General features: G+C 63.3%; 45 protein-coding genes (2 of these 45 only partly in view). 25 read left to right on the top strand and 20 right to left on the bottom strand.

Annotated features, from left to right (window positions below):
• Nucleotides 1-396, top strand: the end of a protein-coding gene (locus tag PG897_RS13135) for an SIR2 family protein (protein WP_442866312.1). The gene continues 2,310 nt to the left of window position 1, outside the view; 396 of the gene's 2,706 nt are visible here — the last part of the coding sequence; the start codon falls outside the window, past its left edge; it ends in the stop codon at nucleotides 394-396.
• Nucleotides 397-771: 375 nt separating this feature from the next.
• Here PG897_RS13135 and PG897_RS13130 read toward each other — a convergent pair whose 3' ends face one another.
• Nucleotides 772-1,305, bottom strand: a complete 534-nt coding sequence (locus PG897_RS13130; RefSeq protein WP_201883842.1) for a metal-dependent hydrolase — start codon at nucleotides 1,303-1,305, stop codon at nucleotides 772-774.
• 277 nt (nucleotides 1,306-1,582) lie between these two features.
• Between PG897_RS13130 and PG897_RS13125 the strand changes: the two genes are divergently transcribed.
• The 4 genes from PG897_RS13125 (at nucleotide 1,583) to PG897_RS13110 (ending at nucleotide 4,260) form a co-directional block, all read left to right on the top strand.
• Complete coding sequence (locus PG897_RS13125; protein ID WP_005302911.1) at nucleotides 1,583-1,879, top strand: helix-turn-helix domain-containing protein; 297 nt, start codon at nucleotides 1,583-1,585, stop codon at nucleotides 1,877-1,879.
• A complete protein-coding gene (locus PG897_RS13120; protein ID WP_201883844.1) occupies nucleotides 1,863-3,179 on the top strand; it encodes a HipA domain-containing protein in 1,317 nt (438 codons plus the stop codon). Before PG897_RS13125 ends, PG897_RS13120 begins: the two co-directional genes overlap by 17 nt.
• A 98-nt stretch (nucleotides 3,180-3,277) precedes the next feature.
• The gene (locus PG897_RS13115; RefSeq protein WP_005302916.1) at nucleotides 3,278-3,520 is read left to right on the top strand and encodes a DUF3297 family protein; all 243 of its coding nucleotides are present in this window, start codon (nucleotides 3,278-3,280) and stop codon (nucleotides 3,518-3,520) included.
• A gap of 197 nt (nucleotides 3,521-3,717) precedes the next feature.
• On the top strand, nucleotides 3,718-4,260 hold the full coding sequence (locus tag PG897_RS13110) for a beta/gamma crystallin-related protein (RefSeq protein WP_270829090.1): 543 nt from the start codon (nucleotides 3,718-3,720) through the stop codon (nucleotides 4,258-4,260).
• A gap of 69 nt (nucleotides 4,261-4,329) precedes the next feature.
• Here the strand turns inward: PG897_RS13110 and PG897_RS13105 are convergent, their stop codons facing one another.
• Entirely contained in the window at nucleotides 4,330-4,773 is a 444-nt protein-coding gene (locus tag PG897_RS13105; RefSeq protein WP_201883848.1) for an inhibitor of vertebrate lysozyme family protein, read from the bottom strand.
• 183 nt (nucleotides 4,774-4,956) lie between these two features.
• Nucleotides 4,957-6,168, bottom strand: coding sequence for a NupC/NupG family nucleoside CNT transporter (locus tag PG897_RS13100; RefSeq protein WP_201883850.1), 1,212 nt, complete (start codon nucleotides 6,166-6,168; stop codon nucleotides 4,957-4,959).
• A gap of 483 nt (nucleotides 6,169-6,651) precedes the next feature.
• Between PG897_RS13100 and PG897_RS13095 the strand changes: the two genes are divergently transcribed.
• The 6 genes from PG897_RS13095 to PG897_RS13070 all read left to right on the top strand — a co-directional run bounded on the left by PG897_RS13095 (nucleotide 6,652) and on the right by PG897_RS13070 (nucleotide 13,536).
• Nucleotides 6,652-7,806, top strand: coding sequence for a YdcF family protein (locus tag PG897_RS13095; protein ID WP_201883852.1), 1,155 nt, complete (start codon nucleotides 6,652-6,654; stop codon nucleotides 7,804-7,806).
• Nucleotides 7,807-8,179: 373 nt separating this feature from the next.
• Entirely contained in the window at nucleotides 8,180-9,154 is a 975-nt protein-coding gene (gene tauA, locus PG897_RS13090; protein WP_201883854.1) for a taurine ABC transporter substrate-binding protein, read from the top strand.
• Between the two features lie 23 nt (nucleotides 9,155-9,177).
• A complete protein-coding gene (tauB, locus tag PG897_RS13085) occupies nucleotides 9,178-9,945 on the top strand; it encodes a taurine ABC transporter ATP-binding subunit (protein ID WP_201883856.1) in 768 nt (255 codons plus the stop codon).
• The gene (gene tauC / locus PG897_RS13080) at nucleotides 9,942-10,772 is read left to right on the top strand and encodes a taurine ABC transporter permease TauC (RefSeq protein WP_201883857.1); all 831 of its coding nucleotides are present in this window, start codon (nucleotides 9,942-9,944) and stop codon (nucleotides 10,770-10,772) included. The genes tauB and tauC overlap by 4 nt, the downstream gene beginning before the upstream one ends.
• Entirely contained in the window at nucleotides 10,769-11,623 is an 855-nt protein-coding gene (gene tauD, locus PG897_RS13075) for a taurine dioxygenase (RefSeq protein ID WP_139725906.1), read from the top strand. Before tauC ends, tauD begins: the two co-directional genes overlap by 4 nt.
• Nucleotides 11,624-11,856: 233 nt before the next feature.
• Entirely contained in the window at nucleotides 11,857-13,536 is a 1,680-nt protein-coding gene (locus PG897_RS13070; protein WP_201883859.1) for an alpha/beta hydrolase, read from the top strand.
• Between the two features lie 90 nt (nucleotides 13,537-13,626).
• Here PG897_RS13070 and PG897_RS13065 read toward each other — a convergent pair whose 3' ends face one another.
• The 6 genes from PG897_RS13065 to cyoA form a co-directional block, all read right to left on the bottom strand.
• Nucleotides 13,627-14,988, bottom strand: a complete 1,362-nt coding sequence (locus PG897_RS13065; protein WP_201883861.1) for an MFS transporter — start codon at nucleotides 14,986-14,988, stop codon at nucleotides 13,627-13,629.
• A gap of 167 nt (nucleotides 14,989-15,155) precedes the next feature.
• Nucleotides 15,156-16,052 (bottom strand): heme o synthase, encoded by an 897-nt coding sequence (gene cyoE, locus PG897_RS13060; protein WP_201883864.1) that lies wholly within the window; start codon nucleotides 16,050-16,052, stop codon nucleotides 15,156-15,158.
• Nucleotides 16,053-16,063: 11 nt separating this feature from the next.
• Nucleotides 16,064-16,393: a cytochrome o ubiquinol oxidase subunit IV gene (locus PG897_RS13055; protein WP_005302933.1), complete on the bottom strand. Its 330-nt coding sequence runs from the start codon at nucleotides 16,391-16,393 to the stop codon at nucleotides 16,064-16,066.
• The gene (locus PG897_RS13050) at nucleotides 16,393-17,004 is read right to left on the bottom strand and encodes a cytochrome o ubiquinol oxidase subunit III (RefSeq protein ID WP_005302934.1); all 612 of its coding nucleotides are present in this window, start codon (nucleotides 17,002-17,004) and stop codon (nucleotides 16,393-16,395) included. The genes PG897_RS13055 and PG897_RS13050 overlap by 1 nt, the downstream gene beginning before the upstream one ends.
• 4 nt (nucleotides 17,005-17,008) lie before the next feature.
• Nucleotides 17,009-18,985, bottom strand: a complete 1,977-nt coding sequence (gene cyoB, locus PG897_RS13045) for a cytochrome o ubiquinol oxidase subunit I (RefSeq protein ID WP_005302935.1) — start codon at nucleotides 18,983-18,985, stop codon at nucleotides 17,009-17,011.
• Nucleotides 18,985-20,055, bottom strand: a complete 1,071-nt coding sequence (cyoA, locus tag PG897_RS13040) for a cytochrome o ubiquinol oxidase subunit II (protein ID WP_080689745.1) — start codon at nucleotides 20,053-20,055, stop codon at nucleotides 18,985-18,987. The genes cyoB and cyoA overlap by 1 nt, the downstream gene beginning before the upstream one ends.
• 607 nt (nucleotides 20,056-20,662) lie before the next feature.
• Between cyoA and PG897_RS13035 the strand changes: the two genes are divergently transcribed.
• Complete coding sequence (locus PG897_RS13035) at nucleotides 20,663-22,588, top strand: NAD(P)-binding protein (protein WP_201883866.1); 1,926 nt, start codon at nucleotides 20,663-20,665, stop codon at nucleotides 22,586-22,588.
• On the top strand, nucleotides 22,585-23,778 hold the full coding sequence (locus tag PG897_RS13030; protein ID WP_201883868.1) for a c-type cytochrome: 1,194 nt from the start codon (nucleotides 22,585-22,587) through the stop codon (nucleotides 23,776-23,778). Before PG897_RS13035 ends, PG897_RS13030 begins: the two co-directional genes overlap by 4 nt.
• Nucleotides 23,779-23,840: 62 nt before the next feature.
• On the opposite strand, the gene PG897_RS13025 is transcribed toward PG897_RS13030, so the two are convergent.
• Together PG897_RS13025 and PG897_RS13020 are read right to left on the bottom strand one after the other, a co-directional pair.
• Nucleotides 23,841-24,176: a DUF3634 family protein gene (locus PG897_RS13025; RefSeq protein ID WP_270829089.1), complete on the bottom strand. Its 336-nt coding sequence runs from the start codon at nucleotides 24,174-24,176 to the stop codon at nucleotides 23,841-23,843.
• 121 nt (nucleotides 24,177-24,297) lie between these two features.
• The gene (locus tag PG897_RS13020; protein WP_201883872.1) at nucleotides 24,298-25,266 is read right to left on the bottom strand and encodes a nucleoside hydrolase; all 969 of its coding nucleotides are present in this window, start codon (nucleotides 25,264-25,266) and stop codon (nucleotides 24,298-24,300) included.
• 292 nt (nucleotides 25,267-25,558) lie between these two features.
• Here PG897_RS13020 and PG897_RS13015 point away from each other — a divergent pair, with 292 nt between their 5' ends.
• Nucleotides 25,559-26,116 carry a HutD family protein gene (locus PG897_RS13015; protein WP_065016955.1) on the top strand — a complete coding sequence of 186 codons (558 nt, stop codon included), beginning with the start codon at nucleotides 25,559-25,561 and terminating at the stop codon, nucleotides 26,114-26,116.
• Between the two features lie 14 nt (nucleotides 26,117-26,130).
• On the opposite strand, the gene PG897_RS13010 is transcribed toward PG897_RS13015, so the two are convergent.
• Both PG897_RS13010 and azu read right to left on the bottom strand, forming a co-directional pair.
• On the bottom strand, nucleotides 26,131-26,337 hold the full coding sequence (locus tag PG897_RS13010; RefSeq protein WP_005302947.1) for a hypothetical protein: 207 nt from the start codon (nucleotides 26,335-26,337) through the stop codon (nucleotides 26,131-26,133).
• A gap of 191 nt (nucleotides 26,338-26,528) precedes the next feature.
• Nucleotides 26,529-26,969, bottom strand: coding sequence for an azurin (azu, locus tag PG897_RS13005; RefSeq protein ID WP_016351438.1), 441 nt, complete (start codon nucleotides 26,967-26,969; stop codon nucleotides 26,529-26,531).
• 332 nt (nucleotides 26,970-27,301) lie between these two features.
• Here azu and PG897_RS13000 point away from each other — a divergent pair, with 332 nt between their 5' ends.
• Nucleotides 27,302-28,342, top strand: coding sequence for an FAD:protein FMN transferase (locus PG897_RS13000; protein ID WP_201883877.1), 1,041 nt, complete (start codon nucleotides 27,302-27,304; stop codon nucleotides 28,340-28,342).
• Between the two features lie 155 nt (nucleotides 28,343-28,497).
• Here the strand turns inward: PG897_RS13000 and PG897_RS12995 are convergent, their stop codons facing one another.
• On the bottom strand, nucleotides 28,498-29,703 hold the full coding sequence (locus PG897_RS12995) for an MDR family MFS transporter (protein WP_201883879.1): 1,206 nt from the start codon (nucleotides 29,701-29,703) through the stop codon (nucleotides 28,498-28,500).
• Nucleotides 29,704-29,959: 256 nt separating this feature from the next.
• The gene (locus PG897_RS12990) at nucleotides 29,960-30,385 is read right to left on the bottom strand and encodes an Hsp20/alpha crystallin family protein (protein ID WP_042051231.1); all 426 of its coding nucleotides are present in this window, start codon (nucleotides 30,383-30,385) and stop codon (nucleotides 29,960-29,962) included.
• A 255-nt stretch (nucleotides 30,386-30,640) separates the two neighbouring features.
• Here PG897_RS12990 and PG897_RS12985 point away from each other — a divergent pair, with 255 nt between their 5' ends.
• The 5 genes from PG897_RS12985 to PG897_RS12965 all read left to right on the top strand — a co-directional run bounded on the left by PG897_RS12985 (nucleotide 30,641) and on the right by PG897_RS12965 (nucleotide 38,896).
• A complete protein-coding gene (locus tag PG897_RS12985) occupies nucleotides 30,641-32,287 on the top strand; it encodes a tetratricopeptide repeat-containing response regulator (protein ID WP_201883880.1) in 1,647 nt (548 codons plus the stop codon).
• Between the two features lie 60 nt (nucleotides 32,288-32,347).
• On the top strand, nucleotides 32,348-33,310 hold the full coding sequence (locus PG897_RS12980) for an ion channel (protein ID WP_017765686.1): 963 nt from the start codon (nucleotides 32,348-32,350) through the stop codon (nucleotides 33,308-33,310).
• Between the two features lie 126 nt (nucleotides 33,311-33,436).
• Nucleotides 33,437-34,243, top strand: coding sequence for an exodeoxyribonuclease III (gene xthA, locus PG897_RS12975; RefSeq protein ID WP_005302963.1), 807 nt, complete (start codon nucleotides 33,437-33,439; stop codon nucleotides 34,241-34,243).
• A gap of 339 nt (nucleotides 34,244-34,582) precedes the next feature.
• Entirely contained in the window at nucleotides 34,583-35,782 is a 1,200-nt protein-coding gene (locus PG897_RS12970; RefSeq protein ID WP_005302965.1) for an efflux RND transporter periplasmic adaptor subunit, read from the top strand.
• A 9-nt stretch (nucleotides 35,783-35,791) separates the two neighbouring features.
• A complete protein-coding gene (locus tag PG897_RS12965; RefSeq protein ID WP_201882275.1) occupies nucleotides 35,792-38,896 on the top strand; it encodes an efflux RND transporter permease subunit in 3,105 nt (1,034 codons plus the stop codon).
• A 113-nt stretch (nucleotides 38,897-39,009) separates the two neighbouring features.
• Here the strand turns inward: PG897_RS12965 and PG897_RS12960 are convergent, their stop codons facing one another.
• Complete coding sequence (locus PG897_RS12960; RefSeq protein ID WP_270829087.1) at nucleotides 39,010-40,194, bottom strand: OmpP1/FadL family transporter; 1,185 nt, start codon at nucleotides 40,192-40,194, stop codon at nucleotides 39,010-39,012.
• 256 nt (nucleotides 40,195-40,450) lie between these two features.
• Here PG897_RS12960 and PG897_RS12955 point away from each other — a divergent pair, with 256 nt between their 5' ends.
• From PG897_RS12955 to PG897_RS12940, 4 genes are all read left to right on the top strand, one after another.
• Entirely contained in the window at nucleotides 40,451-40,888 is a 438-nt protein-coding gene (locus PG897_RS12955; protein WP_201882280.1) for a hypothetical protein, read from the top strand.
• A gap of 304 nt (nucleotides 40,889-41,192) precedes the next feature.
• Nucleotides 41,193-42,707: an efflux RND transporter periplasmic adaptor subunit gene (locus PG897_RS12950; RefSeq protein ID WP_201882282.1), complete on the top strand. Its 1,515-nt coding sequence runs from the start codon at nucleotides 41,193-41,195 to the stop codon at nucleotides 42,705-42,707.
• Between the two features lie 73 nt (nucleotides 42,708-42,780).
• Nucleotides 42,781-45,930 (top strand): efflux RND transporter permease subunit, encoded by a 3,150-nt coding sequence (locus PG897_RS12945; protein WP_201882284.1) that lies wholly within the window; start codon nucleotides 42,781-42,783, stop codon nucleotides 45,928-45,930.
• A gap of 31 nt (nucleotides 45,931-45,961) precedes the next feature.
• Nucleotides 45,962-46,324, top strand: coding sequence for a copper-binding protein (locus PG897_RS12940; protein WP_201882286.1), 363 nt, complete (start codon nucleotides 45,962-45,964; stop codon nucleotides 46,322-46,324).
• Nucleotides 46,325-46,397: 73 nt separating this feature from the next.
• On the opposite strand, the gene PG897_RS12935 is transcribed toward PG897_RS12940, so the two are convergent.
• Both PG897_RS12935 and PG897_RS12930 read right to left on the bottom strand, forming a co-directional pair.
• Nucleotides 46,398-48,092: a pyridoxal phosphate-dependent decarboxylase family protein gene (locus PG897_RS12935; protein ID WP_201882288.1), complete on the bottom strand. Its 1,695-nt coding sequence runs from the start codon at nucleotides 48,090-48,092 to the stop codon at nucleotides 46,398-46,400.
• Nucleotides 48,093-48,280: 188 nt separating this feature from the next.
• The gene (locus tag PG897_RS12930; protein WP_201882290.1) at nucleotides 48,281-49,297 is read right to left on the bottom strand and encodes a lipoate--protein ligase A; all 1,017 of its coding nucleotides are present in this window, start codon (nucleotides 49,295-49,297) and stop codon (nucleotides 48,281-48,283) included.
• Nucleotides 49,298-49,734: 437 nt separating this feature from the next.
• On the opposite strand from PG897_RS12930, the gene PG897_RS12925 reads away from it, so the two are divergent.
• Nucleotides 49,735-52,170 carry a diguanylate cyclase domain-containing protein gene (locus PG897_RS12925; RefSeq protein ID WP_270829086.1) on the top strand — a complete coding sequence of 812 codons (2,436 nt, stop codon included), beginning with the start codon at nucleotides 49,735-49,737 and terminating at the stop codon, nucleotides 52,168-52,170.
• Nucleotides 52,171-52,239: 69 nt separating this feature from the next.
• On the opposite strand, the gene PG897_RS12920 is transcribed toward PG897_RS12925, so the two are convergent.
• Together PG897_RS12920 and PG897_RS12915 are read right to left on the bottom strand one after the other, a co-directional pair.
• On the bottom strand, nucleotides 52,240-55,425 hold the full coding sequence (locus tag PG897_RS12920) for an efflux RND transporter permease subunit (protein ID WP_270829084.1): 3,186 nt from the start codon (nucleotides 55,423-55,425) through the stop codon (nucleotides 52,240-52,242).
• Nucleotides 55,418-55,660 carry the end of an efflux RND transporter periplasmic adaptor subunit gene (locus tag PG897_RS12915; RefSeq protein WP_270829083.1) on the bottom strand. Its footprint extends 807 nt past the window's final position, so only the last 243 of its 1,050 coding nucleotides appear in the window; its start codon lies off the right edge, out of view — the gene reads right to left on this strand; the stop codon is at nucleotides 55,418-55,420. The genes PG897_RS12920 and PG897_RS12915 overlap by 8 nt, the downstream gene beginning before the upstream one ends.

Genomic DNA, 55,660 nt, shown 5'->3' with positions numbered 1-55,660 from the left:
AAGTTCCTCCAGTTCACCGGGCAGAGCTCGGAGTTGAAGCCGGTACAGGACGCGCTGGTCAAGGCACTGGCCACCGATGCGCAATTGCCCGACAACAAGAGCCGCTTGCTGGCGCAAGCCTTCACCACGCCGCTGCATTTCTTAGTGAAGTTCCTCCAGTTCACCGGGCAGAGCTCGGAGTTGAAGCCGGTACAGGACGCGCTGGTCAAGGCACTGGCCACCGATGCGCAATTGCCCGACGACAAGAACCGGTTGATACAGGTCGCACGGGACACCAAATACGCAAACCTCCGTGGCTTCGTAAATGGTTCGCGCGCAATTCCGAAATTATCGGCGGTGGCAGACAAGATCGAGAGCGACGCCGTTTGCGCCAAGATACTCGAAGGCAAGTCGTAGAAGATCGCCGAGGTGTTGGTGGAGTCGCGCATGAGCGTGACCCTGAACTCTGAGATCGCAGATTTACAATGACTACCCACGCCTTCACCGAAGAACAATATGTTGAGTAGCCCGTCATCAGGTAGTTCACCCCAACGCCGCTCTCCAAGAGCGAATGGAGACCTGGCTCGGCGCTCTTCGATCATGTGTACGAGAGCTACTCGGAGCGAAACACAGGGGTCTATGCCAAATTGGGACACCCACCGTTCTGAGTAAAAATGAGGCCCCCATCTTTCTGAGCAGGACATTGCATGACAAGACCACAACAAATGGGTGTCCAAGTATTGGTTTTTTACTCAGTCACCATATATCCAACACCCAATTCCAATCCCACGCCTACCGCCCCCTTCCCCACCCCCGCCACCCCATCAACACCAGCATAACTATAATTCCCGGCAGCCAGACCCAGTAGAGTCCTGAGAGAATCACCGCCTCACCTCGGGCGGTGATATAGGCTTCCAGCTTGAAGGGGGCAACCCGGATCACCTGCCAGGGGGCGAAGAAGCGCTCGTCACGCCACGGCCAGAGCCAGCCAACCCCCTTGCCGCCGGTAGTAAGCGAATCGAGCAGGCTGTGGGAGAGCAGAGAGACCAGCAGAAACGACCAGACGGTGACGGCGCTGGCCCGAAATTGGCGGTGAAACAGCATGGCAAGGGTGGGCAGGGCAAAGGCAAACAGCAGTGAGTGGGTAAAGCCGCGGTGGCCAAAGACATGGCCGTAGGCGACCCCCAGTTTGAAGGCGAGCACATCGGCATCGGGCAGCATGGCGATGGCAACCCCCACCATCAGCAAGCGGGGCGGAATAATCCGGCTGCCAAGCCCGAGCCCTAGGCAGAGGGGGACGGCGGCGTGAGTGACTATGGTGGGCATAGAATAAAGCTCCAACTGAAGACGTAAGCCTACCCTACCCCCGCTCGGTGAAGTGAAGGTGAAGTGCAATGCGGCTCTGCACACAACATCCTCCCGGCCCCTCTATCATCTCCCAGACCCTCCCTAACCACCTTTTCTGTTCTAAAAGGTGAACACTTCTACACTTTTTTATCGAAAACAACGCTGAGACTATAAAAAGTGCACCATCGTACACTTTTTGTTGCTGTTTGCTCTTACCATGAGCTAAGGTGTAACAACCTACACTTTTTCCGTGATCATGATGACAGATACACCGTTGCCAACCGGCACGAAAGAACTGGATCCCGCCTCGCTGGGACTGGCGATACGGGAGAGACGCAAAGCAGCCAAGATGACCCAAGAGGTGACGGCCTCACTGTGCGGCATCTCCAAGAAAACCCTGATCAAGATTGAAAAAGGGGGGGATGTCTACCTCTCGACCCTGCTGCAGGTGATGAAGGCGCTGGGACTGAGGTTGCAACTGGTGCAAGAAGCGGGATCACAGGTAATGAGCAGCTACAGCCAACCAGAGGTCGGTGATGATGAATGGTTCTGAGCACCATCGGCTGGAACTTCGGCTGGGTAATCAGCTGATCGGCCATCTCGAATATGACTCCAACCGGGATTCGTTTCAGCTCGGCTATCTGCCAGAGTGGCAAGCGCGCGGATTCCCACTCTCACCGCCACTGGCGTTGGATGGCTCGGCCAGCAGCGCTCAGATCCGGGCGTATCTCGGTAACTTACTGCCAGAAAATCGCGGGCTGGATCATCTGATTGAGGTACTCTCCGTTTCGCGCAGCAATCTCTTTGCCCTGATCCACGGTATCGGCCGTGATGTATCCGGGGCTGTCACCTTCACCCTACCCGCAGAGCCCGACATTCCCACCCGGTTTCGCCCCATCACACCAGAGGAGTTGATGCTGCGCCTCGATCAACCCGAGATTTGGCCACTGGAAGTCTGGGATGGCCGCCCCCGACTCTCGGTTGCGGGTGTGCAGGCCAAACTCAACCTGCTGCGACTCGAGGGGAGGCTAGGATTTGGCGAAGGTGAACTCTGTTCAACCCACCTCCTCAAGTTCGAGCATCACCCTCATCTGGTGATCAATGAATTTGTAACCATGCAGCTGGCCGCACAGCTTAGCATGCCGGTGGCGCGGGTCGAACTGCATACTGTGGGTCAGGGTGAGAAGTCCCACAGAAGCTTGCTGGTGGAACGGTTCGACCGTCGTCTTGATGAGGATGGCATGAGGGTCCGCCGTCGCCACATGATCGATGCCTGTCAGGGGCTGGGGTTCCCCGTCGCCCGAAAATATGAACGCAACTTCGGTGATAGTCGGGACGTGGCCCATATTCGGGAAGGGGTGAGCCTACCACGGCTGTTCAGCCTTAGCGCTCTCTGCGTCAATCCAGCGCAGGCCAGACTGGACATGCTGCAATGGCTGCTCTTCAACCTCTGCGTCAACAATCACGATGCCCACGGCAAGAACTACAGCTTCTTCGTATCAAAAGCAGGGCTGACGCCCACCCCTTGGTACGATCTGGTCAATGTGGGGCTTTACCCCGAGTTCAACCAGCATCTGGCCATGGCCATAGGCGACGAATTTGCTCCCGAGGCGATCAACGCATGGCAGTTGCTGGAAATGGCCGAGGCATGTGACCTGCCCGAACGCCTACTGCAACAGACCTTGCAGAAGATAGCCAGCGACATCCTCCACCATTTGGATGCCGCTATAGCCATGGTCGAGACAGACCATCCCGCCGAGCTGGATTATCTGGCACGCTATAAAGATGACGTTGAGCGCCGTTGCCACCATTTTCAGGAGCAGGCGGGGCTGTTGCCCGAACTGCAGCTATAGCCAAACCTTGTCCACCCCCATGGGACGTAACCCAACCTTGAGCCCATGACGGGCATTGCCTACAATGACCCACTTTTTATCACACTCAGGTAAATAAAATGAGCGACAACAAACCGGCCCTGCCCGACCGCCTGGCGGCCAACCCGCGCAGCCCGCACCATGTGGCGGAGTGCTTTCAGCACGAGATCGGCATTCGCGTGAACGGCAAGGAGCGCACCAATGTCGAGGAGTACTGCATCAGCGAAGGTTGGGTGAAGATCCCCTCCCCCAAGGCCAAGGATCGCTACGGCAACCCCATGCTGATCACCGTCAAGGGCACCGTCGAGGCCTTCTACGCCTAAGCCGCTCTGACCGCGCGCCCCGCCGGGCCCGCCGCCATGCTGTTCAGAACACCGGCCTTGCGCCGGTGTTCTGCTTTGGGCCCTGCATCTTTGCATCGATGGCGGGCAAGGCGTGTCGCAGCGGGCGCCGCCCCCTCTTGCATCTGGGCTGCGTCTCGGCAATCCTTGCCGCCCCTTGAACTGGCAAGATCTCATCCATGAACAAGCTGTTTGTCCTGCTGGCGCTGTTGACCCTGAGCACAGCGGCCCACGCCGATATCCTTATCAATCCCCAGATCCTGGTGAACGGCCAAAGCAATGGCGGCGGGCGTATCCACATCTGTACCCTGACCCCCTTCAACAGCGTCTATGCCGATGCGGGGCGCAGCGAGTGGCTGGCGCGCCAGAAGGTGAGCCGCCGCTGTCAGCAGGGCCAAGGCAACAACAGCCTGTTTTGCGAGGCGGCCAAGGCAAGCTGCATCACCACCACACTCGATGAGAGCGACGATGCCAGCACCCTGCTGGTGTTTGACGGTGCCCACCAGAGCGGCGAGCCCCTGCGCATCGACCGGGATATTGCGGATCTCGGCCGCTACGGCTTTGCCAACCGCATCTCCTCCTTCACCGTGCCGGCTGGCTGGGTGGTGCGCTTCTTCGAGGAGACCGATTTTCGCGGTGGCTACTACACCCGCAAGGATGGCGAGCAGGAGGCGACCGACTTCAACAATCGCATCCGCTCGGTACGGATCCTGAGCCGCTAGCGCCCTGCCCCATCACCGCTTCGCCATAAAAAAACCTCTGCCTGGGCAGAGGTTTTTGCGTTTCGATGCTTACTGCCAGTTGGGGTCGGCCTCAACCTGTTTCATCAGGGCGGCCTGCATCTCCTTGTCCGGCTGGCCGAGCCAGGTGTAGCGGGCAAACTTGGACGGGGTTTCGCGAGCGGCGTCGCTATCCGGCAGATCGATCAGCACGCCCCACACCCGCTTGGCCTTGGCATCCACCAGCAGTTGCATGTAGTGGCTGGCGCAGTCGTGAGGTTTACAGACCGAGCCGCTCTGATAGGGGGTGCCGGCCACGGCTTCGAGCGGGGAGCTGGTACCGTTGCCGCTGCGCACCCACTTGGGCAGGTTCTTGATGCCCTGGGTCGCCTTGGCCCAGGGGGCCTTGAAGTCCGCCGACAGCAGCAGATCCGAGGTATAGGTAGCGGCGGCAAACGCCGGCGCGGCGCCGGCCAGCAGCAGGGAGAGCGCCAATGCGCGAGAGAAACGGGTCATGGTGTGATTCCTTGTTATATGAATGCCTGAACGGGCGCGGGCTGGCCGCGCGCCATCACGCTACCGCCTGCGCCCGCCCCTGTCGAGCCCACTCTGTGCCGAGGCGTCAGTGGCTGGCGCCAGATGGACGACACCCCGCCGCGCCAGTGGCGAGACGGGGTGTGCATGGGGGGCAAGGGTCGCTTAGCCGAGGGAGGCGAACAGCCCCGCCAGGGTGGCGCTCATCAGGTTGGCCAGGGTCGCCGCCAGCACCGCCTTGAAGCCGAGGCTCGCCACGTCGTGGCGGCGCTCCGGCGCCATGGTGCCGATGGAGCCAAGCTGCACCGCAATGGAGCCCAGGTTGGCAAAACCGCACAGCGCGAAGGTGATGATGATCTGGGTGTGGGCACTGAGATCCTGCTTGATGTTGGCAAAGTCCAGGTAGGCAACGAACTCGTTCATGATCACCTTCTGGCCGATGAGTGACCCTGCCGCCATCATCTCGCCGGCCGGCACGCCGATAAGCCAGGCCACCGGGGCAAACAGATAGCCCAGCAGCTGCTGCAGGGAGAGATCGGCCCAACCGAACCACTCACCCACCGTGGTGAGACCAGCGTTGATCATGGTGATCACGCTGACAAAGGCCAGCAGTATGGTGCCGATGGCCACCGCGATCTTCATGCCGCTCATGGCGCCACCCGCCAGGGCGTCGATGGCATTGCTGTAGTCGCTCTTGTCGAGGGTGATCTCGGCCTGATCGTTCACCTGCTGCTGCTCAGGCACCAGCAGCTTGGCCATCAAGAGGCCCCCCGGCGCCGCCATGAAGGAGGCCGCAATCAGGTATTTCAGATCCACCCCCAGCCCTGCGTAGCCACCGAGCACAGAGCCCGCCACCGAGGCCATGCCGCAGGTCATCACGGCAAACAGCTCGGAGCGGGTCATGCCGGCCAGGAAGGGGCGGATCAGCAGCGGGGATTCCCCTTGAGAGAGGAAGATGTTGCCGGTGGCCACCAGGGATTCGGCGCGGCTGGTGCCGAGCAGGCGGTGGATGCCGCCCCCCAGCACCCGGATCACCCACTGCATGATGCCGAAGTGATAGAGCACGGCGATCAGCGCGCTGATGAAGATCACCAGCGGCAGCACCCGCACGGCGAAGATGAAGCCGTTGCTGGCCAGATCGCCAAACACGAAGCGGATGCCGCTGTCGGCAAAGCCGAGCAGGGCGGAGACGCCGTTGCTCATGGCACCGAGCATGATTTGTCCGGGGGGAAAGTAGAGCACCAGGGCGGCAAAGCCGGTTTGCAGGGCGAGGGCCCCCAGCACGGTCCGCCAGCGGATGGCACGGCGGTTTTCACTGGCCAGCCAGGCGATAAACATCAGGGCCAGCATACCGACCAGACTCAATAACAGCGTCATCTTGCACCTATGAAGAGAGAAGTTTCATACGGCAAGTCTGCAGACAGGCATCGCAGGGAGCGGGCGGGAGAGGTGCCGACCCCGCGACACGCAGACCACAAACCTACAGGTTAGTGGCGGGTCCCATCCTGGGGTCATTCACGTTCCGGGTGACAGCGAGTATCGGGTGACGCCAACCAGAACGCAGGGAGCCGCGCGCCAGGTGGCAGGTCGGGCGGCGATGGTACAGTGATCGCCGTCACAGAAAAAGCGGTAAAACGATTGGCACCGTCAACTTTTTCACGGCCAAGGTCCCTTTCGCCGAAAACGCGGCAGGATTGCGCCACAACTGAGCCACTTCACAGGAAAACCACACCTCGTTCCCCCCGAATAGGGCAAACACGGCCCCCTTCCCCGGATAACCGAAGCGGTTCACGTTTTTTTCATGCCGCAACGCGGTACACTGACCAATCACCAAGTTTATGTTTTTATTGAAAAAGCCCCATGGTCCTGGAATGGCCTGGAGCCATCAACCTTCGGTGGAACGCCATCATGATGAAAAGAACCGCGATTGCCCTGACGCTGGCCGGCCTGCTGACACTGCCTGCCGTGCTCCCTTCCGAAGCCTGGGCTACCCCGGTACGCTCCCTGCAAAAGGAGCAGAATTACGACCAGTACATCAGCAAGCGCCAGGTGGTGGATCAGCTGCTGGCGGACGCCTGGCAGATCTTCAAATCCCCCGCCCGCATCTCCACCGCCGGCTTCACCGCCAAGATGCCGAGCAACATGGAGCAGGTGACCGAGCTGCTGCTAGAGGCCTACCAGCTCGAGCCCTATCGCACCGACCTGCTCATCTCGGCGGCCAACGCCCAGATCTACAACGGCAACGTGGACAAGGCCATCGGCCTGTTCGAGCAAGCCCTCAGCACCGCGCCCGATGACATCGACCTGCTGAGCCACCTCGCCACCTGGCAGACCTTCAAGCACAACGAGACCGCCGCCAAGGGGTATCAGAGCAAGCTGGCGACCCTCAATCCCGGCCGGGCCGCCGATTTGCAGCGCATCTTCGACACGGTCGAGCGCGTCATCGCCACCCCGCTCAAGGAGCAGGGTGAGCGCTCACCCAAGCCGGGCAACCGGGCCATCGTCACCCTGGGCTATGCCCTCAATCCCGACGGCTCCATGCACGACATCCTGCTGGGCCGGCTGGAAACCACCCGGGCGCTGGCCAAGGCCAACCCGGCGGCCCTCATCATCCTGACCGGCGGCGTGCCCCAGAACCGTCAGACCGAGGGCAAGCTGATGGCCGACTGGCTGGTGAAAAAGGGGATAGATCGCTCCCGCATCATCGAGGAGAACTACGCCACCAGCACGGTGGAGAACGCCCTCTACAGCGGCTATGCCCTCGCCCGCCATCAGATCGAGTACGCCACTCTGGTGAGCTCCGCCAGCCATGTGCGCCGGGGCCAGACATTGCTTGAGATCGCCTGCTGGCAGAGCGGGCCGGCCGGGATCCGGATAGACAGCGTCAGCTACCCCGACAAGCCACTCTCCGAACTTGCCAAGGTGAGCGACAGCGAGCTGCTCGGCATCTACCGCGATGCCCTGCGCACCTACGGGCTCTGGAGCTACCGCTCCGCCCCCCTGCTGGAGCGCTGATTCCGGGCGGGCCTTACTCGCCCGGCCCGTTGCTTGTGCGCGTCTTGCCTCAGCGGTATCCCCTGCACCATACCAACCCGCCCAACCGGCGGGTTTTATTTTATCCGCCCAGCCAGCCGGTTCGATATTCAATAAATGGGCAAGCATTGCCATATCTGAATATGGCTTGCCGATATTTTCAGCATTTTTTTAGCACTCATTGCCAGCCACCAAATATCGACTTGCCATATTGAGATATATGAATAAACGGATTTAATTGCCGTTCTTTTTCTAAGAACCATATTTCATCAGCCATATATTTTCGGTCTTTCCTCAGCGCCCCGATAAATGGGAAAACTGCCGCTTCATTCCCCCCCCCCGATGGAGCAATATCATGACAGGAAAAGGACATTCCCTCTGGCTGGCGGCGCTCGCCCTGCTCAGCCTGCAAGCCAGGGCCGTGGACGTCACTGTGGCCTACCAGACCTCGGCCGAACCGGCCAAGGTGGCCCAGGCCGACGACACCTTTGCCCGCACCAGCGGCGCCACGGTGAAGTGGCTCAAGTTTGACAGCGGCGCCAGCGTGGTGCGGGCGCTCGCCTCCGGCGACGTGCAGATCGGCAACATCGGCTCCAGCCCGCTGGCGGTGGCCGTCAACCAGCAGGTGCCCATCGAGGTGTTCCTGCTCGCCTCCCAGCTCGGCAACTCGGAAGCGCTGGTGGTCAAGCCCGGGCTCAACTCCCCCGCAGCCCTGGCCGGCAAGCGCATCGCCGTCCCCTTTACCTCCACCACCCACTACAGCCTGCTGGCCGCGCTGCGGCACTGGGGAGTGGATCCGGCCAGCCTGCAGATCGTCAACTTGCAGCCACCGGCCATCATCGCCGCCTGGCAGCGGGGTGACATCGATGGCGCCTATGTCTGGGCGCCGGCCCTCAACGAGCTGACCAAGGGCGGCAAGGTACTGACCGACTCGGCCCAGGTGGGCGAGTGGGGCGCCCCCACCCTGGATGTCTGGGTGGTACGCAAGGCGTTCGCCAAGGCCCATCCCGAACTGGTGCAGGCCTTCGTCGACAGCACCCTGGCGGCCCAGCGCGACTACCTGGCCAACCCCGACGGCTGGCTCGCCAAGCCGGACAACCTCGCCAAGCTGTCAACCTTGAGCGGCGTACCCGAGGCGGACGTGCCCGCGCTGGTCAGGGGCAACAGCTACCTGAGCGCCAGCCAGCAGGGCGCCGAGCTTAAGGAGCTGGTGAACCAGACCCTGGTGGACACCAGCCGTTTTCTCAAGGAGCAGGGCAAGGTACGAAGCGCTGGTCACGATTATCGCGACTACGTGACCGACCGCTTCGTCAAGGCTCACGCCCGCTGACCCCGCAACACAAGGAGGCATGCATGCTGCAGCTCACTCACCTTTGTGCCGATTACGCCGGACGCAGAGTCCTCGACAACATCAACCTGACCCTGGATGCGGGCGAGCTGATGGTGGTGCTCGGCCCCTCCGGCTGCGGCAAGACCACCTTGCTCAACCTCATCGCCGGTTTTCAGCCCGCCCAGCAAGGCACCATCAGCCTGCAGGGGCGGCCGGTGCGCGGCCCCGGCGCCGAGCGGGGGGTGGTCTTCCAGAACGAGGGGCTGCTGCCCTGGCGCAACGTGCTGGACAACGTCGCCTTCGGCCTGCAGCTGGCCGGCGTGCCGTGCCGCGAACGCGAGGCCAGCGCGCTGGCCATGCTGCGCAAGGTGGGGCTGGAAGAAGCCCACGCCAAGCCGGTCTGGCAGCTCTCCGGCGGCCAACGCCAGCGGGTCGGCATCGCCCGGGCGCTGGCCACCCAGCCGCAACTGCTACTGCTCGACGAACCCTTCGGCGCCCTCGACGCCTTTACCCGCGAGCAGATGCAGACCCTGCTGCTGCGCCTGTGGCACGAGCAGCGCCGGCAGGTACTGCTCATCACCCACGATATCGAGGAGGCGGTGTTCATGGCCACCGAGCTGGTGCTGCTCTCCCCGGCGCCTGGGAGAGTCATGGAGCGGCTCACCCTGGATTTTGGCCGCCGCTTCGCCGCCGGCGAGCCCTGCCGTAGCATCAAGTCGGATCCCGCCTTCATCGCCCGGCGCGAGTATGTGCTGGAGCGGGTCTTTGCCGAGCGGGAGGTGTTTGTATGAGCCTAACCCTCTCCCGCCCGCTCGACCCTGCCCGCCGGATACGCCTGCGCTGGCCGCTGCCACGCCGGCTTGGGATAAGTCTGCTGACTCTGGGTGCCCTGCTGGCGCTCTGGTGGCTGGTGGCCAGGCTCGAGCTGATAAGCCCGCTGTTCCTGCCGCCACCCGCCCAGGTGCTGCAACAGCTGCTCACCCTCGCCGGGCCGCAGGGCTTCATGGACGCCACCCTCTGGCAACACCTCGCGGCCAGTTTGCAGCGCATCCTCATCGCCCTCGCGGCAGCCACCCTGTGCGGCGTGACGGTGGGTCTGGCCATGGGGCTCAGCCCCACCCTGCGCGGCATGCTCGACCCGCTGATCGAGCTCTACCGACCGGTGCCCCCCCTTGCCTACCTGCCGCTGATGGTGATCTGGTTCGGCATCGGCGAGACATCGAAGGTACTGCTCATCTATCTGGCCATCTTCGCGCCGGTCGCCATGGCCACCCTGGCCGGGGTGCAGGGCGCCAGGCAGGTGCGGCTGCGGGCCGCCCGGGCGCTCGGCGCCAACCGCTGGCAGGTGCTCTGGTATGTCATCGTGCCCGGCGCCCTGCCGGACATGCTCATCGGGCTGCGTATCGGGCTCGGGGTCGGCTGGTCCACCCTGGTGGCGGCCGAGCTCATCGCCGCCACCCGCGGTGTGGGCTTCATGGTGCAAGCCGCCGGCGAGTTTCTCGCCACCGACGTGGTGCTGGCGGGCATTCTAGTGATCGCCCTGATCGCCTTCACTCTGGAACTTGGTTTACGTGCGCTGCAGCGTCGCCTGACGCCGTGGCATGGAGAAGGACTATGAGCAATTCCCTGTATATCACCCCCCTCGGCCCCCACATCGGCGCCGAGATCAGCGGCATCAGCCTGGCCGGGCCGCTCGATGAGGGCCAGTTCGCGCAGTTGCAGCAGGCCCTGCTTACCCATCAGGTGCTGTTCTTTCGGGATCAGCCCATCAACCCCCGCCAGCAGCGGGCGCTGGCCAACCGCTTCGGCGATCTGCACATTCACCCTGTCTATCCCCACGCGCCGGAGGCCGAGGAGATCATCGTGCTCGACACCCACGACGACAACCCACCGGACAACGACAACTGGCACACCGACGTCACCTTCATCGAGACGCCGCCGGCGCTGGCCATTCTGGCCGCCAAGCAGCTGCCGCCGGTGGGGGGCGATACCCTGTGGGCCAGCGGCATCGCCGCCTTCGAGGGGCTCTCCCCCCGCCTGCAGCAGTTGCTGGCAGGGCTGGAGGCCGAGCACGACTTCACCAAGTCGTTCCCGGCCCATCGTCACAACGCCAGCCCGGCCGAATACCAGCGCTGGCAGGAGGCGGCGGCCCGCAACCCGCCGCTGCGCCACCCTGTGGTTCGCACCCACCCCTTGAGCGGCCGGCAGGCACTGTTCGTCAATGAGGGCTTCACCACCCGCCTGCCCGAGTTGCCGGCACAAGAGAGCGAAGCGCTGCTCGCCTTCCTGTTTCGCCATGTCACCAAGCCCGAGTATCAGGTGCGCTGGCGCTGGCGGGAGCACGACATCGCCATCTGGGACAACCGGGTCACCCAGCATTACGCCAACGCAGACTATCTGCCGGCCCGGCGAGTGATGCACAGGGCCACCGTGCTGGGGGACAAGCCGTTCTGGCGCGCGCCCGCGTAACGCCGGAGCCGCCCCCTGCGCCGACCGGTTGCGCCGCCGTTATTGATCCCGCATAAAATAACGGTGCGCGTTGCCGGTCATTATTTTCAAATAGATCAATGAGACCACCAAATATCACCAGAAATATGTAAATCGACACACCTTGCAATATTTCCATACAACTTCCGGCTGCCATCCGGTCGGCCCGTCCCCGTACTATTTCGGGGTTCAGGCTAGATAAATGGAAATAGACAATGAAATACACGCTGATGATGACCCTGCTGGCACCGGCATTGCTGGCAGGCTGCAATCTGGAAAAGAAAGAGGAGCCCTTCCAGGCTCGCCATATTCGCGCCGGCTATGACGCCGGCCAGGTCTGCCAACAGCTGCGCCAGGGCTGGCAGGAGGACGGCATCGCCATTCCCGCCAGTCAGGTCAGTTGCCACTATCTGACGGTACCGCTCGATTACGACAAGGAGTGGGTCCAGATCAAGGAGAGCAAGTGGGAGAAAAGCCCCACCTCGCGCACCGGCAGTGGCTTTTTTTCCGGCGACAGCGGCCGTTTCTCCTCCTGGTCGAACCAGCCCAGCCGCCCCCATGTCAAACAGGAGACCCGCACGGTCAAGGGCGACACCCTGGATATCTTCTATCTGCACTATCGCGCCAGCGGCGACTATCGCGGCACCCTGTTCTACAACCCGGGCGGCCCCACTTCGGCCACCCCGGATCTCGGCCTTCTGCTCGACCTGCTGCGCAGCGCCAATCCCGCCATCCTTGAGCACTACGACATCGTCACCCTGGATCCCCGCGGGGCCGGTTACAGCGCCCTCGGCCACGAACTGCGCAGCTGCCTGCTGACCGACAAGCAAGGCGTGCGGCCAGACATGACCCCGGCGCAGCTCGCCCAGCTCTTTGCCAGCCGGGACAAGGGCGCCCTGCCGGCACTCGAGAGCGGGGCGGATCAGGGCAAGGCCTTTAGCACCACCCTGCGCGAGCGCTGCGACGAGCCGTTGCGGCTGCATGCGCCGCACCTGGGCTCGCGGGCCGTGGTCGAGGACATGGAGCGCCTGCGCCAGCACCTGGGGCGCGAGCGGATCACCCCCATCACCTTCTCCTACGGCACTCGTCTGGCCGCCCTCTATGCCGCCCGCTACTCGAGCCACGTGGCCAATCTGGTGGTCGACTCGCCGATGTCCCCTGCCGAGAGCCGCTACCCGGCCATCTTCCGCCGCGATGCCGAGAATGCCAACCGCATCCTGGCCTGGCGCTTCGGGGATCAGGCGCTGCAGCACAGCATGGCGGTGACCCGCCAGGTGCGCGACAACGGCCGCTATGTGGACAATCAGGGCAATGTGCTCGACCGTGCCAGCTGGGTGGCGGTGCTGGGCGATGCCATCAGCGGCAGCCAGCGCGACGATCAGCTCGCTTTCTGGCAGCAGGACGACGCCGGCCCCCTGCTGGCCCGCCTCGCCGGGCAGGACGATGACAACCCCTATCAGGAACTGCAGGAGATGCCCTTCTTCAGCGCCATCCACTGCACCGACAACAGCGAGCCTTATGGCTGGCAGGGGCTGGCTCCGGAAGATGCCGCCTTCCAGGGGGCCGGTGCCCTGCTGCTGGCCAAAAGCTTCAACACCTGCGCCGACTGGCCTTATCCGCGCCAGCCCATCGCCAGCTATGGCGCCGGCGAGATAAAGCTGCCGGATGATGCCAGGGCCCTGGTGCTCGGCGCCGAGTACGACCCCAATACCCCCTTCGCCGGTGCCCGCCAGATGCAGGCCGCCTTTGGCAGCGCCGCGCGCCTGGTGCAGGTGACGCAGAGCAATCAGCACGGCCAACTGAACAGCTCCCGCTGCGCCCGGGCGGCTCTCAGCACCCTGCTGCTGGGGGATGCCGCGAGCCTGCCTGCCGAGCAGCGCTGCCAGGCCGACTGAGCGTACAGCACAGCTGGGCACAATCCAGCTGAATGGAGCCCAATAAAAAGCCCGCCGGATTGGCGGGCTTTTTCATGCTGGTCGGTGTCCTCAGGCGGCGACCAGCGACTCCAGATCGCGCCGGCTCAGGCGCTTGCTGTCCACCTTCACATAGACGGAGCGCTCGGCAGCGGCCAGCAGCACGTCGCTCACCCCCTCGCAGGCGCGGATCTTCTGCTCGAGCGCCGCGTCGGCCGCCACCCCTTCCGGCAGCACGATGCGCAGGCTGCTCACGTAGGGGGGCTCGGCCATGGTGAGGCTGACCCCGAGCCAGACGAGGGCCAGCGCGGCGCAGCCGCCAAACACCAGGACACCGCCGCCCAGGCTGTAGAGCAGGCCGCCGAGGCTGCCGCCGATGGCCACCCCGATAAACTGGCTGGTGGAGTAGATCCCCATGGCGGTGCCCTTGTAGCCGGGGGGCGACTCCTTACTGATAAGAGAGGGCAGCAGCGCCTCCATCACGTTGAAACCGATGAAGAAGATCTGCAGGCCGGCCAGCAGGCCCCACAGCTGCAGGCCGCTTTGCCAGAGCACCAGCTCGGCGATGAGCATCACCAGCACGCAGATCTGGAACACCCGCTTCATTTTTCTGCGCTTCTCGGCATAGATGATGAACGGCACCACGCTGACGAAGGCGATCAGCATGGTGACCAGATAAGCCTGCCACTGGCTGTCACGAGGCAGGCCGGCACGCTCCAGCAGCGGCGGCAACGCCACGAAGCTCGACATCAGCAGGGTGTGCACGCAGAGGATGCCGAAGTTGAGCTTGAGCAAGCGCGGGTTGGTCAGCACGGTGCGCATCCCCCCCTTCACCATGCCGGACTCGCGATTGAGCAGGTGGCCGCTCGGGGTCGGCACCAGCCAGAGGGTGACGGCAATGCCCGCCAGCGCCAGCAGGGCGATCAGCCAGAAGAGACCACTGAGCCCCAGCGCATGGGTGATGAGGGGGCCGGTCACCATGGCGATGGCGAAGGTGATGCCAAAGCTCACCCCGATGAAGGCCATCGCCTTGGTGCGGTTCTGTTCGCGGGTGAGATCCGACAGGAGCGCCATCACGGCAGCCGAGATGGCGCCGCTGCCCTGGAGGGCGCGGCCGAGGATCACGCCCCAGATGGAGTGGGTGAGCGCCGCGATCACGCTGCCGAGGGCAAACATCAGCAGACCGCCGACGATGAGGGGCTTGCGACCCACCTTGTCGGAGAGCAGGCCGAACGGGATCTGGAACAGCGCCTGGGTCATGCCGTAGATGCCGATGGCCAGGCCAATCAGCGCCTCGGAGGCGCCAGCCAGCGACATGCCGTAGGTGGTCAGCACCGGCAGCACCATAAACATGCCGAGCATGCGCAACGAGAAGACGGAGCCGAGCGCCCAGGTGGCACGGCGCTCGCCCCTCGTCATGGTGAAATCATTCATGATGGCCTCGATAGGTCAGGAAAAAGGAAGACTCAAGGAGTGGCCGACACTGGGCTTGCCACACCCGACACAAGGGAAAAGTGCCCGACGGGGCGGCCCCATAATAACAGAGCCGGGAAGGTTCCCGGCTCTGGATTTCATGCATTTTAGGGGGGCAAGTCACACTATCAGGGCAGCATGCTCACCAGCACCGCAGGCTCTGCCTCCGGCTGGAAGTCCACCGACATCATCACGCTCAGGCAGGTAATGGTGACGATGGAGAACATGAACAGCTTGCGCGCCCAGAGGGAGTCATCCACCGCCGCCTTGTAGCCAGACAGCGCCATCCCCAGCCACCAGACGCTGACCGCGGTGGCCACCACCAGATACTTGTAACCGGCATAACCGCCGAGGAACAGCATCAGGGTCGGCACCATAAAGGCCAGGATGTAGAGGGTGATGTGCAGCTTGGCCACCGGGATCCCCTTCACCACCGGCAGTACCGGGATGTTGGCCGCCTGGTAATCCTTGAAGCGGAAGATGGCGATCGCATAGGAGTGCGGCATCTGCCACAGGCTGAAGATCGCCAGCAGGATCAGCGCCCCCGAGTCGAACTGACCGCTCACCGCGCAGTAGCCGATGACCGGCGGCGCGGCGCCGGAGAGGCTGCCGACCAGAGTGCCGTAGACCGAGTGACGCTTCATGTAGAGGCTGTAGACCCCCACATAGACAATGAAGCCCAGCACCGCCAGCAGGGCGGCCAACGGATTGCCCGCAAAGTAGAGCAGTGCAATGCCCGCAATGCCGAGGGCGCTCGCGTACCAGAGCGATACGCCGGGGGCGATCAGACCCTTCACCAGAGCACGGTTCTTGGTGCGCTCCATGATGCAGTCGATGTCCCGGTCGATGTAGTTGTTGAACACGCAACCGGAGGCGACCACCAGTGATACACCAGCCATGGTCAGAATGAAGAGGGGCACATCCAGGCTCCCCTTGGAGGCCAGCAGGAACCCTCCGATAACCGAGATGAGGTTACCGAAGATGATGCCCGGCTTGGTCACTTGCAGGTATTGCTTCATCATCATTGCCAACCTGCTCAGTGAACCATCATGTTGATGTTGAGGTTGTACATGATCCACAGGGAACCCACGACCACGATGGCGATGATGAGCACGGTAAAGATCAGTGCCACCAGGTTCCAGCGCTCCTCGGACGAGGTGTTCATGTGCAGGAAGTAGACCAGGTGCACGAAGATCTGCACCACCGCCATGCCGACCACGGTGGCCAGCACGGTGGTGTGGGAGGCAGAACCGTCCATCACCATCCAGAACGGCACTGCGGTCAGGATCAGGGACAGCACGAAGCCGATCAGGTAGCTCTTGGCGCTGCCGTGGCTGGCGCCGTGATTGTCAACGGAATGACTCATTACATGACCCCCATCAGATAGACCACGGTGAAGACGCAGATCCACACCACGTCGAGGAAGTGCCAGAACAGGCTCAGGCACATCAGACGGGTACGGTTGCGATCGGTCAGCCCCTTCTTGGCTACCAGCACCATCATCACGATGATCCAGACAAGACCGCTGGTCACGTGGATACCGTGGGTACCCACCAGGGTGAAGAAGGCAGAGAGGAAACCGCTGCGATCCGGACCGTAGCCCTCGGCAATCAGGTGATGGAACTCGTAGATCTCCATCGCGATAAAGCCGGCACCGAACAGGAAGGTGATGAACAGCCAGGTATTGACCGCCGCCACCTTGTTCTTGTTCATGGCCAGCATGCCAAAGCCGAAGGTGATGGAGCTCAGCAGCAGCAGCATGGTTTCGGCAAACACGAACGGCAGTTCGAAGATGTCCTTGCCACTCGGGCCGCCGGCGGTGCCGTTGACCAGGACCGCATAGGTCGCGAACAGGGTCGCGAACAGGATGCAGTCACTCATCAGGTAGATCCAGAAGCCGAATACCTTGTTGGCGCCGGCATCATGGTGCCCATCCTCATGGGCACCGTGAGTGTGATGTAGAACGTCAGTCGCCATGGAATTAAGCCACCTTGTTGAGATTTTCAAAATGCTGACGCTCGATCCGCTCGATCTCGTCAACCTGCACGTAGTAGTCCACGTCGTCGTTGAAGCTGTGGATGATCCAGGTGGCGATCATGCCGACGAAGCCGGCGATGGCCATCCACCAGATGTGCCAGATCATGGCAAAGCCGAACAGGGTGCTGAAGGCGGCGATGATGACGCCAGCACCGGAGTTTTTCGGCATGTGGATCGGGTCATAGTGCTTGGGCTGCTGATAGGCAGAACCGTCCTGCTTGGCTTCCCAGAACGCATCCAGCCCTTTGATCTTCGGCTCGATGGCGAAGTTGTAGAAGGGGGGCGGCGAGGAAGTGGACCACTCCAGGGTACGGCCACCCCAGGGATCGCCGGTCAGGTCGCGGTTCTTCTCGCGGTCGCGGATGCTGACCACGATCTGGATCACCTGGCACAGTACGCCCAGCGCAATCAGACCGGCGCCGCAGGCAGCCACCACCAGCCAGCCGTGGAACTCGGGATCGATGTTCTGGCTGACACGACGGGTCATGCCCATGAAGCCCAGCACGTAGAGCGGCATGAAGGCCACGAAGAACCCGGTGATCCAGCACCAGAAGGCACGCTTGCCCCAGACGTCATCCAGCTTGAAGCCGAACGCTTTCGGGAACCAGTAGGTGATACCGGCGAAGCAGCCGAACACCACGCCGCCGATGATGACGTTGTGGAAGTGGGCGATCAGGAACAGGCTGTTGTGCAGCACGAAGTTGGCGGCCGGCACGGAGAGCAGTACCCCGGTCATGCCACCCACGGTAAAGGTGATGATGAAGCCGACGGTCCACAGCATGGGCGAGGTGAACTCGATGCGACCGCGGTACATGGTGAACAGCCAGTTGAAGATCTTCACCCCGGTCGGGATGGAGATGATCATGGTGGTGATGCCGAAGAAGGCATTAACGTTGGCGCCGGACCCCATGGTGAAGAAGTGGTGCAGCCAGACGATGAAGGAGAGCACGGTAATGGCGATGGTCGCCCACACCAGCGAGGTGTAACCGAACAGCTTCTTCTTGCAGAAGGTCGCCACCACTTCGGAGAAGATCCCGAACACCGGCAGTACCAGGATATACACCTCGGGGTGACCCCAGGCCCAGATCAGGTTGATGTACATCATCATGTTGCCACCCATGTCATTGGTAAAGAAATGGGTACCCAGGTAGCGGTCTGCGGTCAGCAGGGCGATGGTGACGGTCAGGATCGGGAAGGAGGCGATGATCAGCACGTTGGCGCACAGGGCGGTCCAGGTGAACACCGGCAGGCGCATCATGGTCATGCCAGGGGCGCGCATCTTGATGATGGTGGCGAAGAAGTTCACGCCGGTCAGCAAGGTCCCCAGACCCGAGATCTGCAGACTCCAGATCCAGTAGTCGACCCCGACCCCCGGACTGAACTCCAGCCCCGACAAGGGCGGATAGGCCAGCCAGCCGGTCTGGGCGAATTCACCGACCCCGAGGGAGACGTTGATCAGCACCACGGCCGCGGCGGTGAACCAGAAGCTCAGGTTGTTCAGGAAGGGGAAGGCGACGTCACGGGCACCGATCTGCAGCGGCACCACTATATTCATCAGACCGATCACCAGCGGCATGGCCACGAAGAAGATCATGATGACGCCGTGGGCGGTGAAGATCTGGTCGTAGTGGTGAGGTGGCAGTATGCCCTCGCCCCCGGCCGAGGCCATGACTTGCTGGGTACGCATCATCACAGCGTCGGCGAAGCCGCGCAGCAGCATGACCATGCCGAGGATGAGATACATGATACCGAGGCGTTTGTGGTCGACCGAGGTCAGCCACTCTTTCCACAGATATTGCCACTTGCCGAAATAGGTGATGAGACCGGCGATACCCAGCCCACCCAGAATGATGCCGGCGATCGTGACCATGATGATGGGTTCATGGTACGGAATGGCATCGAGTGTTAATTTTCCAAACATCAGTTAGTACCCGCTTTCACAGTCTTGTCGGCCGGCATGTGACCGGCGTGGTCCATCTGCTCGCCCTGGGCCTCATGGTGCATGGCGTCGCCGTGCTCCATGCCTTCATGGCTCATGGAGGCGTCATGCTCCATGCCTTCGTGGCTCATGGAGGCATCATGCGGCATCGCGGCCTGCGCTTCGCCGTGTTGCATGGCGGCGTGCTCGCCGTGCTTCATGTCGCCCATGAACTTGTTGATGATGTTGACGAACAGCTTGGGATCGGCGCTGGCGAAGTACTCCACCGGGTGGTTTTCGCTCTTCTTGGCCAGGGTATTGAACTCATCCATGGTGTTGAGCGCCTTGGAAGAGGCTTTCACCTTGGCGACCCAGGCGTCGAAACCGGCTTGATCCTGAGTGGCGATGGCGTTGAACTTCATGCCGGAGAAACCGGCGCCGCTGTAGCCACCCGAGATACCCTTGTACTGGCCTGCCTCGTTGGCGATCAGGTGCAGCTTGGTCTGCATGCCCGCCATGGCGTAGATCTGGCCGCCCAGCTGGGGAATGAAGAAGGAGTTCATCACGGTGTCGGAGGTCACCCGGAAATTGACCGGGGTGTTGACCGGGAATGCCAGCTCGTTGACCGAGGCGATACCCAGCTCCGGATAGACAAACAACCATTTCCAGTCAAGGGAGATGACATCGACCTGGATCGGTTTCACCTCGGATTCCAACGGTTTGTAGGGATCCAGAGAGTGGGAGGTCTTCCAGGTAATCACCGCCAGGATGGCGATAATGATGACGGGTACGGTCCAGACGACCGCTTCAATCTTGTTGGAGTGGGCCCAGTCAGGCGCATAGGTGGCATTGGTGTTGGACGCTCGGTATTTGTAAGCGAACGCCACTGCCATCACGATCACGGGCACCACCACGATCAGCATCAAGCCGAGTGCGGTCAATATCAGTGACTTCTGCTCCAGACCAACTTGCCCCTTGGGGCTCATCAGCGCCATGTCGCAGCCGCTCAGCAAGCCGGCAGTCGCGAGCAACAGCAAAGCGCCCAAGCCCCTCTTTACATCAAAAGGTCTCATGCAATGTCCTCATCTTCGCAAGGCTAAAGTGGTAAGAAAAACGCAGCATTCTATTTCACCGGGGGGGGATGTGAACAACATGAAAAATTAATCTTTCACTTGTGTGCTGTTTGCGATTTCTGTGTGTCGCATGTTAATGGCTTGACGCCGCTGAATTTATCCATATCGGGCCCTTCTCAATTAATCAGCGGCTGACTCAATTTCATTCAATCGGCGTCGATTAAATGACCACTTCGTCGTTTAACCTTTTATTTTACAAGGATAAAGGGTGTCATTTGGTGGCCTTGCGGTGAAAATTCAGGCGATAATCAGGCCCTGTTTGTCGACCATGGCCGAATAAAGGTGAGACTCGAAATTAACCATAATTAATCAAATTAAATTTCAATTAATTCCTTGGTGTTGATGTGGCTTTGCCTCACAAACATGTATATTTCATCCATCTCACCGCCATGGCCATCACATGATCCCCCATTTTGTTTAATAAGTTATTATCAAAGCCATGGACTCCATCGGGATATAGCGGTAGGTTGCGCCCCTTCGTTACTCGTCAGTCACGAATTCAACCCTATCCCATCTCTCATTCGACTCTTCATTTACAGGGATTGCCATGAGCATCACACGCAGAGACTTTCTCAACGGCGTCGCCATTGCCATTGCGGCCGGCGTCGCCCCCATCCAGCTGCTGCAGGCCGCCGAAGGCGGCAAGGCGCTGGCCGAGAAGACGCTGGTCTATCCGCCCGCTCTCACCGGCCTGCGCGGCAACCATCCGGGCTCCTTCGAGCCGGCTCACAGCATCGCCCGCGACGGCAAACAGTATGACTTCGCCCACCTCCCGCTGGAGGGTGAGTACGATCTGGTGATCGTCGGCGCCGGCATCAGCGGCCTCTCCGCCGCCTGCTTCTACCAGCAACTGCTCGGGGCGGACAAAAAGATCCTGCTGCTCGACAACCACGACGACTTCGGCGGCCACGCCAAGCGCAACGAGTTCACCACCCCGGATGGCCTGCGGCTGGGTTACGGCGGCAGCGAATCCCTGCAATCGCCGCGCTCCGTCTACAGCCCGGTGGCACTGGGGCTGCTCAAGGTGCTCGAGGTCAACATCGACGAGCTGGCCAAAGGCTTCCAGCAGACCTTCTACCCGGATCTGGGCCTGAGCCGCGGCGTCTTCTTTGACGAGAAGCACTTTGGGGTCAACAAGATAGTGAGCGGCGACCCGGGCCACAGCGTGGCCGACGACATCCCGCGCGATCGCTTGAACGGCCGGCCGCTGGCCGAGTTCATCGGCGACTTCCCGTTCGACGACACCGACAAGGCCGCCCTGCTGGCGCTGCACGAAGAGAAGACCGACTACCTGCACGGCATGACCCGCGAGCAGAAAGACGCCTGGATGGAGAGCAACAGCTACACCACCTTCCTGCGCGACAAGGTGGGGCTGAGCGAGCGGGCCATCACCTTCTTCCAGCAGCGCACCGACGACTTCCAGGCGGTCGGCATCGATGCCACCTCCTGCGCCGACGCCCGCCTGTGCGCCCTGCCGGGCTTTGCCGGCATGGATCTCACCCCGCTCGATGCTGAATCCCAGGCCGAGCTGGACGACCCCTACATCTTCCACTTCCCGGATGGCAACGCCGGCCTCACCCGCTTGATGGTGCGCAAGCTCATCCCGCAGGTGGCCCCGGGCCACACCATGCAGGACGTGGTGCTGGCCAGGTTCGACTACAGCCAGCTCGACCGCCCCGAGCACAAGGTGCAGCTGCGCCTCGGCAGCACGGCGCTGCAGGCCAGAAACGTGCCGCTCAAGGACGGCAAACAGGGGGTGGACGTCACCTACATCAAGGAGGGCAAGCTGCACCGGGTGCAGGCCAGACAGTGCATCATGGCCGGCTACAACATGATGATCCCCTACCTGGTGCCCGAGATGCCGGCGCCCCAGAAGGAGGCGCTGCGCCAGAACGTCAAGGCGCCGCTGGTCTACACCAAGGTAGTGATCAGAAACTGGCAACCGTTCGTCAAACTCGGCGTGCACGAGGTCTATGCCCCGGCCGCCCCCTACAGCCGGGTCAAGCTCGACTACCCGGTCGACCTCGGCGGCTACGAGCATCCCAAGAACCCGGACCAACCCATGTGCCTGCACATGGTCTATGTGCCGACCCTGCCGGGCAGCGGCCTGTCGGCCCGCGAGCAGTCCCGCAAGGGGCGCGCCATGCTCCTCGGCATGCCGTTCGAGCAGCACGAGCAGATGATCCGCGAGCAGCTGCAGGCCATGCTGGGCGAGGCCGGCTTCAACCATGAGCAGGATATCCTCGCCATCACGGTCAACCGCTGGTCCCACGGCTACTCCTACATCGCCAACTCCCTGTTTGACGATGAAGAGCAGTCGGAGCGCTTCATTGAGCGGGGTCGCCAGCCGGTGGGCAACATCACCATCGCCAACTCGGACGCGGGCTGGAGCCCCTATGCCCACGCCGCCATCGACGAGGCGTGGCGCGCCGTCAACGAGCTGGTCGCCCTGACCAAGGGAGGTGCCAAATGATCCGTTCCCTGACTGCCAGCGCCGTGCTGCTGGCCCTGCCCACCTTCGCCCTGCAAGCCGCCCCCGCCATGTCGGCGGGTGAATACGTGGCCAAGCTGGGGGACTGCGCCGCCTGCCACACCAGCGAGGCGAGCAAGCCGCTCGCCGGCGGCAAGGGTTTCCCCACCCCTGTCGGCACCGTCTACGCCACCAACATCACCCCGGACAAGACCCACGGCATCGGCAACTACAGCCTGCCCGAGTTCATCAAGGTGATGCGCGAAGGGATCACCCGCAGCGGCGACCCCCTCTACCCGGCCATGCCCTACACCGCCTACGCCAAGATGAGCGATGAGGATCTCACCGCCCTCTACCACTACCTGATGCAGGATGTGCAGCCGCAGGCCATTGCCAACAAGGCGAGCGACATCCCCTGGCCGCTCAACATGCGCTGGCCCCTCAGGGGCTGGAACTGGCTCTATCACGATGACGGCCGCTTCACCCCGGTCACCGGCAAGAGTGAAGAGTGGAACCGTGGCGCCTATCTGGTGCAGGGGGCCGGCCACTGCGGCAGCTGCCACACCCCGCGCGGGATCGGCATGCAGGAGAAAGCCCTGACCGAAGCGGATCCCCTCTATCTGAGCGGCGCTACCCTGGATGGCTGGTATGCTCCCGACATCCGCGGCAGCCGCTACGACAAGCAGGCCCTCATCGATCTGCTGAAAACCGGCCGCAGCCAGCATCAGGCCGTCAGCGGCCCCATGGCGGAAGTGATCACTCACAGCAGCCAGTACTTCAGCGACGCGGATCTGGCCAGCATCGCCACCTACCTGACCGGGCTGGATGACGAGGCACCGGCCGCCAGGGGCAACCGGGCCTACGCCAGTGCCGGCGGCAAGGCGGATTACGCCATGTACTGCTCCACCTGCCACGGCAACGACGGGCGCGGCAACGACCACGTCATCCCCTCCCTGATCGGCAACCAGACCGTGCTGGCCGAGGATCCGGCCAGCCTGCTCAACGTGGTGCTGCACGGCGCCGAGACCCCGGTCACCCAGGGCCACATCGGCTACCACATGCCGGGCTACGGCTGGACCCTCAACGATCAGCAGATCGCCGAGCTGGTCAATACCCTGCGCGCCTCCTGGGGCAATGAAGGGGTGGCCATCAAGCCGGAGACGGTCAAGGCCCAGCGCGCCCTGCACCAATAACTCGCGCCGACCATAACGAAACGGGCCTCCAATGGAGGCCCGTTTGCTGTGTGAGTGACGACTCACCCCTTGCGCGGTTTGGAGCCGGAGAGCGGCACTGCCCCCAGCCGGTAATCACCATAGGGGAAGATGTTGCGAAAGCGCTGGGCCACCGGCTCCGGAATGGAGCGGGAGAAGACCAGCTTGACCCCATCGCCATCGCGCTGACCCAGGATGCGCCCGCGCACCGTCTCGTGACGCAGGATCTGTTTGGCATGCTCGATGAACACGGGCGACACCTTGCCCCGCTTGACCTGCACCTTGCCGGGGGCAAGCCGGATCTCGAACAGGGCGCCACGCCCCAGCTTCATCAACCACCAGATCAGGGCAATCGCCACCAGCAACGACAACCAGGCCATCCTGTTTCTCCTTCTTCACACGGTTGCTGCCAGTATAAGCCGCAACTGGCCCCCGATTGTTTGGCGCGGATCACAGCCGTGCCTCAAGTCCGACCGCAAGCCACCCTGCTCGCCGAGCCCTCTAGCGGTTGCGACCCCAGGCCACCAGCGTCTCCCGATAGAGCGCCAGCAGCGCCTGATCCCGCACCGCCACCCCGACCTGCTGGGCCGGATGATCGGCCCACTCGTCGTGGGGATGGGACTTGCCGTCAAATTTCTGCAGGGTGTGACCGATGGCAGGGCCCTCGTTGATGACCCGCACCGGCCCCGCGCGCAGGGTGAACAGGGTCGGATCGATCACGTAGGCGATGGCGGACGGGTCGTGCACGTGGCAACCGTCGAGCCCGATCCGCTCGGAGTAGAAGCGCAGGTAGAAGCGGCTGACATCCCACAGGAAACGGCCCGGCTCCCCCGCGTCGTCGCGCAGCGCATCCAGATAGGCGCTGCTGAAGAAACTCTGCTGGGTCACGTCCAGCCCGATGATCACCACAGGCCAGCGGGCGGTGAACACCCGGTCGGCGGCATCCGGATCGTCGTGGATGTTGGCCTCGGCATAGGGGGTCACATTGCCGCGATGGCCGTTGACGCCGAAGGCGCCGCCCATCACCACCACCTGCTTCACCAGGCCGGCAATCTCGGGGGCCGCCTGCAGCGCCAGCGCCAGGTTGGTGAGGGGTCCTATGGTAACCAGGGTGATCTCGCCGGGCGCAGCCTTCACCGCTTCGACGATATACTGCCAGGCCGGCCGGGGATCCGGGGTGAGCGTCACCTCCCCCGCCGTCACGTCGCCAAATCCGCTCGGGCCGTGTACCACAGTGGTCGGGCCCACCGGCTCGCGCCGCAGCGGGGCGGCCGCCCCCTGCGCCACATCCGCCTTCATGCCGTATTGCTGCTTGAGCCAGAGGGCGTTGTGGGTGCCGTTCTCGATGGTGGCATTGCCAAATACCGTGGTGATGGCGAGCAGCTCGATGGCGGGGTGGGCTTCGGCAAACAGAATTGCCATGGCGTCATCGATACCGGGATCGGTATCCAGAATGATCTTGTGAGTCATGGGGCCTCCTTGGGCAACAGAGCAGCCAGTGTAGCGAGCCGCCGCCGCTTTAACAGCGACAGGATCACAGCCTGCCGTTTTGCCCTCTCGCCGCCCTGCACAAGTGGTTGCGTTTCATACAGCCGCGACAGGCAAGCAGCCAACGCAAGGGCGATGGCTGGCCTGACTGATGAAACTGATGAAATAGTGGGCGGGCAGTGCGGGACGAACAGACGCAACCTTGTGGGCCGGCGGGCGGGATGGTATCACTGGGCCACACAATTCACCCCGCTCACCACCTGCAGAGGCGCCATTGATCACCCTGATAAAAGAGTCCGACCAGCTGAAGATGCCCTGGAAGAACAAGCAAGGCACCACAGCCCAGATCCTCATCTCCCCTGCCGGCGCCAGCCTCGACAAGCTCGATTTTGCCTATCGGCTGAGCTCGGCGCCCATCAAAGGGGCAGGCCCCTTCTCGAAATTCCCCGGCTATCAGCGCATCCTGCTGCCCATCAGCGGGGCCGGCTTCGTGCTCAACGGCCACCCCTACGCCACCTTCGAGGCGGCCCACTTCAGCGGGGATGACGACACCCACTGCGAGCTGCTGAAAAAAGAGGTGACGGATCTGGGGCTCATCTATGATCCAGCCCGCCTCAGTGCCAACGTGCGGGTACTCAACCTCCCCTTCCCGCTCAGCCTCACCCTGGAAGCGGACAAGACCTATCTCTGCTACCTGCTGAGCGGCCAGCTCACGGCGGCGGGCCAGCCCATGGCGGTCAACGAAACCCTACTGATCAGCGGCGAGCAGAGCATCCAGTTCGACTGCCAGAAGAAGAGCGCCATCGCCTTCTTTACCCTGCAGCCCAGGTAGGTGGCTGGCGCCGGTCAGCGTTTCGGCGCCCGGCCGCCGCTGTCGAGGCAGGCCTGCATGGAGTCATAGGGGGTGTAGTGCTTGGTGCGGCTGTAGTAGGTGCCGCCCTTGGGATGGCAGATGCCGTTGCGGCTCTTCTTCACCGGCGGCTCTGCCGCCAGCGCGATGGCGCATACCAGCAGCAGGCAACAGCCGACCACCCAATTGATGGCGTTTCTCACGACAAACGACTCCTCTCAGGCGGACCATCAGGCCCGAAAGGGGCCTATCTTACCCGCTATGCTCCCCACTCACCCCGCGCCGGATCATAAAACGGCACACAACTCCCGGCGCAGAGCCAGGGTTTCCTACGGCATGGCAAGCGGCCACAAAAAAGCCGGGCACTGCCCGGCTTCTGAGTCGGCACAACGTCTTAGCCGACCTTGAAGGTGCCCTTCATCATGGCGAAGTGGCCGGGGAAGGAGCAGAAGAAGGTGAGATCTTTGCCGGCCAGGCCGTCGGTCTTGAAGGTGACGCTGGTGCTCTCGCCGCCGCCCACCAGCTTGGTGTGGGCCAGTACGCGGGGATCATCCTTGGGCAGGTAGTTGTTGTCGGCGCCGGCGCTCATGCCCGCGGTGGCAACGGCCTGATAGTCGGCGGTGTTGGCCAGCGCCCAGTTGTGGCCCATGGCGGTCACCGGCATCTTGCCGGTGTGGTTCAGGGTCACGGTCACCTCTTTGCAGGTGGCCGGTACGCTCATCTCCTTGAGGTTGTACTGCATGGCATCATTGCCTTCGATGACCAACGCGCACTCATCGGCCAGAGCCGGGGCAGCCAGGGTGCTCAGAAACAGCAGGGTAATCGCCTTTTTCATCATCCTCTCCTTTGATTGGCAATAGATGGCAACACAATTGCCTGCAGGCTCGCACCATGGCTGGCAAACATGCTGTCAAAATCGACCTTATTCTACTCAACTGTCGTCATTCGGCTATGCCTTTAGCGCAAAGCTGCGGGTCAGGTCACCAGATTGTTCCCATTATTTGACTGGACAAACCGGCCGCGCCGCCCATTAACCACTCTTTGTTTAATTATCTCCCGCCCTTTTCTCCAGCCGACGCTCGCCCGCCGCTGCGCCCTTGGCTAAGCTGGCGACCCCGGCTCGCAGCCCGCGCTCGAGCCATCCGTTTTTAACCAGAGAGATCCCGCATGTCGCTCCTTGCTCGCCCGGCCCCCCGCGGCCTGTTGTTGACCCTGCTGCTGATGCTGACCGCCTGTCAGCCAGCCCCGACCCAGACCCGCATCCAGGGCAAGACCATGGGCACCTATTATGCGGTGACCCTGAGCGATCCCTTCCCGGGCGGGGAGCCTGCACTGCAGCAGGAGGTCGACGCCCTGCTGGCGCGCATGAACCACGAGATCTCCACCTACGACCCGAACTCCCTTATCTCCCGCTTCAATCAGGGCAGCGGCCAGCCCCCCATGGCCATTCCCGCCACCATGGCCAAAATCGTGCAGCAGGGTATCGATGCCGGCCATCTCACCAAAGGCAAGCTCGACGTCACCGTGGGCCCCCTGGTCAACCTGTGGGGATTCGGGCCGGACAAACGTCCCGTCAAGCGCCCCAGCGCCGAGCAGATCGCCAGCGCCCGCCAGAAGGTGGGCATCGACCGGCTGACCTTGACCCCAGAGGGGGATCACTTCCTGCTCGGCAAGGGCATTCCCGATCTCTACCTCGATCTCTCCACCCTGGGCGAGGGGGCGGCCTCCGACGAGATTGCCGGCCTGCTCGAGCAAAAGGGGATGCACAACTACCTCATCGAGGTGGCCGGCGCCGTGCGCAGCAAGGGCAACAACGCCAAGGGCAAGCCCTGGCGGGTAGCCATCGTCGAGCCGTCCGATCAGCCCGGCGCCTTCTCGGACGTGGTGATCCCCAACGGCATGGCCCTCAGCACCGCCGGCAGCTATCGCAACTACTACGAGCTCGACGGCCAGCGCTACTCCCACATCATCGACCCTGCCAGCGGCCAGCCCATCACCCACAAGCTGGTCTCCGCCAGCGTCATCACCCCGACCGCGCTCGAGGCCGACGCCCTCGACACCGCCCTCATGGTGATGGGGCCGGAACAGGCGATGGCCTTTGCCAAGGAGCATGGGCTCGCGGTCTACCTCATCGTCAAGACCGAGCAGGGCTTCGCCGCCAGCCATACCCCCCAGTTCGCCCCCTATCTGGTGGCCAAACAGCCATAAACTGGCAGCCATAACCCAGCCACCATAAAAAAGAGGCCCCGCAGTGCGGGACCTCGTTGCTTTCAAGCCGGCGTGATTCGATGGGAATGCAGTGAGGCATTGGCGCATTCCCTCAGCGACAGCAAACCAGTGAGCGCCGTCAACGCGCTTGCGTGTTAATCCTCGCAGCCGGCAGGCGAGGCCGACGGACGCGCCTCCCGGCGACCCATCCCGTAGAGGGCAAACACCAGCATGCAGATCACGGTCATCACGGCGAACAGGGCCGGGCCACCCCACACTTGCAAGAACCAGCCTCCCACCATAGGCGAGAATGCCCAACCGAGCCCGGCCAGGGCGCTGGCGCCGAAGTAGCTCCCCTTGAGGTGAGCCGGCGCCATCTGGTCGATCAGCACGTTGAAGAGCGGAAACAGCACCGCCTCCCCCACGCTCAGCAAGAACATCGCCACCAGCCAGGGCCACAGCAGGGCCGGGCTCGACAGGGCAAACATCACCTGGGCCGATGCCATCAGCAGGATGGAGAACTGCAGCCGCAGGCTCACCCGCCAGCGCCGGGTCAGGTGCAGCAGCGGAAACTGCAAGGTGATGATGGTGAGCGCATTGGTGGCCACCAGCAGGGCCACCAGAGTCTCCACCTCGGGGGCGCCGGCGCGGGTCAGGTACTGGATCAGCGGCGACTCCACCTGGGCATAGACCAGCATCATCAGCAGGTTGGCGAGGATGAACAGCATGAAGGCGCGATCCCGCCCCACCACCCTGAGCATGGCCCCCAGGGTGAGGCCGGTATCCGGCCGACCGGCGCACTCGCGGCGAAAGCCGAGCAGGAAGGCGATGCCGAGCAGGCCATAGCTGGCCGCCGTCACCACGAAGGTCTCCTGGCGCGCACCCAGCCCCACCATGACGCCGATGAGGGGCCCCACCCCCGCCCCCACGTTGAGCAGGAAGTAGCGCAGGTGCAGAGCCAGCTCCCGCAGCGCCTTCTCGGGCAGCAGATCCCCCATCAGCGCCTTGCCCGGGGTGTCGATAAAGGCGTAGGAGAGGCCCGAGCCAAACACCCCGAGGGTGATGAGCCAGAGGGAGTGGCCGAACCCGAGCAACAGGTAGGCGCCGCACGACAGGGCGCAGCCGAGCAGCAGTATGGTGCGCCGGCCGAGCCGGTCGGAGAGCCAGCCGACGTAGAAGCCGATGAGGCAGGAGAGCACGGCCGCGCCGCCCAGCAGCATCCCGATACCGGAGGCTGACAGGCCATACTCCCGGTAGAGCAGGATGGAGAGGAAGGGCCAGACCATGAAGAAACTGGTGCGCACCATGAAGGTGCCCAGGATCACGATCCAGACCAGCGGGGGAAAGGGTGGCAGGCGCATGGGAACTCCTTGTCGCGCAATGGTGGCTGATCCGCAGGGGAAAGCATTCAGTGGTATCAAAAGAAACCCACTCGCACAATCCCCCTCTGAAAAAATCCACCCGGAGGGCTGTCCGGGGCCGAGCGGCGGGTGGCCTTGTGATCAGGAACGAGTCGGGGTCGCCGCCAGCCATCCCTGCCCTCTCCTCAGCCTGCTCCCCAACCACCAGAAAGAGCGAGGCCCCGCACTGCGGGGCCTCGTGGTGTGCAAGCCGGCGCTACTCGATGGGAATGCGGTGGGGCGCCGGAGTCATCGCCTGCTTGGGCAGTTGCAGGGTGAGGATGCCGTTGTCGAAGCGGGCGACCACCTGCTCCGGCGTCACCTCCACCGGCAGTTCGACGGTGCGCGATACGCTGCCGAAATAGCGTTCGCTGCGCAGGGTGCGCTCATCCTGGCTCTGGCTGTCGTGCTGGCGGATCTCCGCCTTCAGGGTCACCAGCTTGCCGTGCACATCCACGTGGATGTCCTCCTTCGCCACCCCGGGCAGCTCCGCCTGCAGCAGATAGCCGCCGTCGCTCTCCTTGAGGTCCAGCTTGATCTGGCTCGGCAGCGGATCCCCGTGCAGGGGCCGGATGTAGAAACCGGAGGCCATGTCGTGAAACAGGTCATCAAACAGACTGGTACGGCCTGGTAGCAAACTCATTTGATTCCTCCTTGTGGTCACTGGATGGTCGAAGGCAGGCCCGCGGCCCGCCTCTTTTCAGTCTAAAAACCGGCGTGGGCGCCGCCAGTGCAATCCATCGCCCGTTTGACCATGGTCAAGGGCCGCGGCGGTTTTTTTCAGGCCCGGCGCCCCCTTGCCAGAGGAAAAACGGCGGCGGCATGGATGTTCAATTGCCTGTCTGCGCGCTTTGGTGGCACACTTCTGTTATCCGCCCGTAGCGCCCTGACCAGACAGATGCAGACACCGGAATCCGAGCCAGAGAAAAAAGCCCCACCCAAACCGAAGCGCATCCTGCTGGTCAACGAACAGCGCTCCTTTCAGGTGATGATGAAGGCGATGCTGATCAACATCGGCATCAGTCGCATCACCTATGTCAACTCGGCCGAAGAGGCCAGACGGCGCTGCCAGAAAGAGTCCTTCGACATCTACCTCATCGATTACGAGCTGGGGGTTGGCGAGAACGGTCGCCAGCTGCTGGAGAGCCTGCGCGATCAGAAGCTCATCCCGCCCCAGAGCGTGGTGATCATGGTGAGCGGCGACAGCTCCCGCGCCATGGTGCTGAGCGCGCTGGAGGCCGAGCCCGACGAATACCTGATGAAGCCCTTCTCCCAGGAGCAGTTCTCGTTTCGCCTCAAACGTGCCCTCGCCCGTCGCCAGGCGCTGGAGAGCGTGTTCAGCGCCCTCGCCGAGGAGAACCTGACCACCCTGCTCGCCGCCTGCGCCGAGCGGGCCGATGCGGTGCCGCGCTTTGCCAACTTCTGCCGCTGTCTGCAGGCCGATACCCAGCTCAAGCTGGGCCAGGCCAAGGAGGCCCGCAGCCTGATGCGCCAGCTGCTGGCCGGCCAGGAGAACAGCTGGGCCCGGCTCACTCTGGGCAAGGCGTGCCACACCCTGGGTCTGCACGAGGAGGCGGTGAGCCACCTGCAGGCGACCCTCAAGAACACCCCGCTGATGGTGGAGGCCCACCTCTGGCTGGCGGAATCCCTGCTGGCGCTCGGCAATGACGAGCAGGCCCAACAGGAGCTCAAGCGGGCGGTGGATATCTCGCCCCAGTCGGTACAGCTCTCCCGCCGGCTGGCGGAGGTGTGCCTGCTGCGCCACGACTACGCCCAGGCCAAGGACGTGCTGCTCTCCCTCATCGACCTGTCGCGCAACTCGATCCACCGCACCCCCCACTATCTGGGGGCCTATATCCAGGCGCTGACCCTCTACGCCCTCAACAGCAACGACATCTACCACATCGCCAACCTGCAAAAGCAGGTCAACTCGGCCCTGTCGCGCATTCGCGATTCGTTGATGATGGCGGAGTTCAACTACCCGGTGTTCGAGCAGATCTGCCAGGCCCGAGTGCAGATTGCCCTGGGGGAGCTGCTCAAGGGCAAGAAGATGCTCTACCGCGCCAACCAGAACTGGCTCGATCAGCCGGCCACCATGCCCCCCAGCCTGCTGGGCGAGACCATACTCGCCCTCTATCAGCTCGGTGAGTTCGAATATGCCGAGAGCCTGCAGGCACTGCTGGCCGAAGACGAGGATCGGCTGCTCACCACCTGCATCCAGGCCACCCGCGACGACAAGACGGTGCTGGAACGCCGCCAGCGCTACCAGCAGCTCAACGAACTGGGCATCAAGGCCTATCAGAGTGGCGAGCTGGAACAGGCGCTCGGCCACTTTCGCGAGGCGCTGCGCCGGGCACCCGCCAATACCGGCGCCGCCCTCAACAAGATCCAGGTGCTGCTGCAGCTGATGCAGAAGAATCGCAAGAGCCCGGAGTTTGGCACCGAGTGCAAGGAGACCCTGGAGGTGTTGGACGGCATCCCCCTCAACCCGGCCCAGCAGGACCGTTTTCGCAAGCTGCGTCAGGAGTTTACCCAGCTCAGCTGACCCCTCTCGCCGGCCGCTCGCCTATGCTGATACTGACTCGGCAAGGGGAGGAGACGGGCGATGGCCATGTGTCGATATCTGGTGGCGGATGGCCGCCACTGCAGCGAAGAGGCGGGGGAGCATGATCTGTGCCGCTGGCACGATCCCCATGGCCAGCATCAGGATCCCCACACCGCTCGCGAGCTGGAGCACTACGTCCACCAGGGCGGCCTGTGCCACGGCCTGCAACTGGCCCGCGCCAACCTGGCCGGGCTCAATCTGGTGAAGAAGGGCGCGCCGCACGGTTTTCTGCTGGAGCAGTGCAACCTCTACCGGGCCAATCTGCAGGGGGCTCACCTCTACGGCCTGCGCATGAAGGGGGGCAGCCTGATGAAGGCCGATCTGAGCGATGCCAACCTGCACTGCGCCACCCTCGACGACGTCAACCTGCTCGGCATCCGCTGGCACAACACCCGCCTCGACAACCTGGATACCGGCAAACGGTTGATGCAGGACAGAAAGGGGCGCCGCGAGCGGGACCCGGCGCAGGCCCGGATCTGGTTCAAGGAGGCCGAGGAGACCTACCGGGATCTGCGCAAGGCCTCGGAGGCACAGGGCATCTTCACCATGTCCGGCCGCTACATCCAGCAGGAGCTCACCATGCGCCGGCTGCAGCTGCCATTCTGGTCCGGCCGCCGTTTCACCTCCTGGATAGTCGATCTCTTCTGCGGCTACGGCGAGGCCCCCATGCGGGTGGTGCTCTTCTCCCTGCTGCTCATCTTCATTTGCAGCCTCTTCTACTTCTTCTTTGGCCTGAGCTTCAATGGCAACCACCTCGTCTATCGGCCCGGCGCCCCTTTCGAACAGAACGCCATCTTCCTGCTGGAGTGCCTCTACTACAGCGTGGTGACCTTCACCACGCTAGGGTACGGGGATTTCACCCCGGTGGGGCTGTCGCGGATCTTCGCCGCCTTCGAGGCCTTCACCGGCAGCTTTACGCTGGCGCTGTTTGTGGTGGTGTTTGTCAAGAAGATGACCCGCTGACAACCTCTCGCGACGGCTCGTGAACAGGTTATCGAGCAGCTGCGTCAGTCACAGCCCCCGAACTTGCATCCACGGCGGATTCCTAGTCCAATAGCCACTTATAAAATTGACATGAGCATCCCGGACATGAAGATCATCTCTTTCAATATCAATGGCCTGCGAGCCCGTCTGCACCAGCTGCAAGCCATCATCGACAAGCATCAGCCGGATGTGATCGGCCTGCAGGAGATCAAGGTACACGACGAAGCCTTCCCGCTGGCCGACGTGGAGGCCATGGGCTATCACGTCGAGTTCCATGGCCAGAAGGCCCACTACGGGGTCGCCATCATGAGCAAGCAGAAGCCGGTCAAGGTGGAAAAAGGCTTCCCCACCGACGATGAAGAGGCCCAGCGCCGCATGATCATGGCCACCTTCGAGCGCGAAGACGGCTCCCTCATCAAGGTGATGAACGGCTACTTCCCGCAGGGTGAAAGCCAGGATCACGAGACCAAGTTCCCGGCCAAGCAGAAGTTCTACGAGGATCTGCAGCACTACCTCGAGACCAATCACACCCCGGGCGATCAACTGGTGCTGATCGGGGATATGAATATCTCCCCCACCGATCTCGACATCGGCATCGGCGAGGCGAACCGCAAGCGCTGGCTGCGGGACGGCAAGTGCTCCTTCCTGCCCATTGAGCGCGAGTGGATGGAGCGTCTGAAAGGGTTCGGCCTGACCGACACCTTCCGCGCCGCCAACCCCACCGAGTGCGAGCGCTTCTCCTGGTTCGACTACCGCTCCAAGGGCTTTGACGAGAACCGCGGCCTGCGCATCGACCTCATCATGGCCTCCGACGCCCTCAAGGACAAGGTGACCGAGACCGGCATCGACTACGAGCTGCGCGGCATCGAGAAGCCCTCCGACCACGCCCCCATCTGGGCCTGCTTCGCCTGATAACGACAACTGAGGGGGCATTTGACGCCCCCTCTGTGACCAAGCCCCCACTTCCCCCGTTTTTTCCTTCTTATAATTTCTCCCTGAGCCCTCGCATCCGGGCAACACCACGCCGAAAGAGGCCTGCGGGCTGACACAGATTGTCGCTGGCCCCTCGCCCCCATGCCGCCAGATGCAGACAACTTTCACTGCCGAGCAGCTTGGGTTCAATATTCGTGTTTTATCATTAAAAAACTGTCAGTAATCCAATAAGTTAAATTTGTAACCATGCAGTTAACCATGTTCATGAAGAGAAAGGGTGGGCGCGGCAATCGTGCACCATCCCACAGGAGTGTGATGATGAAGGTGCAATCCGTCAGGGAAGAGATGTTCAAGCGCGGCTGTATCGCCCTGGCACTGGCCAGCGCACTGACCGCCTGTGGTGATGAACCCGCCGCCGGCGCCCAGGCACTGCCGCCGGTGCCCGTGGTGGTGGCCGAGGTCAAGCTGACCGACGTGCCGCTGACCACCGAGATGGTGGGCGAGACCGCCGGCTTTCGCGAGATCGACGTGCGCTCCCGGGTGAGCGGCATCCTGCTCAAGCGCACCTACATCGAAGGGCAGCCGGTCACCGCCGGTCAGGCGCTGTTCCTGATCGACCCCGAGCCCTACAAGGTGGCGCTGGAGCAGGCCAAGGGCACCCTGGCCCAGGAGCAGGCGCGCCTCAACAAGGCCCGCGCCGACCGCGATCGCATCATCCCGCTGTTCAAGCGCCAGGTGGTGAGTCGCAAGGACTATGACGACACCATCGCCAACTACGAAGCCGCCGTCGCCAGCCACCAGGCCGCCCAGGCCAAGGTGAAAGAGGCCGAGCTCAACCTCAGCTACACCCAGGTCACCGCCCCCATCAACGGCATGGCGAGCAAGAGCTCCCAGTCCGAGGGGAGCCTCATCTCCACCAGCGGCGAGAACGGCCTGCTCACCACCATCACCCAGTTCGACCCCCTCTACGTCAACTTCTCCTACTCGGAGCAGGATCGCCTCAACTTCGATAATGCGGTGAAGCAAGGGTTGATTGAAGCCAAGGACGCCACCAACTGGCGTACCCACATCCGGCTGGCGGACGGCTCCGTCTATCCCCAGGCGGGCAAGCTCAACTTCTCCGACAGCCGGGTCGACCCGGCCACCGGCACCATTCGCGCCCGCGCCATCTTCGACAACAAGAACGGGGTCCTGCTGCCCGGCCAGTTCGTGCGCATGACCATCGATCTGGGCACCCGCAAGAACGCCATCGTGGTGCCGCCCCGCGCCATCGTCCAGTCCCAGGCCGACCGCATGGTGATGGTGGTGGATGCCGACAACAAGGTGGTGCCCCGTCCGGTCAAGCTGGGGTCGGTGGTCGACAGCGGCGTATTGATAGACAAAGGCCTGCAGGCCGGCGATCGCTACATCGTCGAGGGGCTGATGAAGGCTCGTCCCGGCGCCGTGGTCAAACCGGTTTCCGCCGAGGAGATGAAGGCGATCAACGCCAAGATCACCCAGGGTGCCGCTGGCAAATAAGGAGCCCCCATGTTTTCCAAGTTCTTTATCGAACGCCCCATCTTCGCCAGCGTGATTTCGATCATCATAGTGCTGGGCGGGATGGCGGCAATGCGCGCGCTCCCGGTGGAGCAGTATCCCCAGATCACCCCCGCCGTGGTCTCGGTGACCGCCTTCTACCCGGGTGCCACCCCGGAGGTGATCTCCCAGACCGTGGCCGCCCCCATTGAACAGCAGGTCAACGGGGTCGAGAACATGATCTACATGCAATCCGGCTCCGCCTCCAACGGCCAGATGAACCTCAACGTCTACTTCGACATCGGGGTCGATCCCGATCAGGCGACCATCGACGTCAACAACCGGGTCTCGGCCGCCATGGCCCAGTTGCCGGAAGAGGTGAAGAAGCAGGGGGTGACGGTGCGCAAGAAGTCCACCTCCATCCTGCAGGTGATCACCCTGCAGTCCCCCAGCGGCTCGTTTGATACCACCTATCTGTCAAACTACGCCCTGCTCAACATCATCGACGAGCTCAAGCGTATTCCCGGGGTGGGGGACACCTCCCTGTTCGGCGGTACCGACTACGCCATGCGGATCTGGCTGCGCCCGGACCGGCTGGCCCAGCTGCAGCTCACCCCGAGCGACGTGATCGGCGCCATCCGCGAGCAGAACACCCAGTTCGCGGCGGGCAAGATCGGATCCCAGCCCACCAGCACCCCCACCGACTTCACCTACACGGTGCAGACCAAGGGGCGCCTCGATGATGTGAAGGAGTTCCAGAACATCATCATCCGCGCCATGCCGGACGGCTCCAAGATCCGGGTCAAAGACGTGGCCCGGGTCGAGCTCGGCGGCAAGGACTACGACGTGCTGGCCCGCGCCAACGGCAAGCCGGCCATCGGTATCGCCACCTACCTGCAACCGGGTGCCAACGCGGTGGCGGTGGCCGATCAGGTGCGCGAGACCATGGATCGCCTGCAGGGCCGTTTCCCGCAGGACGTGGAGTACCAGATCCCCTACGACACCACAGAGTTCGTGAAGATCTCCATCGAGGAGGTGGTCAAGACCCTGCTCGAGGCGATCGTGCTGGTGTTCGTGGTGGTCTACCTGTTCCTGCAGAACTTCCGAGCCACCCTGATCCCCTGTATCGCGGTGCCGGTGTCACTCATAGGTACCTTCGCCGGCATGCTGATGCTGGGCTTCTCCATCAACCTGCTGACCCTGTTCGGCATGGTGCTCGCCATCGGTATCGTGGTGGATGACGCCATCGTGGTGCTGGAGAACGTCGAGCGGATCATGAGCGAGAAGAAGTGCTCCGCCAAGGAGGCCGCCATCCTCGCCATGCAGGAGGTCTCCGGCCCCGTGGTCGCCATCGTGCTGGTGCTCTGCGCCGTGTTCCTGCCGGTCGCCTTCATGGGCGGCATGACCGGGGTGATGTACAAGCAGTTCGCCATCACCATCGCCGTGTCGGTGGCCATCTCCGGCCTGGTGGCGCTCACCCTGTCGCCTGCCCTGTGCGCCATCCTGCTCAAAGAGGGCCACCACCAGCCGGCCCGCTTCTTCGTCTGGTTCAACAATGCCTTTGATCAGCTGACCCGCCGCTATGTGCGCGGGGTAGCCTTCCTCAACCGCCGGGTCGGCGTGGCCTTTGGCATCATCGCCATCATCCTCGCCAGCAGCTATGTGCTGTTCCACAAGGTGCCGGGCGCCCTGGTGCCGGACGAGGATCAGGGCTATCTCATCGGCTCCGTGATGCTGCCCGATGCCGCCGCCCTGACCCGTACCCAGGCGGTCGCCAATGATTTTGACAAGATGGCCATGGCCAACCCCAGCGTGAAGGACGTGGTCACCTTCTCGGGCTTTGACATCCTGTCCGGCTCCATCATCAGCAACCGCGGCCTCACCTTCATCACCCTGAAAGACTGGAAAGAGCGTCAGGGCGAGGGTCAGGACTCCTTCTCCCTGGCCAAGACCTTCCAGGGGATGAGCCTGATGGGGCTGGCCGATGGCTTCACCGCCACCTTCAACCCGCCTCCCATCCAGGGCATGTCCACCACCGGGGGCCTCGAAGGCTATCTGCAGAACCGCGGCACCGGTGACGTGCACGCCTTCGCGGGCGAGGTGCAACGCCTGATCGATGCCGCCAAGCAGCGCCCAGAGTTCGCCAGCGTGAGCACCACCTTCCGCGCCAACGTGCCCCAGGTCTACCTGGATCTCGACCGCGAGAAGGCCAAGGCGCTGGGGCTGCCCATCAACGCCGTGTTCGACACCATGCAGGCCACCTTCGGCCAGGTCTACGTCAACGACTTCAACCAGTTCGGTCGTACCTACCGGGTCCAGTTGCAGTCCGAGGCGGACTACCGTGCCAAGAAGGATGACATCCGCAACGTCTATGTGCGTTCGAACAACGGCGAGATGATCCCCCTCACCAGCCTGGTGACGGTGCGCGATGCCACCGGCCCCGAACTGGTGGAGCGTTTCAACATCTTCCCGGCCGCCAAGATCATGGCCCAGCCGGCGCCAGGGGTGAGCTCGGGTCAGGCCATTGCCGCCCTGGAGGAGATCGCTGCCCAGACCCTTGGCAACGACGCCAAGCTGGAGTGGACCGGCGCCGCCTACCAGGAGAAAGCGGCCGCCGGCAGCGCCGCCACGGCGTTTGGCTTTGGCATCGTGATGATCTTCCTCATCCTGGCCGCCCAGTATGAGCGCTGGAGCCTGCCGTTCGCGGTGATCACCGCCGTGCCGTTCGCCCTGTTCGGCGCCCTGCTCGCCACCTGGGCCGTGGGGCTCACCAACAACGTCTACTTCCAGATAGGTCTGGTGACGCTGGTGGGGCTGGCGGCCAAGAACGCCATCCTGATCGTGGAGTTCGCGGTGATGAAGCACGAGGAGGGGATGAGCCTCATCGAGTCGGCCCTGGAGGCGGCGCGCCTGCGTTTTCGCCCCATCGTGATGACCTCGCTGGCGTTTATCCTCGGCTGTGTGCCCCTGGTCACCTCCAGCGGCGCCGGTGCGGCGAGCCGCCACGCCCTCGGCTGGCCGGTCATCGGCGGCATGCTGGCGGCGACCTTCATCGCCATCTTCTTCATCCCGCTCTTCTTCCGCCTCATCATGCGGCGCTCGGAAAAACGGGCCTGACCATTCGAGTCACGCTCACCCGGCCCCTCCTTCATGGAGGGGCTTTTTTATCGTCACCGTTCGCCGGCAAGAGAACACATAGCCGGCTACCTCCCAACGCGACAAGTCAGGCCTCAGAACTGGTGCTGCACCCCTATGCTCAAGAAGTTCAGGTAGCTGTTGTGGTAGGTACCTGACAGCTGGGGGCGACCGATCCCATCCTGCTCCACTGCCATATCCCCCAGCCAGGCCAGGGTATAGCTGGCTTCCAGTCTGGTGGCTGGTGTCAGCTGATAGCTGGCCCCCAGACCCCAGCGCCAGCTCTCGCCCAGCGGGAGGGTAACAGTGCGGTGCACGTCGTCCACGGCGCTGCTGTCATAGCTGATGCCGCTGCTCAGGCGTAGGGCCGGCGTCACATCGAACTGGGTGCCCAGGCTCAGATGCCAGGTGTCCTGGTATTGCATGTCAAGGGTTCTGCTCTGCTGTCCCGACGCGAGATCCACCTCGCCAAAGCGGGACCACTGCTGCCAGTTGGCACTGGCCAGCAGGGCCCACTGCGGGTTGAGTTGGTGATAGCCACTCAGGGTCAGGGTCTGCGGGATCATCATCTCCACCCCCAGCCCGGCTCCATTCACTCGGCTCAATGGCTGATCGTCCAGCTCCCACTTCAATTCGGAGAAGTAGCTCAACCCGATGCGGGAGTCGTTATCCAGCTCGTAGAGCACCCCGAAGGAGGCGCCATATGCCCAGTCGCTGTCGGAAAATGCCTGACTGGTTGAACCGTTCGGCGTCATGTCCAGTGAGGCCTCCAGCGCCCCATGCATGGCTATCAGGCTGGCCCCCACCGACCAGTGGTCATCGATGCGATACGCCAGGCTGGGAGCAAAGGCGATCCCGGTCAGCTTGGCGGACTGCACATAGCCACGCCCCTGCCACCCCTCGCCATAATCGATCCCCAGACCGTGGCTGCCGAAGAGTCCGAGGCCGGCGACCCACTGCTCATCGAGAGCGTGGGTCAGATAGAGGCTGCCGAGCGGGGCGCTCTGCAGGGCATTGCCGCCGTTGTTGCCCCCCTGCTCCAGATCCAGCTCGAGGTCGCCATATACAGCGCCGCCATTGACCTGCAACTGGGTGCCTGCCAGCCTGGTCATGCCGGCAGGATTGCTGGCGATGGTCTCCGCCCCCTGGGCGCCGGCGGCCGCCCCTGCGTTGGCCAGGGCACTGTTGGCCGCGCTGGTTTCATACAAGGCAAGGCCACCGGCCATGGCAGAGGGACTCAGCAAGGCTGCAAGCATCAGCGCCAGCCGTCGTTGCTGCATATCGTTACTCCCGAACAATGAACTGGATGGAGACTCGCCAGAGAGACGGCTCAAACCCCCGGTTTGATGCCCTGGCAACTTCTGACTGGTACGCATCCTAACGAGAGAAGAAGCCGGCTTCATTAGGGTTGGCTATACGCCATCGTTAAGTGACGCTTAACGATTCATCAGGCCCCTCTCTGACACGGCCGGGGCCATTGACCTTCTCCTCAAGGCAAGGTTTACAGTGTCCCTAGTTATTGTCAGGATTTTCCCCATGCTCTCATCGAGATTGCCCACAGAAAGCATTGCCCGGCTGCTGCTGGGGCTGATGCTCGTCTGCAATCTCACCCTCTGCATCGGCTGGCACGGGCTGGATGCCCTCAACGCCGCCATGGCGCAAGACCATCAGGCCATGAGCAGCAGCGCCATGCAGGGACTCTCCTGCCACGGGGCATCCCAGGAGGCCGGGGCACCAGATGCCGTCAGCCAGGAGTGCCAGATGCACGGCGGGCTCACCTCGAGCAGCAGCCCAGGCTTGCCGCTGCTGGCCGCCCTGCTGACCCTGCTCGCCCTGCCGTTGTTGCTGCTGCCCCTCGGGACTGCCGGCAGCGTGCTGGACAACTGGCTGCGGGATCCCTTCCTGCGATCCCGCGGTACCCACCCTCCCTCTTGGCCGCGCCGACACCTGATGCTGTCGGTGCTGCGCCACTAGAACGCTCTTCTCCCGCGGCCGCGACAAGCCTCTACTTGTCCGTTTTCGGCCGCCTTGCCTGACCCTGTGCCCTGGTCGATTCGGCACACGCACAGGGAGCCGTGCGCGCTGACACAGCTGCGCCCCGTTTGCCGCCCGGACTCTGGTGATGCCTTGCCTGCACACCCCCTCCGGCGCACTGACAGAAGAGAAGAAGTATCATGTCATATGCCCCGATCCCCGGCCCCGTGGCCGAACACGGCCGACCCGCGCCTCTTGCCCACTGCGCCGACCTGCCCCACCCGTCCCGGACAGGAGGTGTGCGATGAGCCGGACCCTGCTGCTATCCACCCTGCTGCTCGCCCTCGGCGCCGGTGGCGGCTACTGGGCCGCCAAACAGACAGTCACCGCGGTTGCCAAGGAGAAGACACCGCTCTACTGGGTCAACCCCATGGATCCCCGCGACAAGCGCGACGGCCCCGCCAAGGACAACATGGGGATGGACTTCATCCCCGTCTATGAGGAAAAACAGGGCGGCTCCCCCGGCACCGTCACCATCAGCCCCGAGATCCAGCAGAACCTGGGGGTGCGGCTGGCCAAGGTGGAGAAACTGCCCGTCCACCAGCAGATCGAGACGGTCGGCTATGTGGGCTATGACGAGGAGCGCCTCGAAGCCATCAACTCCCGGATGGCGGGCTGGATCCGCAACCTCGCCATCAAGAACGAGGGGCAGCAGGTGACCAAGGGCAGCTTTATCTACGATCTCTACGCCCCGGATCTGGTGAACGCCCAGCACGAATACCTGCTGGCGCTGGGCACCACCAATCCCCTGCTGCTGCGCGCCGCCGAGGGCAAGCTCAAGTCGCTGCAGGTACCGGCGGATCAGATTGCGGCCCTCAAGCGCACCCGCAAGGTGCAGGAGACGGTGCGCATCTATGCCCCGAGCAGCGGCTATGTCTCCGAGCTCAAGGTGCGGGAAGGCCAGTATGTGGAACCCGCCGCGCCCCTGTTCAACATCAGCACCCTCAAGCAGGTGTGGGTGAGTGCCGAGGTGTTCGAGCGCCAGGCGGCCCAGATCAAGGTCGGCGATCCGGTCACCATGACCCTGGACTATGCCCCCGGCCGCCGCTGGCAGGGTCGGGTGGACTACCTCTACCCGACGCTCGATGCCAGCACCCGCACCCTGCGGGTACGCCTGCGTTTCGACAACCCGGACGAGTTCCTGAAACCCAATATGTTCGCCAAGGTGAGCATCGGCACCGGCAAGGGGGAACCCCGCCTGGTGGTGCCGAGCGAAGCGGTGATCCGCACCGGCAGCCAGGACAGGCTGGTGCTGGCGCTGGGGGATGGCAACTTCAAGTCGGTGGCCGTCACCCTGGGCCCCCAGTTTGGTGACAAGGTCGCCATCGACGAGGGGGTCGAAGCCGGTGACAGCATAGTCAGCTCGGCCCAGTTCCTGCTCGACTCCGAATCGGCCATCGATTCGGACTTCCAGCGCATGACGGCGGTGCGTCCCATGCAGGTGTGGACCCAGGGCCAGGTGCAGAACATCGATCTCGCCGGGCGCACCCTCGGCATCTCTCATCAGCCCATTCCCGAGTGGCAGTGGCCCGCCATGGAGATGGACTTCACCGTGGCCGACGGCGTGGACCTCAGCCAGCTGAAACCGGATCAGACCCTGCATCTGCAGGTGGAGCAGGAGGGGGACGAGTACCGCATCATCCAGATCCATGTGGAAGACAAACCGGCCGCGGACGAGCCGATGAAAGAGGCCAAGGGCGAGATGCCAGGCATGGAGGGTATGGATCACAGCCAGCACCAGATGGGGGATAAGTCATGATCCCGGCCATGCTTCGCTGCCTTGAGTACAAACCCAACTTGCTGCCAGCCCACCGAATGAGAGGAGCCCAGTCATGATCCCTTCCATCATTCGCTGGTCCGTCGGCAACCGCTTTTTGGTGTTGCTGCTGACTGTCATGCTCACCGCCTGGGGGCTCTGGTCGGTCAAGCAGACCCCGGTGGACGCCCTGCCGGATCTCTCCGACGTGCAGGTGATCATCAAGACTTCCTACCCGGGCCAGGCGCCCCAGGTGGTGGAGGATCAGGTCACCTACCCGCTCACCACCGCCATGCTGGCGGTGCCGGGCGCGACCACGGTGCGCGGCTACTCCTTCTTCGGCGACTCCTTCGTCTATGTGTTGTTTGACGACAGCACGGACCTCTACTGGGCCCGCGCACGGGTGCTGGAGTACCTGAGCCAGGTGGCCCCCAATCTGCCCGCCGGGGCCCAGCCCCAGCTCGGGCCGGACGCCACCGGGGTGGGCTGGGTATACCAGTACGCCCTGGTGGACAAAACCGGCAAGCACGACCTGAGCGAACTCACCTCGCTGCAGAACTGGTTCCTCAAGTACGAGCTGCAGACGGTGAACGGCGTCTCCGAAGTGGCCACCGTCGGCGGCATGGTGCGCCAGTACCAGGTGCGGGTCGACCCGGACAAGCTGCGCGCCTACGGCATCCCGCTCTCCCTCATCGAGACCGCCATCAAGCAGGGCAACCAGGAGACCGGCGCCTCCGTCATCGAGATGGCGGAGGCGGAGTACATGGTGCGCTCGAATGGTTATTTGAAGAGCGTGGAGGACTTAAAACAGATTCCGCTTGGCACCAATGTGCGCGGCGCACCCCTGCTGCTGGGTGACGTGGCGGACGTAGTCACCGGCCCCCAGATGCGGCGCGGCATCGCCGAGCTCAACGGCGAAGGGGAAGTGGTGGGCGGCATCATCGTCATGCGTTACGGCGAGAATGCCCAGCACACCATAGACGGGGTCAAGGCGCGGCTGGCCGAGCTGAAATCCAGCCTGCCGGAGGGGGTGGAGATCGTCACCGTCTACGATCGCTCCGACCTTATCCAGCGCGCCATCGACAACCTCTCCGGCAAGCTGGTGGAGGAGTTCGCGGTGGTGGTACTGGTCTGTCTCGCCTTCCTGTTCCACCTGCGCTCGTCGCTGGTGGTGGTCATCACCCTCCCTATTGCGATTTTGACCGCCTTTATCGTGATGCATCTGCAGGGGATCAACGCCAACATCATGTCGCTCGGGGGCATCGCCATCGCCATCGGCGCCATGGTGGATGGCGCCATCGTGATGATAGAGAACGTCCACAAGCACATGGAGCGGGAGGCGCTCACCGACAAGAACCGCTGGCGCATCATCACCGAGGCGAGCATCGAGGTGGGCCCCGCCATCTTCTTCTCCCTGCTCATCATCACCATGAGCTTCTTGCCGGTGTTTGCGCTGGAGGCGCAGGAGGGGCGCATGTTCCACCCGCTCGCCTTCACCAAGACCTACGCCATGGCCGCCGCCGCCGCGCTCGCCATCACGCTGGTGCCGGTCATCATGGGCTATTTCATCCGCGGCAAGGTGTTGCCCGAGCAGGCCAACCCCCTCAACCGTGGCCTGAGCCAGGCCTATATCCCGCTGCTCAACGCCGTGCTGGCCCGCCCCAAGACCACCCTCGCCGCCGCCCTGGTGGTCACGCTCGCGGGCTTCTGGCCGCTCCAGCACCTGGGCTCCGAGTTCATACCGCCGCTCGATGAGGGGGACATCATGTACATGCCCACCACTGCGGCCAACATCTCGGTGGGCAAGGCGCGGGAGATTTTGCAGCAGACCGACAAGCTCATCCGCACCGTCCCCGAGGTGCAGAACGTGTTCGGCAAGGCGGGACGCGCCGACAGCGCCACCGACCCGGCGGATCTGGTGATGATGGAGACCAGCATCCAGCTCAAACCCCGGGATCAGTGGCGCCCCGGCATGACCCCGGAGAAGCTGAAAGAGGAGCTCGATTCCCTTATCCGCTTCCCCGGCCTCACCAACGCCTGGGTGCCCCCCATCAAGACCCGCATCGACATGCTGGCCACCGGCATCAAGACCCCGGTGGGGATCAAGATTGCCGGGCCTGACCTCAAGGTCATTCAACAACTTGGCCAGCAACTTGAGCAGATCGTCGGCAAGGTGGAAGGCGCTTCATCGGTCTACGCCGAGCGGGTGGCGGGCGGTCGCTATGTGAAGGTGGACATCGACCGGCTCAAGGCGGCCCGCTACGGTCTCAACATCGCCGACGTGCAGGCGGTGCTCGCCACCGCGGTGGGTGGCATGGAGGTGGGGCAGACCATCGAGGGGCGCGAACGCTACCCCATCAACCTGCGCTATCCCCAGAGCTATCGCGACTCGGTGGCCAGCCTCGAACTGCTGCCCCTGGTCACCCCCAAGGGGGAGCGGATCGCCCTGGCGGACGTGGCCCGGGTCTACATCAGCGACGAGGCGCCCATGCTGCGCAGTGAAAACGCGCGCCTCAACGGCTGGGTCTACGTGGACATCCGCGGCCGCGACATCGGCTCCTTTGTGGCAGAGGCCAAGGCCGAGGTGGGCAAGCAACTGGTGCTGCCACCGGGTTACGCCCTCAGCTGGTCAGGTCAGTACGAATACATGGAGCGGGCCATGGAGCGCCTCACCTACGTGGTGCCGCTCACCGTCGCCATTATCGTGCTGCTGCTCTATCTGGCGTTTCGCCGCTTCCAGGAGGTGTTGCTCATTCTCACCACTCTGCCGCTCGCGGTCGTGGGCGGGATCTGGACCCTCTGGCTGCTCGACTTCAACCTCTCGGTGGCGGTGGGGGTCGGCTTTATCGCCCTGGCCGGGGTGGCGGTGGAGACCGGGGTGCTGATGCTGGTCTACCTCAACCACGCCTGGGACGATCTGGTGGCCAGCGGCAAACCGGACCAGGCCGGCCTGCACCGGGCGGTGGTCCACGGCGCCGCCCTGCGCCTGCGCCCCAAGATGATGACGGTGGTCACCATCATCGCGGGCCTGCTGCCCATCATGTGGAGCCAGGGCACCGGCTCGGAGGTGATGCAGCGCATCGCCGCCCCCATGATAGGCGGCATGGTGACCGCCCTGGTGCTGACCCTGCTGGTGCTGCCCGCCGCCTATTACCTCTGGCGCAGCCGCACCCTGAAGACCCTCGACCACACGACTGCGCAGACGGATACCCAGACTGCACCCTGATCAACCGGACAACCCAAACAAGGAAACCAAGATGAACTACAAGACGCTGACCCTGACCCTGCTGCTGGGCCTTGCTACCCACACCGGCCTGCAGGCCGAGGAGATGATGAACCACGAAGGCCATGACATGAGCCAGATGGGTGACATGCAGCAGATGGAGGGAATGCAGGAGAGGGTGATGACCAAGGGAGTCATCAGCCGCATCGACGCGGCAAATGGCAAGGTGGGCATCAAGCACGAGGCCATCGCGAACCTCAAGATGCCCGCCATGACCATGGTGTTTCTGGTAGCCGACCCGGCCCTGCTCAAGGATCTGCAGGTGGGGGATGCGGTGCGCTTCCACGCCGAAAACCCGGCTGGCAAGCTGACGGTGACGGCTCTTCAGAAGCAGTAACCAGAACCAATAAAAAACGGCGGGATCATCCCGCCGTTTTGCTGTCCGGCTCTCTTTAAATACCGTGCGCCGCTCAGCCGCGGATATGGTCGATAAAGGCGTCGATCTGCTCGCGGCCGCAGGCCGGGTTCATAAAGACCGCCTTCTCACCGGCGATATAGGAGTACTTGCCGCGGGCGTCGTAGTCGGAGTGGGCGATGGCCTCCACCCAGTTGGTGTAGAGCCCCACCTTGCCACGCCCGGTAAACAGGCTGCGGTGATAGTCGGTGTTGCGCTGCAGGCGCGCCTTGTAGGCGGGGTCCGTGCTGCGCGCCAGCTCGAAGGCGAACTCGGCGTCGGGGTCCTGCACCCACTCGGGGTTGTAGATCTTGAAGCCCACGCTCGGCCCCTGATTCTCCTGCGCCACCAGCTTGACGTTGCCGAGCTGGCTTAACCGGAAGCGGAAGTAGTTGGCGTTTTGCAGGCAGTGGGCCAGCACGGTGCGATACCCCTCGACCCCCAGGTAGTTGAGGGCCGCATAGGCACCAAACAGACCGCTCGCCCCGCGGGAACACTCGATGGTGGACTGCAGGTGGGTCTGGCCCTGGATGTCCCGCTCGAAGTAGGAGAAGTTCTCCGGGTCGTTCTCCATCGCCTTGAGGTCATCCTGCTCTTTTATCATCACCAGGCTGGAGGTATAGGGCACATAACCCCACTTCTGGAAGTCGACGGTGAAGGAGTCGGCGTATCTGAGCTCGGCGAAGCGGCTCACGTTGCGCTCTATGCCCGCCAGAGTCGCGGCGTTGATGGCGAGCGGGTTAGCGGCAAAGTCGTAATCCAGGAAGAAGATCATCGACCAGCCGATGGCGGCATCCACGTGGATGTGCGGCTTGACCGCCACCTCGAACCGCTCGCAGAGGCGATCCCGCAGCTCGACCACGGGTCTCACCTGGTCCACCCCGAAGGTGTCGGTGGTGCCCATGGTGAGCATGATGGTGGGCACCACGTGCTTGAGGGCAAAGCAGGCGGTCAGGGTGCGCTCCAGATGGTCGAGATCGATGTCGTTGTTCTCGCCCACCTGGATGCGGATGGTCTTGTTCTCGATGTCGACCCCGAGCAGAGAGAGGTTGGTGATGTTGGAGTAGTGGCCGCCCTGGGAGTTGATGATGCGGTAATCCTGATAGTGGCCGAGCCCCTTGTGCTTGGCCTCGGGCAGGCTCTTGCGAATGCCGAGCAGGTAGCCATAGAGGTTACAAAAGGTCCCCCCCTGGGTGAAGATGCCGGTGGCGCGGGCCGGATCGTAACCCGCCAGCAGGGCAATCTGGCGCACCACCTTCTTCTCCAGCTCCTCAGCCACCCCGGCATACTCGGAGTAGACCAGGTTGGGGTTGGCGAGGATCCCCATCTGAGCGCCGTAGATAGCGGGATCCGCCGACATGGTGACCACGTTCTCGACGCTGGAGGGGTTCTCCCAGTCTTTGGAGAGGGCGCCGGCAAACAGCAGCTCCGCCATGGGCTCGCCCGGCGTGCGCATGGCTTGCGGCACCGGCATGGTCTCGCACAAGTCGGCGAGGCGGGCGCGACCATCGGGCCAGGCGTTCAGCCGCGCCGACGGGGCCAGGCCGCGGGCGCGAAACTCGTTGAGGGTGGCGAAGCCGGGTTCACGAAAGACCGGCCAGAGATCGGGGTTGCGCGAGAAAAAGTTGGCTTTGACTGTGGCAAAACGACGTTTGAATTCGGGGTGGATGGCGTTGACGCCTTCATCTTTCAAATAGACCAAGTCACTCATTTTTATACCATTAGTACAGCAAATGTGCTGCCCTTATACCCCTGGGTCGCCGTTTGAAACAGCGACAATATCTAATGGCCTCCCCTACTTTTTGTCATGCATGAGGGCGGACGGTGGCTGGCAAAAAGGCGCCTTTCGGGCGCCTCTTTTGATTTTGTGATCCACCCGCCCCAACGGCGAGAAAAGCGTCAGCGCAGCGATGCCAGCAACCAGCAGGAGAATACCTCCAGCTCGCTCTGCAGGGCCGGGAACTCGCCGCGCCACTGGCGCAGCAACTCGTCGATGGCCTCCACCTGATAAGCCACCCCGGGCAAGCGCGTGGCCAGCGCATCCAGCGGGGCCGGCTCCAGGCTGTCGCTGAAGATCTGCGCCCGCCCTATCACCCCCTTCTCCACATCGAAGTGCAGTTCCACCCCGCCCCAGCCGAAACGCTCGTCCAGCTGATGGGTAAACGCCGGGGCGTGGCCGAAGTTCCACTCCCAGCTGCGCTGGCGGGCGAAGGTCTCGGCAAAGCCGGGCAAGTCTGGCAGCCGCTCGGGGGAGATGTGCTCTGGCTGTACCCGCTCACCGTAGTGGCTGAAGAAGGCCTCGCACAGGGCCTGGCTCACCTGGCCATGGTCGATGCCCGGCAGCAGCTCGCCGAGGTTCGCCACCCGGCTGCGCACCGAGCTGATCCCCTTGGCCGCCAGCTTCTTGGGGTCGGGATTGAGGTAGTGGGCGAGCCGGCCGAGGTCTGCGTCCAGCAGCAGGGTGCCGTGGTGAAAGCCGCGATCATGGGTCTCCCGATAGGCCGAGCCCGACACCTTGCGATCCCCGTCCGGGGTCGCCACCAGCAGATCGTTGCGACCGGAGGCGAAAGCCTCGACTCCGAGCCGCTTGAGCGCGTCCAGCACGATGGAGGTGGAAATACTCTTGTCATACTCCGGCTTGCCCGCCATGAAGGTGAAGCAGCTGTTGCCAAGGTCGTGAAACACGGCGCCGCCACCGCTGCTGCGGCGAGCCAGGGTCACCCCGTCCTCTTCCATGCGGCGGGTATTGCATTCCTTCCAGGGGTTCTGGGCCCGGCCGATCACCACGGTATTGGCGTTGCGCCACAGAAACAGCACCCGCTGGTGCGGGTCCATCTGGCGAAAAATGCACTCTTCCACCGCCAGATTGAACAAAGGATCGTGGGAGTCGGACAACAACAGACGCAATCGGGACATGAGAAGGCCTCATCGGGATGGGAGAACCGCTATCATACCACCCGGGCAGCAAGGATCCGCTTCCCCCCTCCCGCCAATAATTGACTCATAACGCAATAATCGCAGTTTCGACACATTTCGACAGCAAGTTGAAAGTATCCCGTGATACGGCGACACAGACTGACGCATTGCGCTAAAAAGAGCCCAAACACTCGCGCTTATTGAGGTAATCGACAATCAAATACGACTAAAATGCGACCATTTTTATAGGTCATATGGCTCCGTAATTCTTCGCTTAATTGCCAAAAATAACGAGCAGGAAGGCCAAATGTGATGAATGACACAGAAATCATTTTTTCTGTTACGCATCCCCTGTTATAGCGCCCTTTCGCCCCCTTGCGGGCAACAAGGAATTGTTTGACTCTAGGACGGACCATCGTCTCCCGAGAGGAATGAGTATGAGCGTCGTAAATTCCTCCCTTCATCGCCTGCTCTGGTACCTGCCAATGCTTGGTTCGGCGATGTTTTGCGCCTTTTTTTCACCGCCGTCGAAGGCGGTGATTGACAAGGTGACAGTGCAGTTGCCCTGGCAACACCAGTTCCAGTTTGCCGGCTATTACGCGGCCCAGGCCAAGGGTTTCTATCGAGCCGCCGGTCTGGATGTCACGCTGCGACCCGCCATGACCGGCACCGATGTGGTCAACGAGGTGATGTCGGGCAATGCCCAGTTCGGGATCAGCGGCAGCGATCTGCTGCTGGCCCGCGCCAGCGGCCAGCCCATCGTGGTGCTGGCCTCCATGTTGCAGCACTCGCCACTGGTGCTGCTCACCCTGGAGCGACCCGACATTCGCCAGCCGGCGGATCTGGCGGGCAAGCGGCTGATGCTGGAGCCCGGCTCCCAGGAGCTGCAGATCTACCTCAACCGCCACACGCCACCGGAGAGCTGGATAAAGCAGCCCTACCGGCAGGGCTTGAAGGCATTGCTGGCGGGCAAGACGGATGCCATCAGCGCCTACAGCACCACCGAGCCCTTCTATCTGGCCAAGATGGGCATCCCCTACCGGGTGTTCTCCCCCCGCAGCATCGACTTCGACTTCTATGGTGACAACCTGTTCACCTCGGAACGCGAGCTGAACAGCCGGCCGGAGCGGGTCTATGCCTTCCAGCAGGCGACCCTCAAGGGGTGGCGCTACGCCATGGACAACCCGGCCGAGATGATCGACTGGATCGTGACCAACTACCCGAGCGGCGCCGGCCGTGATCTGCTGCAGTTCGAGGCCGACACCACCCGGGAGCTGATGCAGCCCGATCTGGTCGAGCCCGGTTACATGCAGCCGGAGCGCTGGCAGCAGATCGCCAGGAACTATCTCGACGCCGGTCTGCTGTCGGCCCTGCCCGACCTGGAGCACTTCCTCTACAACCCGGATAGGGAGCGGATCCGCCAGCAGCGCCAGCTGCTCGACAAGAGCGTGGCGGTGGCCATGCTGATCACCCTCTCCCTGCTGACCCTGCTCGGCATCTTCTGCTACCTCTATCTGCGCCTGCGCCAGGAGGCGCGCGGCCGACAGCGACTGACCCGCGAGCTGGCCCAGAGCGAGCAGCACTACCGCTTCGTGGCGGAGAACAGTGCCGACGTCATCTGGACCATGGACACCACCACCCTGCGCTTTCGCTATGTTAGCCCCGCCATCCAGCCGCTCAGCGGTTACGACCCCACCGATGTGCTCACCCTCCCCCTCAGGCAGCTTATTCCGGAGACATCCAGAAAGCAGCTGCGCGCCGAGCTGAGCGGCTCCCTCGCCGCCTGGCAGCGCGGCGATCACGAGCAGACCCGCTGTGTCATTCGTACCCAGCTGCGTCACAAGGAGGGACATCTGGTGGCCACCGAGACCATCACCACCCTGCATGGCAACGAGCAGGGCCAGCCCGATGCGATCCTCGGGGTCACCCGCGACATCACCGAGCGGGCCGCCAGGGAGGAGATGATGCGCCGGCTCGCCTTCTACGACCCGCTAACCAACCTGCCCAACCGCCGCCTGCTGCAGCAGCGGCTGAAGGAGGTCATGGAGGGCAAGGTGGCCCAACTCGCCCTGCTGTTCATCGATCTCGACCACTTCAAGCCGATCAACGACACCTTCGGTCATGAGACCGGTGACGTGCTGCTCAACATGGTGGCCGAGCGGATGCGCCACTGCGTGCGGGAGCGGGACCTGGTGGCCCGCCTTGGCGGGGACGAGTTCGTGATCCTGCTGCCCGATACCGGTGACGAGGCGCTGACGGTGGCCGACCACCTGCACCAGCGCCTGCGCCACCCGTTTCGCATCGACGAGGAGCAGGAGCTGCGCATCTCCAGCAGCATAGGGGTGGCCCTTTACCCGGAGCACGGCAGCGACCCCAAGACCCTGATGCACCACGCCGATCAGGCCATGTATCAGGCCAAGGGACGAGGGCGCGGCCGGGTCTGCCTCTATACCGCCGGACTGGATCCGGAACAGGGCTCGCTGGTGTGGCAGAGCAGCCACGAGTGCGGCCACCCGCGCATCGATGCCGAGCATCGCCAGCTGTTCGTGCTGACCAACCGGCTGCTGGAGCACATGAAGGATCACCAGGAGCACCCCGCCCTGTTTCTGGAGTGCATGGAGAATCTGTTCGACGTGGCACGCCACCACTTCACCTTCGAAGAGCAGGTACTGGCCGAGCTGGGTTACCCCGAGTTCACCAGCCACCAGCAAGACCACCAGCTGCTGCTGCAAAAGGCTGACCAGCTGATGACCGCCGCCAGGGCGGGCACCCTTGGCAACGACGAGTTGCTCAACTTCATCATTCAGGAGCTGGTGGTCGGCCACATGAGCCAGGCCGACCGGCGCTACTTCCCGCTGATGAAGGGGCGCTGAGCCCCGCCAGCCGGCATATCTCCTCCCTGAACGTGTGAAACGAGAAGGGCCACCCGGGTGGCCCTTCTGTCATTGTGCGCCCGGCACATCTGCCGTGCCCCCCTCCGCCCGGCGCGACATCAGGCTGTAGTAGAGCAGCGGGATCACCACCAGGGTGAGCAGGGTGGAGACCAGAATGCCGAAGATGAGGCTGATGGCCAGGCCGTTGAAAATGGGGTCATCGAGGATGAACAGGGCACCGATCATGGCCGCCAGCGCCGTCAGCAGGATGGGCTTGGCCCGCACCTGAGCGGCGCCGATCACTGCCTGCTCGAACGCCATACCGGCGCTGCGCTGCTGCTCGATGAAATCCACCAGCAGTATGCTGTTGCGCACTATGATCCCGGCCAGGGCTATCATGCCGATCATCGAGGTGGCGGTGAACTGGGCCCCCAGCAGGGCGTGGCCCGGCATCACTCCGATGAGAGTGAGCGGGATGGGGGCCATGATGATGAGTGGCACCAGATAGGAGCGGAACTGGGCCACCACCAGCAGGTAGATGAGGATCATCCCCACTCCGTAGGCAATGCCCATGTCGCGGAAGGTCTCGTAGGTGATCTTCCACTCCCCATCCCACAAGAGAGCCACCTCCCCCAGCTTGTCGGGCTGCTGCACGTAATACTGGGGCAAGTCGATATCGGCTCCGGCGGCAAACATGCCGTAGAGGGGGCTGTCGGCATGGCCCCCCATGTCGGCCACCACCATCACCATGGGCCGCATGTTCTTGTGCATGATATAGCTGGGAGCCACCTCGTCACGGCGGCTCACCAGCTCGGAGACACGGATGAGCTGGCCGCTCTGGCTGCGCACCTTGAGCGCCAGGATGCCGGCCAGATCCCGCTTGTCGCCGGAGGCGAGCTCGACACGGATCGGTACCGGGTACTTGGCGCCCTGACCATGCAGCCAGCTGGCATCCTGATAGCCCACGCCGCCATTGAGGGTGGCCACCAGATCGCCGAGATCGACTCCAAAGCGGGCCGCCTTGCTGCGATCCACCACCAGCCGCCACTTGGGATGGAGGTCGGTCAGATAGATGTCCACATCCACCAGATCCGCCGTCGCCACGAAGCGGGCCTCTACGGCGCGCGCCGCCGCTTCACGGTCAGCAGGCGTGGGGCCATACACCTCGGCGACGATGGGTGACCAGACCGGCGGGCCGGGGGGCACCTCCACCACTTTCAGGTTGCCGCCGGCTGCGGATGCGATGACCTGCAGCGGCGCCCGCACCGACTGGGCAATCTGGTGGCTGCTGCGATCCCGTTCATGCTTGTTCACCAGATTGACCTGGATATCCCCCACGTTGGCGCCGCTGCGGATAAAGTAGTGGCGCACCAGGCCATTGAAATTGATGGGGGCGGCGCTGCCGGCGTAAATCTGGTAATCCCGCACCTCGGGCACCCTGGCCAGCTCCCGACCCACCGCCAGCAGGGTGCGCTCGGTCTGCTCCAGGGTCGCCCCCTCCGGCATGTCGAGCACCAGCTGGAATTCCGACTTGTTGTCGAAGGGGAGCATCTTGAGCACCACCCACTGCACCATGGGCATGGCGGCGGCGCCCGCCACCAGCAGCAGGATGACCAGCCAGAGCTTGCGTCTCGCGCTCCTGGCGCCAGCGCCAATCAGGAAGGGGGTCATCAGTCGATGAAAGAGGCCGGCCCTGGCCTCGCCGTGGGCGACATCTCCCTCGCGCTTGAGCAGATGGCCCGCCAGCCAGGGGGAGAAGATAAAGGCCACCAGCAGGGAGATAAGCATCCCCATGCTGGCATTGATGGGGATGGGGCTCATGTAGGGGCCCATCAGGCCGCTGACAAACGCCATCGGCAACAGGGCCGCGATCACGGTCAGGGTGGCGAGTATGGTGGGGCCACCCACCTCGTCCACCGCCCCCGGAATGAGCTCCTTGAGGGAACCCTTGCCCAGGCCGCGATGGCGGTGGATGTTCTCCACCACGACTATGGCGTCATCCACCAGGATGCCGATGGAGAAGATCAGCGCAAACAGCGACACCCGGTTGAGGGTAAAGCCCCACGCCCAGCTGGCAAACAGGGTCAGTGCCAGGGTGATGACGATGGCAACGCCAACTACCAGCGCCTCACGCCAACCCATGCTCACCAGTACCAGCAGCACCACCGCCGTGGTGGCAAAAATCAGCTTGCCGATCAGGGTGTTGGATTTGGTCTCGGCGGTGACGCCGTAGTCCCGAGTCACCGTCACCTCGACCCCGGCAGGGATGAGCCGATTTTTGAGACTCTCGACCCGCGCCTCCACCCGCTTGGCCACATCGACCGCGTTCTGCCCCGGCTGCTTGCCGATAGCCAGGGTCACTGCCGGATAGCTCTGCTCCCCCTGCCCCATCCAGCTGCGCTGCACCGGGGTCTCCTCCCCAAGGGACACCTGGGCCACCTCGCCGAGGTAGACCGGCTTGCCATCGTGCAGGCCCACCACCAGCTCGCGGGCCTCCTGCTCGCTCTGCAGGAACTGCCCCACCTGCACCTTGATCTCCCGATTGTCCTGCACCACGGCCTGCTCGTTGCCCGCCTGGTTGGCGGCGGCGAGCCGCTGGTTGAGCTCACCCCAGCTGATGCCGTGGGCGCTGAGGGCGGCCGGATCTGGCATCACCCGCAGCACGGCGCGCTGGCCGCCCAGGCTGTAGATATCGCGGGTGCCGGGCAATCGCTTGAGCTCGGTCTCCAGCTCGTGGGCGACCCGGGTCAGCTCGGCGGCCCCCAGCTGCTTGCTCCAGAGCGTCAGGCTGACGATGGGCACATCGTCGATCCCCCTGGGTTTGACCAGCGGCTGGCCGACGCCAAGCCCCTGGGGCAGCCAGTCCCGGTTCGAGTCGAGCTGGTTGTTGAGGTCGACGATGGCCTGCTCGCGGCTCACCCCCACCTTGAACACCACCACCAGCAGGGCGCCGTCCGGGCGAGAGAAGGAGTAGAGGGTATCAATACCCTTTATCTGGGAGACCACCTGCTCGGCCGGGGTGGTGACGAGGGATTCGACCTCGGCGGGGCTGGCGCCCGGGAAGGGGATATAGACGTCGGCGAAGGTGACATCGATCTGCGGCTCCTCCTCCTTGGGGGTCACCAGCACCGCAAAGAGGCCGAGCAAGAGCCCCACCAGCGCCAGCAACGGGGTGATGGCCGAGCCCTGAAACAGGGCCGCCAACCGGCCGGCTGGCCCCAGTTTGTTCTTGCTGTCGTGAGCGTCGTTACTCATGGGCCACCGCCTGCTGGCGCGCCCAGCCATCCGGTGCCACCCGATCGCCGCTCTGGACGCCCGCCAGGATCCCGCACTGCCCTGCCTGGCAATGGCCGACCCGCACCGGCGTCAGCACCCAGCGCTCTCCTTCCTTCAGGTAGAGACCGCTGAACTCACCCTGCCTGAGCAGGGCCTGCTCCGGCACCTGCAGCAGCTGACGTTCGCCCTGTTTGAGCTGCACCTTGAGCCACAT

The sequence above is a fragment of the Aeromonas sp. QDB20 genome, from assembly GCF_027707805.1.
Lineage (GTDB): Bacteria > Pseudomonadota > Gammaproteobacteria > Enterobacterales > Aeromonadaceae > Aeromonas > Aeromonas dhakensis.
The sequence above is the reverse complement of the archived record's forward strand: the minus strand, read 5'-3'. Positions and strand labels throughout refer to the sequence as shown.

What these genes read in the sequence shown, in the direction of transcription:
- PG897_RS13130 (WP_201883842.1), bottom strand. Translation starts at nt 1,305, where the DNA reads ATGCCCACCATAGTCACTCACGCCGCCGTCCCCCTCTGCCTAGGGCTC.
- PG897_RS13125 (WP_005302911.1), top strand. Translation starts at nt 1,583, where the DNA reads ATGATGACAGATACACCGTTGCCAACCGGCACGAAAGAACTGGATCCC.
- PG897_RS13120 (WP_201883844.1), top strand. Translation starts at nt 1,863, where the DNA reads ATGATGAATGGTTCTGAGCACCATCGGCTGGAACTTCGGCTGGGTAAT.
- PG897_RS13115 (WP_005302916.1), top strand. Translation starts at nt 3,278, where the DNA reads ATGAGCGACAACAAACCGGCCCTGCCCGACCGCCTGGCGGCCAACCCG.
- PG897_RS13110 (WP_270829090.1), top strand. Translation starts at nt 3,718, where the DNA reads ATGAACAAGCTGTTTGTCCTGCTGGCGCTGTTGACCCTGAGCACAGCG.
- PG897_RS13105 (WP_201883848.1), bottom strand. Translation starts at nt 4,773, where the DNA reads ATGACCCGTTTCTCTCGCGCATTGGCGCTCTCCCTGCTGCTGGCCGGC.
- PG897_RS13100 (WP_201883850.1), bottom strand. Translation starts at nt 6,168, where the DNA reads ATGACGCTGTTATTGAGTCTGGTCGGTATGCTGGCCCTGATGTTTATC.
- PG897_RS13095 (WP_201883852.1), top strand. Translation starts at nt 6,652, where the DNA reads ATGGTCCTGGAATGGCCTGGAGCCATCAACCTTCGGTGGAACGCCATC.
- tauA (WP_201883854.1), top strand. Translation starts at nt 8,180, where the DNA reads ATGACAGGAAAAGGACATTCCCTCTGGCTGGCGGCGCTCGCCCTGCTC.
- tauB (WP_201883856.1), top strand. Translation starts at nt 9,178, where the DNA reads ATGCTGCAGCTCACTCACCTTTGTGCCGATTACGCCGGACGCAGAGTC.
- tauC (WP_201883857.1), top strand. Translation starts at nt 9,942, where the DNA reads ATGAGCCTAACCCTCTCCCGCCCGCTCGACCCTGCCCGCCGGATACGC.
- tauD (WP_139725906.1), top strand. Translation starts at nt 10,769, where the DNA reads ATGAGCAATTCCCTGTATATCACCCCCCTCGGCCCCCACATCGGCGCC.
- PG897_RS13070 (WP_201883859.1), top strand. Translation starts at nt 11,857, where the DNA reads ATGAAATACACGCTGATGATGACCCTGCTGGCACCGGCATTGCTGGCA.
- PG897_RS13065 (WP_201883861.1), bottom strand. Translation starts at nt 14,988, where the DNA reads ATGAATGATTTCACCATGACGAGGGGCGAGCGCCGTGCCACCTGGGCG.
- cyoE (WP_201883864.1), bottom strand. Translation starts at nt 16,052, where the DNA reads ATGATGATGAAGCAATACCTGCAAGTGACCAAGCCGGGCATCATCTTC.
- PG897_RS13055 (WP_005302933.1), bottom strand. Translation starts at nt 16,393, where the DNA reads ATGAGTCATTCCGTTGACAATCACGGCGCCAGCCACGGCAGCGCCAAG.
- PG897_RS13050 (WP_005302934.1), bottom strand. Translation starts at nt 17,004, where the DNA reads ATGGCGACTGACGTTCTACATCACACTCACGGTGCCCATGAGGATGGG.
- cyoB (WP_005302935.1), bottom strand. Translation starts at nt 18,985, where the DNA reads ATGTTTGGAAAATTAACACTCGATGCCATTCCGTACCATGAACCCATC.
- cyoA (WP_080689745.1), bottom strand. Translation starts at nt 20,055, where the DNA reads ATGAGACCTTTTGATGTAAAGAGGGGCTTGGGCGCTTTGCTGTTGCTC.
- PG897_RS13035 (WP_201883866.1), top strand. Translation starts at nt 20,663, where the DNA reads ATGAGCATCACACGCAGAGACTTTCTCAACGGCGTCGCCATTGCCATT.
- PG897_RS13030 (WP_201883868.1), top strand. Translation starts at nt 22,585, where the DNA reads ATGATCCGTTCCCTGACTGCCAGCGCCGTGCTGCTGGCCCTGCCCACC.
- PG897_RS13025 (WP_270829089.1), bottom strand. Translation starts at nt 24,176, where the DNA reads ATGGCCTGGTTGTCGTTGCTGGTGGCGATTGCCCTGATCTGGTGGTTG.
- PG897_RS13020 (WP_201883872.1), bottom strand. Translation starts at nt 25,266, where the DNA reads ATGACTCACAAGATCATTCTGGATACCGATCCCGGTATCGATGACGCC.
- azu (WP_016351438.1), bottom strand. Translation starts at nt 26,969, where the DNA reads ATGAAAAAGGCGATTACCCTGCTGTTTCTGAGCACCCTGGCTGCCCCG.
- PG897_RS13000 (WP_201883877.1), top strand. Translation starts at nt 27,302, where the DNA reads ATGTCGCTCCTTGCTCGCCCGGCCCCCCGCGGCCTGTTGTTGACCCTG.
- PG897_RS12995 (WP_201883879.1), bottom strand. Translation starts at nt 29,703, where the DNA reads ATGCGCCTGCCACCCTTTCCCCCGCTGGTCTGGATCGTGATCCTGGGC.
- PG897_RS12990 (WP_042051231.1), bottom strand. Translation starts at nt 30,385, where the DNA reads ATGAGTTTGCTACCAGGCCGTACCAGTCTGTTTGATGACCTGTTTCAC.
- PG897_RS12985 (WP_201883880.1), top strand. Translation starts at nt 30,641, where the DNA reads ATGCAGACACCGGAATCCGAGCCAGAGAAAAAAGCCCCACCCAAACCG.
- PG897_RS12980 (WP_017765686.1), top strand. Translation starts at nt 32,348, where the DNA reads ATGGCCATGTGTCGATATCTGGTGGCGGATGGCCGCCACTGCAGCGAA.
- xthA (WP_005302963.1), top strand. Translation starts at nt 33,437, where the DNA reads ATGAAGATCATCTCTTTCAATATCAATGGCCTGCGAGCCCGTCTGCAC.
- PG897_RS12970 (WP_005302965.1), top strand. Translation starts at nt 34,583, where the DNA reads ATGAAGGTGCAATCCGTCAGGGAAGAGATGTTCAAGCGCGGCTGTATC.
- PG897_RS12965 (WP_201882275.1), top strand. Translation starts at nt 35,792, where the DNA reads ATGTTTTCCAAGTTCTTTATCGAACGCCCCATCTTCGCCAGCGTGATT.
- PG897_RS12960 (WP_270829087.1), bottom strand. Translation starts at nt 40,194, where the DNA reads ATGCAGCAACGACGGCTGGCGCTGATGCTTGCAGCCTTGCTGAGTCCC.
- PG897_RS12955 (WP_201882280.1), top strand. Translation starts at nt 40,451, where the DNA reads ATGCTCTCATCGAGATTGCCCACAGAAAGCATTGCCCGGCTGCTGCTG.
- PG897_RS12950 (WP_201882282.1), top strand. Translation starts at nt 41,193, where the DNA reads ATGAGCCGGACCCTGCTGCTATCCACCCTGCTGCTCGCCCTCGGCGCC.
- PG897_RS12945 (WP_201882284.1), top strand. Translation starts at nt 42,781, where the DNA reads ATGATCCCTTCCATCATTCGCTGGTCCGTCGGCAACCGCTTTTTGGTG.
- PG897_RS12940 (WP_201882286.1), top strand. Translation starts at nt 45,962, where the DNA reads ATGAACTACAAGACGCTGACCCTGACCCTGCTGCTGGGCCTTGCTACC.
- PG897_RS12935 (WP_201882288.1), bottom strand. Translation starts at nt 48,092, where the DNA reads ATGAGTGACTTGGTCTATTTGAAAGATGAAGGCGTCAACGCCATCCAC.
- PG897_RS12930 (WP_201882290.1), bottom strand. Translation starts at nt 49,297, where the DNA reads ATGTCCCGATTGCGTCTGTTGTTGTCCGACTCCCACGATCCTTTGTTC.
- PG897_RS12925 (WP_270829086.1), top strand. Translation starts at nt 49,735, where the DNA reads ATGAGCGTCGTAAATTCCTCCCTTCATCGCCTGCTCTGGTACCTGCCA.
- PG897_RS12920 (WP_270829084.1), bottom strand. Translation starts at nt 55,425, where the DNA reads ATGAGTAACGACGCTCACGACAGCAAGAACAAACTGGGGCCAGCCGGC.